This window comes from Candidatus Avoscillospira sp. LCP25S3_F1, from assembly GCF_052117125.1.
Classification (GTDB): Bacteria; Bacillota; Clostridia; order Oscillospirales; family Oscillospiraceae; genus Avoscillospira_A.
Window position 1 is genome coordinate 1 of record NZ_JBQKJT010000013.1, and the last position, 57,671, is coordinate 57,671.

The 57,671-nt window shown below is 55.9% G+C and carries 52 protein-coding genes, 1 pseudogene and 1 riboswitch (1 of these 54 running past the window's edge); of the genes and pseudogenes, 5 read left to right on the forward strand and 48 right to left on the reverse strand.

The genetic code is table 11. From position 1 onward, the window contains the following. From ACTQ33_RS12115 to ACTQ33_RS12130, 4 genes are all read right to left on the reverse strand, one after another. On the reverse strand, window positions 1-1,041 hold a 1,041-nt coding region (locus ACTQ33_RS12115), incomplete at its 3' end, for an IS1182 family transposase (protein WP_441464860.1). 130 nt (window positions 1,042-1,171) lie between these two features. After that, entirely contained in the window at window positions 1,172-2,371 is a 1,200-nt protein-coding gene (locus ACTQ33_RS12120) for a nucleotide sugar dehydrogenase (RefSeq protein ID WP_441464861.1), read from the reverse strand. A 64-nt stretch (window positions 2,372-2,435) separates the two neighbouring features. Then, window positions 2,436-3,593, reverse strand: coding sequence for a methionine adenosyltransferase (metK, locus tag ACTQ33_RS12125; RefSeq protein WP_441464862.1), 1,158 nt, complete (start codon window positions 3,591-3,593; stop codon window positions 2,436-2,438). A 79-nt stretch (window positions 3,594-3,672) separates the two neighbouring features. Continuing rightward, window positions 3,673-3,770, reverse strand: a riboswitch (SAM riboswitch). 71 nt (window positions 3,771-3,841) lie between these two features. Next, complete coding sequence (locus ACTQ33_RS12130) at window positions 3,842-5,086, reverse strand: adenosylhomocysteinase (protein WP_441464863.1); 1,245 nt, start codon at window positions 5,084-5,086, stop codon at window positions 3,842-3,844. A 156-nt stretch (window positions 5,087-5,242) separates the two neighbouring features. On the opposite strand from ACTQ33_RS12130, the gene ACTQ33_RS12135 reads away from it, so the two are divergent. Further along, window positions 5,243-6,103 (forward strand): hypothetical protein, encoded by an 861-nt coding sequence (locus ACTQ33_RS12135; RefSeq protein ID WP_441464864.1) that lies wholly within the window; start codon window positions 5,243-5,245, stop codon window positions 6,101-6,103. Window positions 6,104-6,219: 116 nt separating this feature from the next. Beyond that, window positions 6,220-6,804: an SOS response-associated peptidase gene (locus ACTQ33_RS12140; RefSeq protein ID WP_441464865.1), complete on the forward strand. Its 585-nt coding sequence runs from the start codon at window positions 6,220-6,222 to the stop codon at window positions 6,802-6,804. Between the two features lie 219 nt (window positions 6,805-7,023). Here the strand turns inward: ACTQ33_RS12140 and addA are convergent, their stop codons facing one another. From addA to apgM, 6 genes are all read right to left on the reverse strand, one after another. Beyond that, window positions 7,024-10,578, reverse strand: coding sequence for a helicase-exonuclease AddAB subunit AddA (gene addA / locus ACTQ33_RS12145; protein WP_441464866.1), 3,555 nt, complete (start codon window positions 10,576-10,578; stop codon window positions 7,024-7,026). Further along, window positions 10,571-13,858 carry a PD-(D/E)XK nuclease family protein gene (locus ACTQ33_RS12150; protein WP_441464867.1) on the reverse strand — a complete coding sequence of 1,096 codons (3,288 nt, stop codon included), beginning with the start codon at window positions 13,856-13,858 and terminating at the stop codon, window positions 10,571-10,573. Before ACTQ33_RS12150 ends, addA begins: the two co-directional genes overlap by 8 nt. Window positions 13,859-13,918: 60 nt before the next feature. Beyond that, complete coding sequence (locus ACTQ33_RS12155) at window positions 13,919-14,512, reverse strand: stage II sporulation protein R (RefSeq protein ID WP_441464868.1); 594 nt, start codon at window positions 14,510-14,512, stop codon at window positions 13,919-13,921. A 69-nt stretch (window positions 14,513-14,581) separates the two neighbouring features. Beyond that, entirely contained in the window at window positions 14,582-15,463 is an 882-nt protein-coding gene (gene ispE, locus ACTQ33_RS12160) for a 4-(cytidine 5'-diphospho)-2-C-methyl-D-erythritol kinase (protein ID WP_441464869.1), read from the reverse strand. Continuing rightward, entirely contained in the window at window positions 15,460-16,710 is a 1,251-nt protein-coding gene (locus ACTQ33_RS12165) for a DUF1015 domain-containing protein (RefSeq protein WP_441464870.1), read from the reverse strand. The genes ispE and ACTQ33_RS12165 overlap by 4 nt, the downstream gene beginning before the upstream one ends. A gap of 28 nt (window positions 16,711-16,738) precedes the next feature. Beyond that, on the reverse strand, window positions 16,739-17,974 hold the full coding sequence (gene apgM, locus ACTQ33_RS12170; protein ID WP_441464871.1) for a 2,3-bisphosphoglycerate-independent phosphoglycerate mutase: 1,236 nt from the start codon (window positions 17,972-17,974) through the stop codon (window positions 16,739-16,741). 145 nt (window positions 17,975-18,119) lie between these two features. Here apgM and ACTQ33_RS12175 point away from each other — a divergent pair, with 145 nt between their 5' ends. Next, window positions 18,120-18,344, forward strand: a complete 225-nt coding sequence (locus ACTQ33_RS12175; RefSeq protein ID WP_441464872.1) for a DUF378 domain-containing protein — start codon at window positions 18,120-18,122, stop codon at window positions 18,342-18,344. A 72-nt stretch (window positions 18,345-18,416) separates the two neighbouring features. On the opposite strand, the gene ACTQ33_RS12180 is transcribed toward ACTQ33_RS12175, so the two are convergent. Next, on the reverse strand, window positions 18,417-19,625 hold the full coding sequence (locus ACTQ33_RS12180; RefSeq protein WP_441464873.1) for an Ig-like domain-containing protein: 1,209 nt from the start codon (window positions 19,623-19,625) through the stop codon (window positions 18,417-18,419). Between the two features lie 180 nt (window positions 19,626-19,805). On the opposite strand from ACTQ33_RS12180, the gene ACTQ33_RS12185 reads away from it, so the two are divergent. Then, window positions 19,806-22,571, forward strand: a complete 2,766-nt coding sequence (locus ACTQ33_RS12185) for a fibronectin type III domain-containing protein (RefSeq protein ID WP_441464874.1) — start codon at window positions 19,806-19,808, stop codon at window positions 22,569-22,571. A 60-nt stretch (window positions 22,572-22,631) separates the two neighbouring features. On the opposite strand, the gene ACTQ33_RS12190 is transcribed toward ACTQ33_RS12185, so the two are convergent. The 37 genes and pseudogenes from ACTQ33_RS12190 to ACTQ33_RS12370 all read right to left on the reverse strand — a co-directional run bounded on the left by ACTQ33_RS12190 (window position 22,632) and on the right by ACTQ33_RS12370 (window position 57,006). Then, on the reverse strand, window positions 22,632-23,069 hold the full coding sequence (locus tag ACTQ33_RS12190) for a cupin domain-containing protein (RefSeq protein ID WP_441464875.1): 438 nt from the start codon (window positions 23,067-23,069) through the stop codon (window positions 22,632-22,634). A 34-nt stretch (window positions 23,070-23,103) separates the two neighbouring features. Further along, entirely contained in the window at window positions 23,104-24,297 is a 1,194-nt protein-coding gene (locus tag ACTQ33_RS12195; RefSeq protein WP_441464876.1) for an ethanolamine utilization protein EutH, read from the reverse strand. Between the two features lie 37 nt (window positions 24,298-24,334). Beyond that, a complete protein-coding gene (locus tag ACTQ33_RS12200; protein ID WP_441464877.1) occupies window positions 24,335-24,874 on the reverse strand; it encodes a BMC domain-containing protein in 540 nt (179 codons plus the stop codon). A gap of 3 nt (window positions 24,875-24,877) precedes the next feature. Beyond that, the gene (locus tag ACTQ33_RS12205) at window positions 24,878-26,236 is read right to left on the reverse strand and encodes a 4Fe-4S dicluster domain-containing protein (protein ID WP_441464878.1); all 1,359 of its coding nucleotides are present in this window, start codon (window positions 26,234-26,236) and stop codon (window positions 24,878-24,880) included. A 15-nt stretch (window positions 26,237-26,251) separates the two neighbouring features. Further along, window positions 26,252-26,533, reverse strand: a complete 282-nt coding sequence (locus ACTQ33_RS12210; RefSeq protein WP_441464879.1) for a EutN/CcmL family microcompartment protein — start codon at window positions 26,531-26,533, stop codon at window positions 26,252-26,254. Then, window positions 26,530-27,255, reverse strand: a complete 726-nt coding sequence (locus ACTQ33_RS12215) for a hypothetical protein (protein ID WP_441464880.1) — start codon at window positions 27,253-27,255, stop codon at window positions 26,530-26,532. Before ACTQ33_RS12215 ends, ACTQ33_RS12210 begins: the two co-directional genes overlap by 4 nt. A 47-nt stretch (window positions 27,256-27,302) precedes the next feature. Beyond that, window positions 27,303-28,121, reverse strand: a complete 819-nt coding sequence (gene eutJ / locus ACTQ33_RS12220) for an ethanolamine utilization protein EutJ (protein WP_441464881.1) — start codon at window positions 28,119-28,121, stop codon at window positions 27,303-27,305. 47 nt (window positions 28,122-28,168) lie between these two features. Beyond that, complete coding sequence (locus ACTQ33_RS12225) at window positions 28,169-28,780, reverse strand: PduL/EutD family phosphate acyltransferase (RefSeq protein WP_441464882.1); 612 nt, start codon at window positions 28,778-28,780, stop codon at window positions 28,169-28,171. Between the two features lie 11 nt (window positions 28,781-28,791). Continuing rightward, complete coding sequence (locus ACTQ33_RS12230; RefSeq protein WP_441464949.1) at window positions 28,792-29,556, reverse strand: ATP-binding protein; 765 nt, start codon at window positions 29,554-29,556, stop codon at window positions 28,792-28,794. Between the two features lie 96 nt (window positions 29,557-29,652). After that, window positions 29,653-29,937, reverse strand: coding sequence for an ethanolamine utilization microcompartment protein EutM (gene eutM, locus ACTQ33_RS12235; protein ID WP_441464883.1), 285 nt, complete (start codon window positions 29,935-29,937; stop codon window positions 29,653-29,655). 37 nt (window positions 29,938-29,974) lie between these two features. Continuing rightward, a complete protein-coding gene (gene eutM / locus ACTQ33_RS12240; RefSeq protein WP_441464884.1) occupies window positions 29,975-30,256 on the reverse strand; it encodes an ethanolamine utilization microcompartment protein EutM in 282 nt (93 codons plus the stop codon). Window positions 30,257-30,286: 30 nt separating this feature from the next. Continuing rightward, on the reverse strand, window positions 30,287-31,777 hold the full coding sequence (locus ACTQ33_RS12245; RefSeq protein WP_441464885.1) for an acetaldehyde dehydrogenase (acetylating): 1,491 nt from the start codon (window positions 31,775-31,777) through the stop codon (window positions 30,287-30,289). 319 nt (window positions 31,778-32,096) lie between these two features. Further along, window positions 32,097-32,375 (reverse strand): annotated as a pseudogene (locus ACTQ33_RS12250) (BMC domain-containing protein); the annotation flags it as partial. Between the two features lie 51 nt (window positions 32,376-32,426). Continuing rightward, window positions 32,427-33,080, reverse strand: coding sequence for an ethanolamine utilization microcompartment protein EutL (gene eutL, locus ACTQ33_RS12255; RefSeq protein ID WP_441464886.1), 654 nt, complete (start codon window positions 33,078-33,080; stop codon window positions 32,427-32,429). 16 nt (window positions 33,081-33,096) lie between these two features. Further along, window positions 33,097-33,999 (reverse strand): ethanolamine ammonia-lyase subunit EutC, encoded by a 903-nt coding sequence (eutC, locus tag ACTQ33_RS12260; RefSeq protein WP_441464887.1) that lies wholly within the window; start codon window positions 33,997-33,999, stop codon window positions 33,097-33,099. Between the two features lie 19 nt (window positions 34,000-34,018). Continuing rightward, on the reverse strand, window positions 34,019-35,389 hold the full coding sequence (locus ACTQ33_RS12265) for an ethanolamine ammonia-lyase subunit EutB (RefSeq protein ID WP_441464888.1): 1,371 nt from the start codon (window positions 35,387-35,389) through the stop codon (window positions 34,019-34,021). A gap of 53 nt (window positions 35,390-35,442) precedes the next feature. Next, window positions 35,443-36,873, reverse strand: coding sequence for an ethanolamine ammonia-lyase reactivating factor EutA (eutA, locus tag ACTQ33_RS12270; protein WP_441464950.1), 1,431 nt, complete (start codon window positions 36,871-36,873; stop codon window positions 35,443-35,445). 101 nt (window positions 36,874-36,974) lie between these two features. After that, window positions 36,975-38,399: a sensor histidine kinase gene (locus tag ACTQ33_RS12275; protein WP_441464889.1), complete on the reverse strand. Its 1,425-nt coding sequence runs from the start codon at window positions 38,397-38,399 to the stop codon at window positions 36,975-36,977. A gap of 3 nt (window positions 38,400-38,402) precedes the next feature. Beyond that, window positions 38,403-38,987, reverse strand: coding sequence for an ANTAR domain-containing response regulator (locus tag ACTQ33_RS12280; RefSeq protein WP_441464890.1), 585 nt, complete (start codon window positions 38,985-38,987; stop codon window positions 38,403-38,405). A gap of 34 nt (window positions 38,988-39,021) precedes the next feature. Continuing rightward, a complete protein-coding gene (locus tag ACTQ33_RS12285; RefSeq protein WP_441464891.1) occupies window positions 39,022-39,468 on the reverse strand; it encodes a EutP/PduV family microcompartment system protein in 447 nt (148 codons plus the stop codon). A gap of 9 nt (window positions 39,469-39,477) precedes the next feature. Continuing rightward, window positions 39,478-39,828 (reverse strand): ethanolamine utilization microcompartment protein EutS, encoded by a 351-nt coding sequence (gene eutS, locus ACTQ33_RS12290; protein ID WP_441464892.1) that lies wholly within the window; start codon window positions 39,826-39,828, stop codon window positions 39,478-39,480. A gap of 15 nt (window positions 39,829-39,843) precedes the next feature. After that, window positions 39,844-40,989, reverse strand: coding sequence for a 1-propanol dehydrogenase PduQ (locus ACTQ33_RS12295; RefSeq protein ID WP_441464893.1), 1,146 nt, complete (start codon window positions 40,987-40,989; stop codon window positions 39,844-39,846). A gap of 330 nt (window positions 40,990-41,319) precedes the next feature. After that, the gene (spoIVA, locus tag ACTQ33_RS12300) at window positions 41,320-42,798 is read right to left on the reverse strand and encodes a stage IV sporulation protein A (RefSeq protein ID WP_441464894.1); all 1,479 of its coding nucleotides are present in this window, start codon (window positions 42,796-42,798) and stop codon (window positions 41,320-41,322) included. Between the two features lie 221 nt (window positions 42,799-43,019). Beyond that, window positions 43,020-43,733, reverse strand: coding sequence for a hypothetical protein (locus ACTQ33_RS12305; RefSeq protein ID WP_441464895.1), 714 nt, complete (start codon window positions 43,731-43,733; stop codon window positions 43,020-43,022). Next, window positions 43,730-44,821, reverse strand: coding sequence for an ABC transporter substrate-binding protein (locus ACTQ33_RS12310; RefSeq protein WP_441464896.1), 1,092 nt, complete (start codon window positions 44,819-44,821; stop codon window positions 43,730-43,732). Before ACTQ33_RS12310 ends, ACTQ33_RS12305 begins: the two co-directional genes overlap by 4 nt. Continuing rightward, window positions 44,818-45,624 carry an ABC transporter ATP-binding protein gene (locus tag ACTQ33_RS12315; protein ID WP_441464897.1) on the reverse strand — a complete coding sequence of 269 codons (807 nt, stop codon included), beginning with the start codon at window positions 45,622-45,624 and terminating at the stop codon, window positions 44,818-44,820. The genes ACTQ33_RS12310 and ACTQ33_RS12315 overlap by 4 nt, the downstream gene beginning before the upstream one ends. Further along, window positions 45,621-46,634 carry a FecCD family ABC transporter permease gene (locus ACTQ33_RS12320; protein WP_441464898.1) on the reverse strand — a complete coding sequence of 338 codons (1,014 nt, stop codon included), beginning with the start codon at window positions 46,632-46,634 and terminating at the stop codon, window positions 45,621-45,623. The genes ACTQ33_RS12315 and ACTQ33_RS12320 overlap by 4 nt, the downstream gene beginning before the upstream one ends. Continuing rightward, window positions 46,635-47,360 carry an Ig-like domain-containing protein gene (locus tag ACTQ33_RS12325; RefSeq protein ID WP_441464899.1) on the reverse strand — a complete coding sequence of 242 codons (726 nt, stop codon included), beginning with the start codon at window positions 47,358-47,360 and terminating at the stop codon, window positions 46,635-46,637. 148 nt (window positions 47,361-47,508) lie between these two features. Next, window positions 47,509-49,806 carry a M56 family metallopeptidase gene (locus ACTQ33_RS12330; protein ID WP_441464900.1) on the reverse strand — a complete coding sequence of 766 codons (2,298 nt, stop codon included), beginning with the start codon at window positions 49,804-49,806 and terminating at the stop codon, window positions 47,509-47,511. Then, entirely contained in the window at window positions 49,799-50,173 is a 375-nt protein-coding gene (locus tag ACTQ33_RS12335; protein WP_441464901.1) for a BlaI/MecI/CopY family transcriptional regulator, read from the reverse strand. The genes ACTQ33_RS12330 and ACTQ33_RS12335 overlap by 8 nt, the downstream gene beginning before the upstream one ends. A gap of 124 nt (window positions 50,174-50,297) precedes the next feature. Then, the gene (locus tag ACTQ33_RS12340) at window positions 50,298-52,934 is read right to left on the reverse strand and encodes an ABC transporter permease (RefSeq protein WP_441464902.1); all 2,637 of its coding nucleotides are present in this window, start codon (window positions 52,932-52,934) and stop codon (window positions 50,298-50,300) included. Further along, the gene (locus tag ACTQ33_RS12345; protein ID WP_441464903.1) at window positions 52,931-53,614 is read right to left on the reverse strand and encodes an ABC transporter ATP-binding protein; all 684 of its coding nucleotides are present in this window, start codon (window positions 53,612-53,614) and stop codon (window positions 52,931-52,933) included. The genes ACTQ33_RS12340 and ACTQ33_RS12345 overlap by 4 nt, the downstream gene beginning before the upstream one ends. 107 nt (window positions 53,615-53,721) lie before the next feature. After that, complete coding sequence (locus tag ACTQ33_RS12350; protein ID WP_441464904.1) at window positions 53,722-54,723, reverse strand: sensor histidine kinase; 1,002 nt, start codon at window positions 54,721-54,723, stop codon at window positions 53,722-53,724. After that, on the reverse strand, window positions 54,720-55,394 hold the full coding sequence (locus ACTQ33_RS12355) for a response regulator transcription factor (RefSeq protein WP_441464905.1): 675 nt from the start codon (window positions 55,392-55,394) through the stop codon (window positions 54,720-54,722). Before ACTQ33_RS12355 ends, ACTQ33_RS12350 begins: the two co-directional genes overlap by 4 nt. Window positions 55,395-55,423: 29 nt before the next feature. Then, entirely contained in the window at window positions 55,424-56,005 is a 582-nt protein-coding gene (locus tag ACTQ33_RS12360) for a DUF4825 domain-containing protein (protein ID WP_441464906.1), read from the reverse strand. Window positions 56,006-56,008: 3 nt separating this feature from the next. Next, a complete protein-coding gene (locus tag ACTQ33_RS12365; protein ID WP_441464907.1) occupies window positions 56,009-56,665 on the reverse strand; it encodes a permease prefix domain 1-containing protein in 657 nt (218 codons plus the stop codon). Beyond that, window positions 56,662-57,006 (reverse strand): PadR family transcriptional regulator, encoded by a 345-nt coding sequence (locus ACTQ33_RS12370; protein WP_441464908.1) that lies wholly within the window; start codon window positions 57,004-57,006, stop codon window positions 56,662-56,664. The genes ACTQ33_RS12365 and ACTQ33_RS12370 overlap by 4 nt, the downstream gene beginning before the upstream one ends. Window positions 57,007-57,168: 162 nt before the next feature. Here ACTQ33_RS12370 and ACTQ33_RS12375 point away from each other — a divergent pair, with 162 nt between their 5' ends. Next, on the forward strand, window positions 57,169-57,671 hold the 5' portion of the coding sequence (locus ACTQ33_RS12375) for a TetR/AcrR family transcriptional regulator (RefSeq protein ID WP_441464909.1). Its footprint extends 76 nt past the window's final position; only the first 503 of its 579 coding nucleotides appear in the window; the start codon lies at window positions 57,169-57,171; the stop codon falls past the right edge of the window.

A 57,671-nucleotide genomic window follows, 5' to 3' on the forward strand; every position in this document is an offset into this window, starting at 1 on the left:
CTGGTATTCCGGACAAATCACACAGTCATAGTGTTCATCATACACATACTTCCACCACTCGTGCCCACCCTTCATGGTCTGAGGCCGCTTGTAGGCGGTGGAGAGCACACGACCATCTTCAAATACCTTTTTGCAGATATGCGGGGTCTTGTAGGCGGAATCGGCAACAATCGTCTCTACTTCCGGGAAATCCGCTGTCACACGGTCATACACTTCGTCAAAGGCCACGCTGTCATGTACATTTCCAGGGGTAATGACTGTCTCCAGGACAAATCCATGCTTGTCACAGGCTGTGTGGGCCTCATAGGCAAACTGCCGTTTGTGCTCTCCCTTCACAAATAGGCCGCTGTCAGGGTCAGTTACGCTCCGGGTCACCGTACGCAGCTTTTCCTTCTTCCGCCGGGCCAGCTTCTTCTTCGAGGTGTTGTCTCTATGCTTCTTCGTCGGGGTCGGTGGCTCGTCATCATCATCAAAGGGTTGCTTTCCATGGGCCTCTCGGTCTGCGTTTACCTCTTCCATCAGTTCCTTGGCATAGTGCCTGGATGCCGCCGGAATCTGCACTTTCACCTGCTTTTTGGTATTGGCATTTGCTTTGATGTGTGTTCCGTCTATAAATACCGCCTTGGGTGAAAGATAACCTGCCTCCGCTACCTCTTCCAAAATCCATTGGAATACCTGGTCTACTGTCTCCTCGGTAAAGCGGTGCCGGAAATTATAGCTCACCGTGGAAAAGTGGGGAGTTTCCTCCTGCAAGGTGTACCCCAAAAACCAGCGGTAGGCCATATTTAAGCTTACCTCCTCCGCCGTCCGCCGAAGGGACGGCAATCCATATAGATGCTGGATCAGTACTATTTTGAACAGCACCACCGGGTCTACACTTGGCCTGCCGTTGTCTTCACAGTATAACGGCTTCACCATTTCATATAAACGGTTGAAATCTACCGCCTTGTCTATTTTCCGGAGCAGATGCCCCTCTGGTACCAGGCTATCTATTTCCACCATCTCTATCACATTACGATCCATTTTTTCACGTTCCAGCATCTTTTTCACCACCTACTTTATTTTACCTCTTACAAACGAAAAAGCCCAGCTTTCGTTGGACTTTTTCGACAGACTGAGGAGGAGGACAGACGAAAACCGTCTGTCCTCCTCCTGTAAGTTTCCTCAAACTTCAGCGCATCAGGCCGACACAATCATAATACGGCTTGGACGCGATCAGTTCCTTCTTTTCCTTGAATTCATTATGGGCCAAGGTGATTACGGCGTAATCACACTGAGCCATGGCATCTTCCAGAGAATGGTTAGCAAAACCGGCTACCTCATGCTGAATATAGGGCTCACAGGCCAAAACCTCATAGCCCCGCTGCCGCAGAATTTTGGCAAACTCCACAGAGGGACTCTCTCTGATGTCGTCAATGTTTGCCTTAAAGCTCATACCAAGCACGGCAACTTTCGCGCCGGGGGCCACATCCCTTGCAATGCGGTCGGCAACCCAGGCAGGCTTACCGTCGTTGATTATACGGGCTTCATAAATCAGCGGTGTAATATCCTCAAATTTCTCATGGATAAACCAGGGGTCCACGGCAATGCAGTGGCCACCGACACCGATGCCGGGGGTGTGTACATTAACGCGGGGATGGCAGTTAGCCAGCTGAATCAGATTGAATACATCAATTCCCAACCGGTCACAGACTTTACTCAGCTCGTTGGCATAGGCGATGTTAATATCGCGGAAAGTATTTTCCGTCAGCTTACACATTTCCGCCGTCAGATCGTCGGTGGTGCGGATGGTGCCTTTGGTGACAACCGGTGTATAGATTTCCTTGGCGTATTCTGCCGATTCTGGGCGGTTGGAGCCAATAATACGGTCGTTTTCCCGCAGCTCAATGAGCATTCTTCCAGGAATAATGCGTTCCGGACAGTGGGCCGTCATGAAGTCCTCGGCAGGAATGCCGCTGACCTCGGAGACGATGGACTCCACCAGGCGGGTAGAATACGGAGGCGATGTGGACTCCAGCACACACAAGCCGCCGGGGCGGATGACCTGTCCCACGCTGCGGGCGGCAGATTCCACATACTTCATATCTGAAACCCGCTTCCCTTCCGGCGTATCCCGGTGGGGCGTCTGCACAGCGATGATAAACACATCGGCGGGCTCAGGCTTAGCCGTAAAGTGCAGGCGGCCAGTGGCCATGGCCTGATCCATGGCCTCCTGCAGGCCCGGTTCTACAATATGAATCTTTCCCGCATTGAGGGTTTTGACCACGCTCTCCTGAATGTCAAAGCCGCAGACTTCATAGCCGGCCAGTGTGAATGTAATGGCTGTGGGCAGACCGATATAGCCGCAACCCATGATCTCGATTTTTTTCATTTGTTACGCCCTTTCAGACTAAGGATCGGCAAAATACGATCCAGAATATAGCCATTATATCACATCAGACACAAGCAAGCAATTCTTCTTTGCGATTTGTTTTCTCCCAGGGCAGATCCAGGTCCAGACGGCCGAAGTGGCCGTAGGCGGCAGTCTGCTGGTAGATGGGACGGCGCAAATCCAGTGCCTTGATGATGGCGGCGGGACGCAGGTCGAAGCAGCGGCGGACGATCTCGCCCAGCTGCAGATCGCTGACCTTACCGGTACCGTAGGTGTCCACCAGGACCGATACAGGCTGTGCCACACCGATGGCATAGGCCAGCTCAATCTGGCACTTCTTGGCCAGACCGGCTGCAACGATATTCTTTGCGATATAACGGGCCATATACGCGGCGCTGCGATCCACCTTGGTGGGGTCCTTGCCGGAGAAGGCACCGCCGCCGTGGGCAGCGTAACCGCCGTAGGTATCGACGATGATCTTACGGCCAGTCAGGCCGCTGTCACCCACAGGACCGCCGATGACGAACCGGCCAGTGGGATTGACGTAGAACTTGGTCTCGCCATCGATGAGTTCAGCGGGCAGCGTAGGCTTGATGACCTGATCGATGACAGCCTCCCGCAGGGTGTCGATGGCAATGTCGGGGCTGTGCTGGGTGGAAACGACTACAGTGTCGATGCGCTCCACGCTGCCGTCGTCGCCGTACTGGACGGACACCTGGCTCTTGCCGTCGGGGCGCAGCCAGTCGAGACGTCCAGACTTACGCTCGTCAGTGAGCTTCTTGGACAGCTTATGAGCAAAGGAAATGGGGGCGGGCATCAGCTCAGGAGTCTCATCGCAGGCGTAGCCGAACATCATGCCCTGGTCGCCGGCGCCGATCTCAGCAGCATCATCATAGGAGCTGTTGACGCCCATGGCAATATCGCCGGACTGCTCATCGATGGCCGTCAGAATGGCGCAGGTCTTATAGTCAAAGCCGCACTTCTCGTCATAGCCGATCTTTTCAATGGTCTGGCGAGCCACTTTGGGGATGTCCACATAGCAGCTGGTGGAGATCTCACCCATGACCAGCACCATACCGGTAGTGGTGGCGCACTCACAGGCTACGCGGGCCATGGGGTCTTGAGCCAGGATGGCGTCCAGAACGCCGTCGGAAATCTGGTCGCAAACTTTGTCGGGATGTCCTTCGGTAACAGACTCGGAAGTAAAAATTCTCTTTGCCATATGATCGTTCCTTTCTTGTCTTGCGGGGAGTGACGAAAAAAGCACGCTCCGACAGGCGAAGCGTGCTGAGTAGTCTATTTCCTCATCTTTCGATTCGCACCGCCGGATTTGGCACCTTACAAAAAAGCAGGTTGCCGGACTTCATCGGGCCGTTCCCTCCGTCACTCTTGATAAGTGTTGTTCAATTATGTCGTTATTATAGGGATAAAGACGAAACCTGTCAAGTGATTTTCTTGATTTTTAGAAAATTACACTTCCCAGCCGCTCATATACGCTTTCTGCTCCGGTGTCAGCGTGTCGATTTTCAGACCGTTACCCTCCAGCTTCAGCAGGGAGACAGCGTCATCAATGGCCTTGGGTACCTCGTGGACGTTCTTCTCCAGATTGGCGCCGTTGTGGAGCATATACTCCAGGGACAGCGACTGGATGGCAAAGCTGGTATCCATAATTTCCGCTGGGTGGCCGTTACCGGAAGCCAGATTGACAAGACGGCCCTCAGCCAGCAGATTCAGCGTGCGGCCGTCGGCCAGCTCATAACCCATAATCTCATTGCGGCGGGGATAGACGCGAACAGCCAGCGCCGCCAGATCGTCACCGTTGACCTCCACATTGAAGTGGCCAGCGTTGGACAGGAACGCGTTGTCCTTCATCTTCTCCATGTGCCGGCGAACAATGACATCCTTACAGCCGGTGGTGGTAACAAAGATATCACCTTCCGATGCGGCATCATCCATAGGCATCACACGGCAACCGTCCATGGTAGCTTCCAGCGCCTTGATGGGGTCAATTTCTGTGACAATGACGTTCGCGCCCATACCCTTGGCTCGCATGGCTACGCCGCGGCCACAGTAGCCGTAACCGGCCACGACCACAGTCTTACCTGCCACCAGCAGGTTGGTGGTGTGCATGATGGCGTCCCACACGGACTGACCAGTGCCGTACTTGTTGTCGTAATAATGTTTGCACTTGGCATCGTTGACATTCATCATGGGGAACGGTAGTTTCCCGGCGGCGGCTCTGGCCTTGAGGCGGTGGATACCGGTGGTGGTCTCCTCACAGCCGCCGATGATATTTTCACCCAATTCTGCACATTTGCCGCTGAGCAGGTCTAAAAGGTCGCCGCCATCGTCAATAATCAGATGGGGACGGCAGGAAAGTGCGGCAATGAGATGGGATTCGTACTCTTCGGCGGTAGCGCCATGCCAGCAGTAGACATTGACGCCCATAGAAGCCAGACCGGCGGCTACATCGTCCTGAGTGGAAAGAGGGTTGCAGCCAGTGGCATGGACCTCGGCGCCGCCTGCGGCCAGACACAGGGCCAGATACGCTGTTTTGGCCTCCATATGAATGGACATGGTGATCTTTTTACCGGCAAAGGGTTTCTCCTTTTCAAACCGGGCGCGGATGGCGGACAGGGCCGGCATATAATCCTGGACCCAGGCGATTTTCATACGGCCATACTCGGCCAGGGACATATCTCTGACGATGCTCATGAAACGGCTCCTTTGCAATGTTTTCTTTTATCATAGCAAATTTTGCTTGCAATTACAATCATTCCATGAAAAATTGGAGAATTCACAATTCGTCTATGGACACTGCCGTTTTTTTCCGATATAATAAATTGAATTACCGAAAGGGAGGCAATCTGCTTGAAAAAGCTGCAACGTTCCATTACCCGCTTTTTTTTCAATAATCGAAACCGAGGCATCCCCAATCTGATGCTCTATATTGGCTTGGGCAATCTTCTGGTCTACATCTTCAGTCTGGCGGACCCCAGCGGCGCTCTGGTCTATGCGCTCTCATTCAGCAGGAGCAAAATTTTTGACGGGCAAATCTGGCGGCTGTTTTCCTACATCTTTATTCCCAATGTGGGTGGTAACGCCTTTACACAACCTCTGTTTCTCGCCATTATGTTTTTCTTCTACTTCCAGATCGGCCGGATTCTGGAGGCCCGTTGGGGCATTATGAAGTTCAACTGCTACTATCTCTGCGGTGTCATCATCATGGACATTGCCGCGTTGATTTTGGGCGTATCGGCTAATGCCTATTACCTGAATCTTTCCCTGATTCTAGCATTTGCTACGATGTGTCCGGAAGATCGAGTGCTGCTGCTCTACATCATTCCCTTCAAAATGAAGTGGCTGGCCTGGTTCTACCTTGGATCTGTGGTTCTGAGTTTCTTTTTCCTGGCATTCCCCTACTGCCTGTTCCCCGTGGTTGCACTGCTTAACTACTTCCTGTTTTTCGGCAGAGAGATTCAAAACGTTCTGCCCCGCATGGGTTCTTACCATCGCAGCTATACGCCGCCCCGGCAAACTGCGGCCCCCAATCCTCAATGGGCCGACCGCTACCGCGGCAAGGACGGCAAGAAGCCGTACCGACACAAGTGCACCGTCTGCGGCCGTACCGACGCCGACTACCCAGACTTGGAATTTCGGTATTGCAGCCGCTGCAAGGGATATTACTGTTATTGCAGCGACCACATCAATAATCACGCGCATATCCAGTAAATCCTGCCACGGCGTTTCCCGAAGAACGGAGGGAAACGCCGTTTTTCTCTTGTCAATGATGGTAGGATATACTAAAATAAAGAAAAGAAGTATTTTTGCAAGAGGGGGTATTCCCAATGTGCGGACGATTTCAGTTTTCTGTAACCCAATGCCCGGCATTGCAGTCCATTCGCAGCAGGCTGGCCCAGCAACAGGCACTCCCCTGCTGGCCCGATGATCAGATTGCCCCTTCGGACCGGGCGCCGGTGCTGTTGGCTGGGGCAATGGAACTGACACCGGCACTGATGACTTGGGGATTTCCCTGGCCGGGGCGTCAGCCTGTGATTCATGCTCGGGCGGAGACGCTGCTGGAACGGCCGATGTTCCGGGATGCCGCCGTACAACGGCGTTGTATCGTGCCGGCGTCTGCATTCTATGAGCGGGACCATGCCCGCCAACAGTTCCGGTTTGCTCTGCAAGACCGTCAGCCATTGTATATGGCGGCGGTATGGGACAAGCGTGGTGGTATGGACTGCTTCTGCATCATCACCACCGAGGCCAATGACTCCGTCCGCCCAACCCATGGCCGTATGCCGCTGCTGCTTCCGCCGGAGCAGTTGGAGCCCTGGCTGCTGGACAGCGCCGCTGTAAAGGCGCTGCTCCACACCAAGCAGCCTCCCCTGGACAGTACACGGGCCGATGGACAGTTACAGTTGTGGTGAGACAAACGTTTAAAATTTGTTATTGTTCCGTTCATGATCTGTTCATGGCCTGGCAGTAAGATAAACTTGTCCAAAAGGACAGCGGCAATCAGGGCATTGGCCGAATGGTCTGATCGCCAAATGCTTTTTCATTTTCAACCTCCCTTTCTCTTTTCTTTTTTCACAACCGGCAGACCGCCCGCTCTCTTGCAAGAGCGGGCGGTCCTCTTTTTATTCGGCTTATTCGGTGATCTCCTGCGCCTGACCTGTAGCCAGAAAATATAGAATCTTACGCCGTACAGGCATTTGATAAATACGGCCAATGGCCATGGCATAGGTTTGCAGTTGACGGGCATAGACAGCGACCCGCTCTGCCTCCCGTCCCGGCTGAACGCGGTCAGTCTTGAAGTCGATGACGGTAATGCCGTCTTCCTCTAGAAGCATACAGTCAATGACGCCCTGGAGCATCAGTTGTTCCCCGGCGGCGCTCTGATCATAAATCGCGCCGTCCACCAGCAGGGAGAATTTCATCTCCCGCACCACCCGGGGGCAGGTCAGAATCTGCTGTCCCAGTGCAGATCGAAACAAATGCACCATATGTTCCACGGAAACAGCTGCGGCCTGTTCCGGTGTGAGAAATTCCTGGCGAAGCATACGCTGCAATTCTGCGGCGACGCCCTCCGGCGTCTGGCATGCACTATATTCGGCAAATTGCAGGAATAAGTGATTGGCTGTACCTCGTTCCGTAGGCGACAACCCCCGATCCGCCGTTACGAAATTTGGCTGCCGGAGTTTCCGGTGAGAAACCGGCAAAAAATTTTCCGCCTGCTCCGTTACCTCCTGGTCCATGGGCCTCCCTTTAAGCTGGGTAGCTGTCACCTTGGACGGTACTGCCGCAGCAGCGGCAAAGGGATAATGATACGCCAAAGTAACGGACAGGTCCTCCGCTCTTGGAAGCGACTGTGCGGCAGAGGGTATTTCCTCTACGACGTCAACGGTTGCTGCCTCCTCCAGGGCTTCCGGACTATGACAGCGAATGGTCCAGGGAATCTCCGATACCTGCGCCTGACGGGGGTAGCCACCTACAGTAAAGAGGGCACCCGCTTCGCTGCGTGTCATGGCGGCGGCAAGAACCCACATACCGGGATTCTTGACTGCACCGGCAAACTGCGGCGAAACCGGCCGGTCGGCGGCTGCGGCCACGTTGGCCAGTTCCGTCTCCAGATATTTAGAACAATACGTCATGATCAGTCGCTCTTTGGCCCGGGTCATCGCCACATATAATACCCGCAGCTCTTCCGAAATACTTTCCTGCCGCAGCTGCATGGCGATGGCCTTGCGGGCAATGGTGGGATACCGGACACGATTCTGCTGGTCTAGCACATTACTGCCCAGCAGCAGTGTCGGGTGTGTCATGACATTGCTGCGCAGGTCTTCGGTATTAAAGCGGCGGGACAGGTCGGCCAGTATAACAATGGGAAATTCCAAGCCTTTGGACTTATGAATACTCATAATCCGCACTGCCGCGCTGCTGCTTTGCTCTCCGCAGGGAATGGACTGGCCGTGGCGCATCCTCTGATCCAGATCGGAGAGGAATGCCATCAGGGTTATCTGAGTGCTATTTTCGACTGTCAGGGAGAAAAACTGCTGCAAATTCTCCTGTCGCCGCTGTCCCCCGTCCATGGCACCAAACACCGCTTTGATTGCCGTCCGCTCCATGACCATCCGTAAAAGGCTGTGGAGCGGAAGCCATTGGGCCTGACGGCGCAGTTCCTCCAACGTTTCCAAAAAGGCGCGAGCTGGTTCCAATTGTTCCGCTGCTGCACATAGCGCCTCATAAAAGCTGCCCTTTCGCTTGGCGGCACGGATGGTGGCCAGCTGACTGGCTGTAAAGGAGAACACGGGACTGGCCAATGCTGTCACCAGTGGAATATCCTGCAACGGATTGTCAATGACTTTTAGAATCGCCATCAGTGTTTCCACCTCCTGGGTCTCCAGGAGGTTTTCACCCTTGTCGCAGGTGCAGGGAATCCCCAACGTCTGCATGGCTGCCAGATAGACCGGAGCGGCAGAACTGACGGACCGCAACAGAATGACAATATCCTCGGGCCGGACGGGCCGCCAGCCGTCTCCCTCCTGCACAGTTCCCGTCTGCAACAACTGGCTGATACGCTGCGCTACAAAGCGGGCCTCCACACCACTTTTGTCGCTTTCCCCGTCGGTGTTGACGCCATAGAGGCAGTGCAGTTCTACCGGTGGTTCCGACATCGGCGGAAACTCCCGCCCCGGCTTCAACACTTCCTCCGGGCCGTAGGTCAAATCGCCCACCTCCTCCGACATGACGCAGCGGAATACATCGTTGACCGCCGCCAGAATCTCCGGTCTGGAGCGGAAATTCTCCGACAGCAGCACCTTTCTGGGGCAGCCCGGTTCCGCCTGTGCTTTGGGCGCATAAGCCCGGTATTTCTCCAGAAAAATCGATGGGTCCGCCAAGCGGAACCGGTAGATGGACTGTTTCACATCGCCCACCATGAAGCGATTGCGATTTTCCTGGGAAATGGCAGAGAAGATATACTCTTGGATGGCGTTGGAGTCCTGATACTCATCCACCAGAATTTCGGCAAACCGTCCGGCAATTTCCCGGGCCACGGCGGTTGGGCTGCCGGTATGGCGGTCCACCAGCAAGCGAATGGTCTCGTGCTCCAAGTCGCTGAAATCCAACATGTGGCGACGGCGTTTTTCCTGTGTGAACTGTTTCCACAGCTGCCGAGTCAGCGCCACAGCACCTTTCAGTGCGTCGGATGCCGTCATCAGGTCCGCCAGAACTGTCGATTCCTCGTCGAATATGCCGTGCCATTCCTTGAGGCCGTCCAAACATCGGCTGCGAACCGCTTTCAGCCGGGCCAAGGTGGCGGCGTCATCGTAACCACGCACTGCGGTCAGGCGACCAAAGGATGTGGGAATGCTCTGGGACAGGGTCTGCCAATCGTCGATTCCCTCCAGCTCCTGTAATTGTTGCAAATTGATTGTAAAGCATGGGAGATACGATTTTTCCAGCTTTTCATCCCCGCGCATTTGGGTGAGGGCGTCCTGGAACGATGTGATCTGCGCCTGGAGAAATGTCTGGAACTGTCGCAGCAGATAGCCGCCCCACAAGGTGGCGGCGCAGCCCTCCTTTGGATCAATGGTCAACGCCGCTTCACATCGGCACAGCCAGTCTTCTGGGTCCGTGTGGCACAGGGCCGCGTCATAAATGGCGTCAATGGCGCTGCGGAGACTGCGGTCGTCTCGTCCAGCGCCCAACTGGTCAATGGCCGCCCTGCAATCCTCATCTGTTCGGGCATCGGCATAGGCTTGCTCCAGAACCGTCTCCATGGCACGGTCCCGCAGCTGCCGTCCCTGCGCTTCCTCCACTACCCGGAAATCTGAAGGCAGGTCCAACAGATGGGCATAGGTACGCAGCAGCGTGGAACAAAATGCGTGCACTGTGGAAATTTCCGTCAGATAGACCAGACTCAACTGTCGCTGCAAATGGCGGTTGGTGGGGTCTAACGCCAACCGCTTTCCCAGTTCAGCAGAGATTTTCGCCCGCAGTTCCGCCGCTGCTGCCTTGGTATAGGTGATAATCAAATAGTCGTTGATGTTCCGGGGGCGGACGGGATCGCAGATCTGCTCCATCAGCCGGTCCACCAGAACTTTTGTCTTACCGGAACCGGCAGCCGCCGATACCAGCAACGCCCCCTCCCGGTCAGTGACAGCAGCCTTCTGGGCTGGTGTCAGTTGGATGTCAGCCAAGGTCTTCCACCTCCCTTCTCAGTTGTTTCCAAAAGTCCTTCCGATCCGTCTTTCGCATGGGCCGGGCCATTACAATACCAGAGGCCCGATGGCATACGGCGGCATAGTCACAGTAAGCACAGGCTGTATCCTCACTGCCGCGGACAATCGGGTTGGGTTCTACCGCACCGTCTGCGATGCTGTCGGCCATTTGCTCCAGGGTCCGCTGCACATGACGGCGCAGCAGCTGCAATTCCTCTCGGTCTGCCAAATCCCCCTGGATGGTGCCATCCTTGGTCAACTGTATCGGCAAATAGACCGGTTTTGTTTCAAACTGCTCCATGGCCTCAAGAACGGTGCTGTCGTTGAGCAGCAATCCTTGACGCGTTTGTTCCGTCTGGCGTTTGCGCTCCAGTTCCTCCGGATTGGGCCGCTGAGTGGCCGGTAAGATGGGCCGCCGGGCGGGAAAATAGAGCACGCCGGCCGGCTGTAAGTGCTCGCCATACAAGGACTGACCGTTATCCGACAGTGCAAAGAGATAGATCAGCATTTGCAGACCACGCCCATTGAGCAAATCCGTATAGTCAAAGCTCTTTTTGCCTGTTTTATAGTCCACAATCCGCAGATAGGATACGCCGTTTTTCGTATAGAGGTCCACCCGATCCACAAAGCCCGACAGGTCGGCGCCCATTTGCCGTCCCTCAATGGTGATAGGTCCCAAGGGACCCAGTGCGGAAAATTCGATTTCAAATCCCACTGGTTCAAACTGCGATACGCGCAGCTCCCGCCCCAAATCCCGGACTACATCCAGCACCTCCTGCTGATTGCGGGCAAAGAGATAGGCCAGCCGCTCCGACCGCTCCAGCATCCGCTGTAAGGTTTCATCCTCATAGGCGGTGATTTTCTCCCGGGCGATTTCCAGAAGCCGTTCCTCGCTGACCGCCCGGAAGCCGCCCTCCTGCCGCACCTGTACCGCCGTCTGCTCCAGAATGGCATGGACGAACGTACCATAAATCGGTGCGTCAAAGGATGCCTCTTTTTGCGGTTTCAACTGCAAACCGTATCGAAGGAAATAGGCGCAGCGGCAGGCGGCATATTGGTCGATTTTAGACGCGGAAAGCTGTAGCCGTTTGCCGTAGAGACGGGAGACGGTTTGAGGTTCCAGGCTACCGGGTCCATAGGCGGCTTTCTCCCGCACGGCGGCAGCGGCTTTCTGGACTGCCGTACCGGCGGATTCTGCCAACCCGTTCAGCGCTTCATTGCGGCCTGATGCCGCAGCCTGTCCCAAGGCTTCTGCGTCATACAGCAAAATCCGCGGCACCGCCTCGTCCTGCTCCACCGGATTATGGGGAAACAGGCGGCCGATGCGCATAAACAGATAGGACGGCTGTTCCGCTGTATAGGAGAGGTACAGCCGTTCCGCCGGAGCGGCCAGGGCCTGATACAGTACAGCCAGTTCTCGGTCCAGCTGCATACTGCGGCCCGGCATAATGGGCAGTCCCAGATCCACCAACTGTTTCCGCTCCTGCTCCGTTAACAGACTGGTTTCCGGCTGGTAGGACGGGAATGCGCCGTCATCGGCTCCCAGAAGGAACAGCACCCGGCAGCGCTGATACCGCATAGCAGGCGGCGCACCGCAGGCCACACTGTCCATATTGGCCGGGATGGTGCCCACATCATACTGGGCCAGCACCGTGGAAACCATCTGCGCAAAATCCTCCGGGCTGCGCACCGTGTCGCCCAAGACCTGGTACAGCTGTTCCAATGCCTCCACCACCAGCTCATACATCTGTCCGTAGAGCTGTGCCTGTCGAAGTTCCGCCTTGGAACGGCAGCGCTGTTGCATCTGCTCCAGGGTGTCGGAAAGCCCGATGGCCGTGAGAAAGTCGTAGAGCGCCATCACCTGCTGGGCTGTATTGGATGCCTGCCGCAATCCGTCCCGCAGCGACAGCAGCGGTCCAGCGCCCCGGAGACGGCTTTCGTTGAGCTGTGCCAGCTGCTGCGCCGTTTCCTCCGTCATTTTAGCGCCGTAGCCATCCGGATGCATATCCCATTCCGCATCCCATTTACGTCCCCGGATGCGCCATGTGCGGGCATAGGTTTCCACGCGGTCACACTGCTCCGGCGTCAGCGTAGACAGGCCGGACTTCAGAAATTGCAGCACATCCTCCGTTTCCATGCCTCCTGCGGCGGCATCCAAGGCGCTCTGCACCATACCAACCACGGGATTGCTCTCCATGGCGTCGGTACCGGACACATAGAGAGGAATCCGGAACCGGTCGAACACATCCTCCAACACCGGCCGATAGGCGGTTATATCTGTGCAGCAGATGGCCATATCCCGATAACGCCAACCTTGACGGGCTAAATCCTGCACCCGTCCGCCCACATCCATACAGGCTTCAAATACGCCGCCGGAACTGTGCAGATGCAGCGCCGGGGCGACGCTTTCCCACGGACTGGCAGACCCGCCGAACAGGTTATCGGTCAGATGCCGCAGGGCATCTGGACGGCAATCCGTACTGTCCAGACGCACAGTGTGGCAATTCTCCGGTGCCATCTGCCGCAGCCGCAGTAAGGTGCCGGTTGCCACCGAAAAGGGGCCGGCGGTCGTTCCATCGGTCAACAGAGCCACAGTCACGCTGTCCGCTTGCTCCAAAATGGTACGGAGAATCTCCATCTCAATGGCCGTCAAGTCGGAAAATCCCCAGAGGATGATTTCCCGGCCCGCTATGTACGGATGCTCCTGCAACTGCTGGTCCAGCAGCATCAACTGGTCATTGGCATCCTCGCCAATAGAAGCGCAAACCGTCTCCAGGCTTTCCTGGAGCAGCGCCAGCTCCTCCAGCTTGACCGCCAGCTGGCCGCCGGTTTGACGTGCTGTCTCCCCCAACTGTTCCACACCGATACGAGCGCTCTTCAGCTCATCCAGCAGCGTCAGCAGCCGCAGCAAAAATTCCGGTTTTCGTCCGCAGGCGCCGTAAAGCTTCAAACGGCTGCCCACAGTCTCCACGGCACGGGCCATGGCGATCAGCCGTCCTGCCTTGTCCATCCTGGGACGGCTGACGCCGCCATAGGCGGCAAATACTCGATGGGCCAGCCGGGAGAAGCTCAACACCTCGGCATACCGGGAAATGGTATCACCGCCGATTTCGCAGAGCATCCGCTCTGCCTCATGGGAAAACTGCTCGGGAACAATGAGAATTTGTCCCGGGCAGTTTCGTTCCTGGTTGTCGCGGACCCGTTGGAGCACCGCCTGCCGCAGCGCCCGGGGTTCCGTTGAAATGAAAAGTTGCAGCACAGAAACTCCCTCCGTTTCTGGCTCCAGTGTATCATAAATCGTCTATTCTGACCAGAGCAATCATGAAAACAACTGCCGTAAATCATAGAGCAGTTCCAGGGATTTGAAGCTCAGGCGACTGTTCTCTGTGTCCGTAATCCATGCTACCTCCTGCTCCGTCATCCCGGCGCATTGGGCGGCCGCTTCAAACTCCGCCGATGTGGCGCTGAGACAGAGCGACGGAAAGACAACACACCACCAGTTGTGGCCCTGGCCGGTGCCGATGGTGACGCGCAATGCCGTATACGTTCCAGCGGGCAGCGTAAAACTGTCGTATTCTCTGGTAGGAAAGAGTTCCTTCTGTAATGTCACTTTAGCCGTTTCCCTGCAGCCCAGGGATTGCAGGCATTGGTTGGCCGCCGTTTCAATGGAGGAAAGTCCCTGAGCCAATGCTGCACGGGGGTCGCCCTCCCCTTCCAGCAAGTTGCCGGTCTCCTGCAACACCACATCCCGTACCAGCAGCTTGATCTCCTGGTCAATTTCCTGATCGGAGGCAGCCACCACATGTAGCCGTACCATCTTCTCTGCCAGCTTTTGCTGTCGGGCCACAAAAAAACCATTGACCAGAACCAGAACAGAGAGCGCCATGAGTACTCTGTGAATCCATTTTTTCATAAAAAACACCGTCCATTATGTAGGATATCGTCACAAGGACAGTACCATAATGGACGGTGTTTTCATTTTTTATACATCTGCGTCAGAATTTGGATCAAAATTGGTTGCCAAATACGTTTTGTAGCCCACCTGCATCAGCGACATGCTGGCAGTGGCCGCAAAGTCGAAGTGCTCAAAGATACCAAACATCACCGAGCCGCTGCCGGTCATGCTGGTGCCCAATGCACCGCAGTTTTCCAGCGCGTTTTCGATTTTGTATAATTCCTCATGTTCCCGCAGCAGCGGATATTCAAAAACATTGAGTAAGCCGGCACCGATTTCCCGCAGATTGCCCTGTTCCAGAGTTTTGATCATCTGCTGCGTCTTGGGACGGGCCGGAACATTCATGCGGTCCAACTTCTGGTAAAGTTCCGAGGTGGGAGCGGAAAAGTCCGGCTTCACCAGCACGTAATAGCACTGGGGCATAGGCGTCACCGGCGTGAGAATTTCACCGCGTCCCTCGGCCAGACTGGTGATATTACGGATACAGAACGGGACGTCGCTGCCCACCAGCAAACCGATTTTCTCCAATTCCTCATCGGTGAACCGGTTATTTTCGTGACGGTTCAGCGCCCGCAGAACCGCCGCAGCGTCGGCGCTCCCGCCGCCGAGACCCGCCTCCCAGGGAATACGCTTCTCAATCTCGATGGTCAGGCCGTTAGGATCGGTACCAGCGGCATCGTAGAAAGCTTTGGCGGCTTTATAGGCGAGATTCTTTTTCCCGCCAGGGATAGCCTCTTCGCTGCAACGAACCTGCCAAGGCTCTCCAGTGCCGATGTGGACGGTGATCTCATCCGCCAAGGTGATGGCCTGCATGATAGTGGAAATATCATGATAACCGTCCTCCCGCAGGCTGCCCACATCCAGCGTCAGATTGACTTTCGCGTACGCTTTTTCCTGTAATGTGATCATTTTACAATTTTTCTACCTTCCAAATAGTATCGTTTTTCTCTGGCATGGCCCATGGAGAAGGTCTTGCGAGGCAGAATGCCATCGGCAATGACACCGCGGAACAGTTGGGACTTCTCCATGACCGGCAGCAGGAAGCCGATGGCGTTGTCCTGGGCAGCCAGTTCTATGAGGTCGGCGTCGCCGTGAATGTAGTCGGTTTCGCCGTCATGCTGGGCCAGATACTGGTCCAGAAAGCTCTGGAGAATGCCTACGGCCAGCTGACCCTTCTTTTGATCCAGATAGATGGTACCGTGGTCTTTGCCCATGTACCACTCCACCGGGAACCCGGTTTCGGCGCAGAGAGTATCCTGCACCGCTTTCAGCAAAGCAGGCGCATCGGTTTTGACGATGACCCGGTGAATCGGAGCAAACTCCTGGGCATCGTCGTGGATATTTTCCAGCTCCACCAGAGCATAACGGGCCGGGTGCTGAGACAAGTCCTCGCCGGGATGGGCTTTTTTCAGCTCTTCATAGCAAGCCTTGGCCGTGGCAAGGGAATGATTGCCGTCGCCCACAGCAAAGACCATGGGTGTGCCGGGCAAACCAGTGTACTTCTCGTCCACATGTTGAGTATAGGCTGTCAGCCGGTCCATAAAGGCTTGGGCCTCAGCGCCCTCCACAAGCCAACCGGCAATATGGCCGCCGTCCTCCATCAGCATGCAGTCATAGAGCTTTTTCAGATGATCCTTTTGTTCGGCAATGGGCTCAATGAGGACCTTGTCATGGTCGTCAGCCAGCATCAAAATGTGGGGGAATTCCAGCGGCGCGTTTTTCCGGACCCGCATTCTGGGGGGAATGCGCTCCACAACCGTTTTCTCTGTGGCACGGATATCAGAGGTGGAACCCATGGAGTAGTCGTATGCCTCCAAATCCACCATGCCCACCAGTCCCTTGCGGATGGCGCCGCTTTGCAGGGTCCGCTCCACATAGACGAAACTGTTGGGATAGACGGTAAACAGATCCTGTTCCAGATAGGCCGCCATGGTACGGTTGATCTCCTCGGTGAGAGCCGGTTCCTGCTCCGTTCCCAGCTGGGCCTCCGGCAAAATCAGATGGATAGTAGAAGGTGCGTCTCCGACATTGGCCCGTACCCGGTCCCAATAGGCGGGCTGGGAGGAAAACTGATCACAGGCAATGACCGCCCATTTGGACATGTCCTCCACCTTGGGCAGCAGAATCTCCGCGGGCAGGAAGCAGTTTTGATGCATGTTCTAATTCATCCTTTCTCAGCAAGTGTCAGGTTTCAGAAAACAGCAGGGACATCAGTTGAGTGCCGGGTTCCACAAAGGGCCCCTTAAGACCGTTGGCTTCTGTATACGCCAGGCCGCTTCCCTGGTCTTTACGGCTGTCATAGATCATAAAAGGTACCGGGTCGCCGTCGTGGGTACGGGTATCCGTCAGCGTCTTGTGGTCGCTGAGAATCAGAATCCGGTAATCCACACCGGCACTGTTCAACTTTTCCGTCAGCGGCGCCAGAACACGACGGTCGATGTACTCGATGGACAGAATCTTTTCATCCAGCTTGCCGTTGTGGGTGGCCTCGTCGGGGGCTTCCACATGGATGCAGACAAAATCGTCACCGGACAGCAGGCAGTCCACCGCAGCCTGGGTCTTGCCCTCGTAATTGGTCTCGGTCTCGCCGGTGGCGCCTTCCACATGGACCATTTTCAATCCCACCAGAGCGCCGATACCGTGGACCAGGGGTACCGCGCTGATAACAGATCCGTTTTTGCCATAGTGCTCGACAAAATTGGGCAGTTTCACCGCGCTGCCCTCCGCCCAGAACCAGATGCCGTTGGCCGGCAGCTTGCCTTCGGCCCGGCGACGCTCGTTATAGGGGTGATGCTCCAGCAGACGGTTGGCTAACTCCATCAGCTGCCACAGGTTTCCGGCATTTTCATTGCCGCACAGAGCATAGGGCCCGATTTCCCGTCCCAGAATATCATGGGGCGGCGTGGCGTGAAACCCCTGAATATCGCCGCCGGCCTGAATGGCGATATGACGGAACGAGGGTGTGGGCGCAATGCGCATTCCCACTGCATCTGCGGCTGCTCGAAATTCCGCATTGTCAAAGAGCCAGGAAACCACCGCCATGGAATCTTCCCCGTCGATGGAACCGGCGCTGTGCGACAGCATCTTCTTTTCACCAAACGGCTTATCGCCGTCCTCCAGGGCCACCATGTTACACCGGTAGCTGACATCACCGGGCTGCACACTGATGCCGCTGCCTGCTGCCTCCAGGGGGCTGCGGCCGGTGAAGTACCGATTGGGATCACAGCCGAAAATGGACAGGATGGCTGTGTCGCTGCCAGGCAGCTGCTCCGGCGGTACGGTCCGCACGCTGCCCAGGAGGGATTTGGCGCAGAGTGCATCCATATGGGGCTTTCTGGCCGCCTCCAAGGGTGTTTTCTGGTTTAGTTCCGGCACGGGATTGTCCGCCATGCCATCTCCGATGAGCAAAACGTATTTCACTTGCGTCACATCCTGACTTCATGTTTTAGTGTCTTATCGATTTTATCATATTACTCAAAAAAAAGAAAGACTTCTGTTGAAATTGCATAGACAATCTTTCTGCCGGACATACTAGGCCATATCCAGACAATAAGGAGGTTGTACAATGGATATTGCTGCTCTGATTCTGGTCATTGTCGGCGCCCTCAACTGGGGCCTGATCAGTCTGTTCCAGTTCGATCTGGTGGCCTGGTTGGGCGGCGGTCAAACCGCTTTCCTCAGCCGCATCATCTACGGCCTGGTGGCACTGGCCGGTCTGTGGTGCATCACCCTGCTGTTCAAGCATGGGCAAAACACCGATACAGATGTACAGCACCGTCCCGCCACCTGAGCTGGACAAAACCAATGCCGAGTGGAACCATATCGTCCCACTCGGCATTTCTCCATATAAAATTCAATTTGATTATGGTACACGGACAATGCATTCCAGCCTCTGGCCGTTCACAGTGGTGTAAACCTTGGCCGTACCGGATGCCAAGGCGGTGACGTTGCCGTTTCCGTCCACCGAGATCACAGAACCGTCGGTGACATTCCAGCCGCCGGAGACGCCGTTGACCACCGAAATCTCAAAGCTCTGGCCTACACTTAGGGTGACGTCTGTATGGTCCAGCTGATTGCCGCCGGTGGAACCGCCGCCGGTATTCTCTGCATTGCTGTCGTTGGCCACCACAGAGCCTTCGATGTTGCACCGGACGGTACAGGTAAGTTTTTTATCGTTAACCTGGGCCGTCACTGTAGCCGTTCCTGCCTTCACCGCTGTGACTTTGCCGCCGGAGACGGTGCAAACGCCTGCGTTGGAGCTGCTCCAAGTAATGGTGGCCCCTTCCGGCGCGTCCAGCACCTGAATAGTGGCCACTTCTCCGGTGGAAAAGAGCGTAAAGTCCGTTGTGCTCAGATAGGCATTGTTTTCTTTACTGTTGCTGAAATTGCACACCACTTCCACCTCCGCGGAGAAGGAGCCGCAGGTGGCGGTGACCGTAGCTTTACCACCATCTACAGCGGTGATGATGCCAAGATCATCCACAGTACATACGGTTGTATCGGAACTGGTCCAGAGAATGGTCTCCGTGCAATCAGCCGGTTGGGCGGTGGCTGTGACTGTGGTAGCCAGTCCCGCCGATTCCAGCGTCACAGTACGTTCTGACAAGGTAATCCCCGTACAGAGTACCTCCGCAGGAGTGGTCTCCGGCTGCACGATCTGTTCTTGATCTTCAGTCTGCTGTGTATCCTGTTCCTGATCAATGTCTTCCGTAATCTGTTGTTCCGGCAGCGTCAAGTCCTCTGACGAAGTTTTTTGGGGGGAGAAAATACCAACGGCATACATGGCATACAACGCGCCGATGACGACCGCCAAGCCCAGCACCACACAGATCATGATCGTGAGCCATTTTGGAATGCGGTCATCCTCTCCAACATCCTTCTGAGTGGCCTTGTTCGACCGGGAAGAATGGGCAGCTTTCAGGGTGCTGTACCGGCCACCTCGGGCTTTCTGCCCATGGGCTCCCGATTCCGTCTGAGCGGGATCGCTCTGATTGATGCTGCCACACAGGGGGCAGCGCTGCTGGATATCGTCGTACTCCGTACCACAATAGTCACAGGTGATCCGTGCCATAAAATCCTCCATTCAAGGCATACATATCCTGTAAAGGAAAGTCGCTTTTTGTCTTGTATGGTATTCTATCATAAAAATGGCGAAATTCCAATGGCTAATCCTGCGTTTTGCGGAATCCATTCTTGCATTTTTCGCCCATTTGCAATAAAATACGTGTTGTAGGAAAAGGAGGCGAGTTTTTTGTCTGAACTCAAGCTCATATCTCCCCTTCTGGACAACATGGAAATCGTAACATGTTTGCAGTCCGGCAGCGGAACCTCTGTCTTCCTTTTACGCGGCACGCGGAACGGTCAGGAATATATTCTGAAACGGATTTCTGTGCCCGAGTCCCAGACCCAGGTGGAGGCTTTGTACTTCGCCGGTGCGGCTGAGGATGAGGAAGAAGCAAAAAAATACTTTGAGCAGCTCATCAAGGATTACTGTGCCGAGCTGTCGGAGCTGGACATGCTGCGGGGCAGTACCAATTTTGCAACGTATCTGGACTATCAGGTTTGTGAAAAAGAGGACGGCATCGGCTACGATCTGTATCTGTTGTCGGAAAAATGGCAGACATTAGTGGAATACCTGTCGAAAAATGCCATGACCCATCTGAAGGCGCTGAACCTGGGACTGGACTTGTGTACGGCCCTCTGCGATCTGCGGACCCATGGACTGATCCACCGGGACATCAAACCGGAAAATATCTACCTCAACGGTCTTAACAGCTTTATGCTGGGCGATCTGGGCGTGGCTAAAATTGCAGAGCTCAAATACTGCACCATGCCGGAACGGATGGTAACGGAGTACACGGCCCCGGAAATGACCGATATTCTCAATCCGTTCAATACCACCATCGATATTTACTCCATCGGTATGGTGCTTTACCGGATTCTCAACGGTAACCACGGTCCCTTTGAGGACGAGAAAACATCGGCCAAAGCCGCCAACAAACTGCGGATTTCCGGCGAACCTCTGCCGGCACCCCTTTACAGCGATTATGAACTGACAGAAATTATTATGAAGGCCTGCGCTTTCCTGCCGGAGGATCGCTACCAGACGCCGGAGGAATTCATGCAGGACCTGGTCCTCTATATGAAGCGCAATAACGTCACTGACTCTCTGATTGTGCCGCCGCTGTTGCTGGACCCAGAAGACATTGTTCATCCCGATGCCATGGACGAGGAAGTGCAGCCGGTGCAGTTCGCGGAAACGGACCAGATGGACGAACAGTTTATTGCCAGCTTTATGCCGGATACCACTGTGCAGGGCGGCGAGGAGGATATCGAGATCACACCCTCGTCTTCCACGCTGGATACTCCGCCGGAGAGCGCCCCGTGGAGTGAATTGCCTGAACTGTCGGATTTGCCGTCCTTTGCGGCGCCCCATGCCGCAGACCCCGCCGAAGAGATGTCAGCTGCTCCCCCACCGCCCAGTGCACCGAAAAAGAAGCGGAGCAACAAGGGAAAAAAGCTGGCGGTTGCCGTTTCTTCCGCCGTTGTTGCCTTGGGCGTTATCGGTGTCAGCGTCTATTTTCTTGCCTTTGGCGGCCCGGCCACCAATATCGCCTCTATAACTATGGAAGACCGAGGTACTAATTATCTGGTGGTCCATGTCAAGGCCGGTTCGGATGTGTCGGACTTGACGCTGCATTGTGTGGACACATACGGCAACGAACAGACAGCAGAGCTCAACGGCAGCAGCGCTACCTTCTCGGAGTTGGCTCCCGGTACCCAGTACACCGTCTCAGTTGTATCCAACAGCGGCCACCGTCTCAGTGGCACTACCTCCGCCATGTTCACTACCGTTGCCACCACCGACGTTCTGAGCTTTGTGGGTACGGCAGTCACTGGCGATCAGGTAACGTTGCAACTGACAGTCAGCGGTCCCAGCCCTGAAGAGTGGACCGTGCGCTACTTTGCCGAGGGTATCGCGCCCCTGGAAAAGACGTTTACCGGAAATTCGGTCACCATTACCGGACTGGAAAGCGGTGCGGCCTATCTCTTTGAGCTCTCCAGTACGTCCGATGTGGAGCTGACCGGTAACACCTCTCTGGAACTGACCACCACGCCGGAGGTTTCTGTTTCCGATCTGGCGGTATCGGCATTGACTGAGACCTCTGCTACCGTATCCTGGACCGCTACGGAGCCTGCTCCGGCTGAATGGACCGTCACCTGTACCGGTACGGACGGCTCTATTGCGACCAAAACCGTCACCGATTGCGAGGCGGAGTTCACGGAACTTACCACCGGCGAAACGTATACTATTTCTGTCACTGCCGACGGCTTGGCCACGCCCGCCGTTATCACCGCGACGCCTACTTCCATGGTCATTGACGGTTTTACCGCCACAGCCTCCACGGACGGCTCTGTGTCCGTCTCCTGGAACAGCGGCAGCGATACGGCTTCCTGGCAGCTGCGGTATGCGGTTGCCGCTACCGGCAGTCCCATCACCGGCACCATGGAGGTGCAGGGCAATACGGCCACGCTGGAGCATTTGATCCCCGGTGAGAAGTACACGCTGGAACTGCGCTCCGCCTCCGGTGAGAAGCTGGGCGGAACCACTACCGCTGAAGTCACCATCCCCGCTGCAGGGGCCTTTGACCAGTACGGCGCTTCCCGATTCTTCCTGGGCCTTTTCAAAAAGCCCGACAAGTCCAACTGGACCGCCAACGATCTGGTCACCATGAGTGAGCCGGTTTTCTCCACCAGCGATTCCATTGTTTTTGCCTTGGATAGTCTCACGGACCGCAGCGACAGTGAAGATGAGGTCACCCTTCTGTATGTGGTGGAATCCGCCGCAGGCGTTCCCCTCTCCACCGGCAGCAAAACCGCTGCTTGGAACAACCTTTGGACAGAGGATCTGATTTTGGGTCAGGTGGAAGAAACACCGCAGGAGGCCGGCACGTACACTCTGCGTCTCTATCTGAATGGTCAGAGTGCCGCAGCCAAGGAATTTACCATTCAATAACACATCAAACCCATATGACAACGAACCGCCGCAGGAATGGCTCCTGCGGCGGTTCTACTGTTAATTCAGTTCCTGCCAGTTGGCCGGATATACGAAATAGGCATATCTCGTAAAACCAGAACTCTGGAAGTGGATGTGGCTGCCTTTGGGAATGTAGATGATATCACCGGGGCCGCCGGAAATGATACGGCCATCGATTTCAATTTCCAGGGTACCTTCGATGACCATGTCGTATTCGTCATAGGTCAGCGTCCACTCAAAGCTGGTGTGGTCCAGTTCCATAATACCAGCACCCATGCGAGGCGCTTCCTCCAGAGTAACGATATCCTTCAACGCGACGCCCTCTTGTTCAAAAGGCTCGCACCGGACCGTAGAGGTTTTGATGCCGATGATGCCGCTGGGGTCCACATGCTTCTCAAACGCGGGCTTGGAGCTGTTCTTTGTCTGCTCCAGAACCTGCAATACGATGTCGCGGATCAAAGACTCACTGATATTCATAATGCGTCAAATCCCTTCTATGGAATGGGGGCAATTACTTTTTGCTGGCGGTTTCAATCTTGCTCAGCAGCTTGGGCGCCAAAACATTGGCCAAGATCAGAGCAGTGATACCAGCAACCAGTTTGCCAATTACGACGGGGAAAATCATGTCGGGTTCGTTGCCGGCAGTGAAGCCCAGGTGATCGCCGAATACGAAAGCGGCAGACACGGCGAACGCCACGTTCAGCAGCTTGCCCTTGGGGTTCATCTCGCCCATAATATTGAACATGGCAATGTTGTTGGCCAAGGTTGCCACCAGACCGGCAGAAGCTTTATCATTCATACCCAGCGCGGAGCCGATCTTACTGAGTGCGCCGCCGAAGGTCTTGGTAATCCACTTGACCATGGGGAAGGCACCGATCAGGACAATACCGATCTGGCCGCAGGTCAGCAGGCCGCTATCCAACGGAGACAGGCCGGTGACCTCATCCTTGATGCTCATGACGTCCAGCACGGGGAACATGATGCCGGTGATCTGCTGGAAGACGGCAATGGCGGTGAAGATGGTAATAACGATGGTCACTCCGGTGCCAAAGACATTAAAGCCGCGGATCATGGCAGCAGGGGCAAACCACAGGCCCAGAACGATCAGGGCGGCAACGATGATGACAGGCACCAGGTTGATGAGGATGGTGCCGATGGGCAGCTTGAATTCGGTCATACCCATAGCAAGGCCGCCGACAATGCAACCGATGGGAACCGTAATCAGACCAGCCAGGACACCGGCGCCCAGGTAAGGACGGTCTTCCTTCTTGATGATGCCCAAGGCAACAGGAATCGTGAACACAATGGTGGGACCCATCATAGTGCCCAGAATCAGGCCGGCAAAGTTGCCGATGGCAGGGGTCTCAGCCAGCTCCATAGCCAAGGGGTAACCGCCCATGTCACAGGCCAGCAGTGTGGTGGCAAACATGGAAGAGTCAGCGCCGATCGCTGTGTAGATGGGCTTCAGGATGGGGCCCAGCAGCTGTGCCAGCACGGGAGCAGCTGCCACAACGCCGGCCATGGACAGGGCCAGGGGGCCGATGGCATTGAAGCCTTCCTCAAACTGTTCGCCATAGCCAAACTTGTTGCCCATAATTTTGTCTATGGCGCCGACGATCATAAAGATCATCATAATCATCATAATGACGGAATTGATGGAGAGGCCGCTGAACCAAGCCTGCACGCTCTCTGTAAATACGTTCATGTGGTATCCTCCTTTTTTCGTCCTGTGAGAATTACACTCACAGCAATGCTTCAAACAATTTGGGGTCCGGCCGGGGCAGGATTGCCGTTTGAACCAGCAATTCAGCATTGCGAGTAGCAGCGTCCACAGCTGCTCGTACCGCACCCACGTCGCCGGTCAGCGTGACAAAGCCCTTGCCGCCGATGGCATATCCGGTCCGAACCTCAATCAGGGTGACGTTGGCTGCTTTGGCTGCGGCGTCAGCTGCCACCACGGCCGATGCAATAGAGTAAAACTCCATCACACCGACAGCGCCCCGCACTGTGACGGGATTGGTCATACAAATGGCCGGAATCACCTGTTCATGGACGCTGGGCAACATCAAGGTGTCGGCCACATAGGGGCCACCACACGACTGCCCAGCTGCCATGGCTTCCCGCACGGAGCCTGTATCGCCGCCAATCAGTACAATATACTTACCCGGGCAGACCGTTGCTGCACGCAGCAACTCCACCTGCGCCGCCTTGACCATATCATCACAGGCCGCAATGCCCCGGGCGATGCTGGTAAATTCAATCAGTCCAACTGCTGCTGCCACGGATCAGCCCTCCTTTGCGGCGATCCAAATGCCGCCGTCTGTTATTTCTGTTACGACGCCATCGACGCCGCAGTGTATGTTGGCCGACAGCCCATCGGCTGCGGCTGATGCCACCAGCTGGCCCTTCTGCACCATGTCGCCCACTTTACAGACTGGCTGCGCCGGTTTGCCGATGTGCTGGGAAAATGGCACAAAAACCCGATCGGGGCAAATCTCCAGACAGTCGTCAGAAGCGTGAAGCCCATCATACCGGCTCAAATCCAATCGGGCAATCAGCCGCTCTGTGGGAACCCTGCGAAGATTCAAAGAATCCCGGGCCTCGGGATGTTGATTTCTGGGGACCTGGATACCCCGTTCCCGCATCCGGCCCTTGACATACTCATTGACCTTGCGGGGCGAAAGACCCATGGGACAGGCAAACATCTCACAGATGCCGCAGCTGCAACAATTGGCGGCGCTCCCAAATGCCCGTATCCATTCCGCAGTATCGTCCGTCTGCCGTTCCCGGTAGAGATTCCGCATCACAAGATGGGGCTGTACATCGTGACCGATCTGGTAGCGGGGGCACAAATCGGTACACATCCGGCACTGGATGCAGGCTGTTTTAGCTTGCAGGGCCAGCCGCTCCATAGGCCGCCCGGCCCGGGTGATCAGGTAATGATCCCGGGGCAGTACCAACAGATTGCCAGTGGTTTTGGTTACCACGGCCTGTTGTATCTGCTGAGGGTCCGCCAAAACCTTGCCCATCATGGGGCCGCCGACAATAACAGCATACTCCTCAAGCAAAGGCTTGGCCGCCGCAATGCACTGGGTAATGGGCGTACCGATGGGAGCATGGAGCATCATCGGATGGGGGACCTCTCCCACAACGGATAAGTATTTCATGCTGACACCTGAGCCTTCAGTAATGGCATCATAGATAGTCAACATGGTACCCACATTGTCTACGACAGCTTCTACATCCAGCGGCAGCCCCCGTTCGGGAACCGAGCGGCCCGTCACCCATTGAACCATGGTTTGTTCGTCGCCCGCCGGATAAAATGTGCTCATTTTGCAAATCTCTATGGACTGCCCGGCTGCATCAATGGCAGCCTGCAAGGCTCGGATTTCCGCCTCGTACTTGCCCTTGATGGCAATGACCGTATGTTCGGCTCCCAGATGGGCAGCGGTGACGGCGGCAGCTGCTACAATCCGGTCGGCAAAATTCCGGCACAAGAACTTGTCGGTCTCAATCAGTGGCTCACACTCGGCGGCGTTTACAATCAGCCACCGGGCCTTGGCCTTCAGCTTGACATGGGTAGGAAACCCCGCACCGCCTGCGCCAACCACACCGGCCTGTTGGATTTTTTCCAAAAATTCCATGGTACACCGTCCTTATTACAGCACATCGGGACAGATCTCCTGATCGTCCACAATGCCGACCACCGTGGCGTCCACCGGAACGGCCATGTCTCCAACAGCGCTGCGGGCGGAACTCCCCCCGACAATCAACACTGTCTCACCAATGCCAGCACCAATAATATCCGCCGCCACAAAGGGCGTCTGCTCGGCGGCCTGGGTTACCAGATTCAGGGGCTGGACAATGAGCAGCTTATAGCTGCGCAGCTTTTCGTCCTTCCGGGTGGACCAGATGGTGCCGATCACCTTTGCAATTTTCATGGCTGCTCACCTGCCGCTTCTTCCCGCAGCAACGCAATGTTTCGTGCTTGCAGGTATTCTTTGGCCAGTTCTGTCACGATGGCCCGCTTGGTCACCCGGACGGCACGAACATCCCGCCCTACGGCATCCCGCAGGTCCCGTTCGGAAATGACCCGTTTTTCCAGCAGGACTTCCCTACCGGCCGCTGGGGTCGGCGGACACGGTGCCGCTGGAGCCTCTGGTGTGGGAATCTCCTCCGACAATACCGCCGCCGCCAACTGCCCATGTGGGCAAAGCGTCACACCGCATTGTTGCAGGAAGGACAGCTTTTGCAGAAGCATGGCATAGTAGGCCGCCGGTGCCGTGGCTGCAAACTGAAACAGCTCCACGGTCTCCTGTGCTACAAATAACCGCTTCCCGGACAACATAGCCTTTTGAGCCAACTGTGTAAAAGGTGTGTGGCAATCTCCGTCTGCCAGCTGACACAGGGACGGCACATCAAGCCCATAGACCAAAACGGCTTCATAGTCATCGATAGAACAATGATACTCCTGCAGCAGTGCGCATTCTGTATCGTAATACTCCAACAGGGCTTCGTGCTCCAGAGCCTCGTGGCACAGGGTACCATGCTCCGGCGTCAACACCAACAGTTTTGGTTTCCCACTGGGTGCGGTGGACGCTTGCTCCGTCATACGAGACATGACCCGCGCCACAATTTCATCGACCAGTTCGGTAAATTCCATACATTCCCTCCTTCCGATCCCATTGGGGGAGGATGTGGTTCTTTGGATTATTTGCAATTCATGGCGATACCTGTAGGCGTTACGAGGAATGGATCTGCCGGTTTGACGGTATGAATGCCCGTCTCCTTCTCAAAAATATCCTCAATGCCGGTGAGGCAGCAGGTACCGCCGCAGAGATACAGGGTATCGGTCTCCTGCTTGTCCACATATCGGTTGACGATGCCTGCCATTTTCTCCACCACAGCTTTCACCACCGGCAGAATTTCCCGATGACGGGCATAATCCTGCTTGATGGCTTCCGCTTCATCAAAGGAGATATGGTAATTGCCTGCCAGCACCAGCGTCACATGGGTGCCTCCAGTGGGCTCGTCCTCGATGCGGACTACCTTGCCGCCCTTGAGTATGGCAAGACCAGTGGTGCCGCCGCCAATGTCGACCACAACACCGTCTTCGATCTGATAGATGGAGTTGGCCGCCGTCGGTTCGTCCAGCACGTTGGTCACTTCCAACCCTGCGCCTTCGGCCACATATTGGTGGGTTTTGACACTGGATTCTGTACCGGCCGGCATGGCGATTGCACAGTTAACCAGCTCCCGGCCGCCCAGACGGGCTTCCAGTTTCTCCTTGAGACGGCGGACGATTTGCAGCGCACCGCTGTAATCCACCACCACACCGTCCTTGAGCACACTGGCCGCCTGCTTTTCACAGGCAATGGGGTTGTTTTCCTCGTCCAGAACCACCAGAACGATATACGCCGTACCCAGGTCCACGCCTACCTTGAGCTTGTCGCTCACAGGCTGGAAGGTGGTGGTCTCCGACTGCTTGACACGCTCCATATAGGCGTTGACCCGTTCCAAATCCATCATAGTATCGCCATCCTTTGTCACGGCGGGGCGCAGATGACGCCCCACTGTTATTTTATGATCCTGCCCAGGGTAAATCCGCTGACCAGCGCCGCATTCGCTTCATCAAAGTCAATGTGCATCCGGCAGCTGAACTTGCTGCTGACGCGGATGATGACATCGCGGAACGTCACGGGACGGTCACTGAGAACCTCCACACTGACGTGCTGCTTGTCCTCCACGCCCATGGCGCGGGCAGCCTCCGGCGTCAAATGCACATGGTTGTGGGCGATGATGGCGCCCTGCTCCACAGTGATCTGACCACAGGGGCCCTCAATGGTGATGGCGCCGGACCCGGCTACGTCGCCAGACTCCCGGACGGGAGCCTTTACACCCAGGTCCACACAGTCACTTTTGGACAGTTCTACCTGGGTATCGGGCCGAACAGGTCCCAATACGGCCACTCGGTCCTTGCGTCCCTTGGTGCCGAGGATGCTGACTCGTTCCTCAGAGAGGAACTGGCCCGGCTGCGACAGGGGCCGCTTGGGCGTCAGCGTGGCACCGGGGCCAAACAACGCCTCCAGATGGGCTTGGGACAGGTGCACATGTCTGGCGGAAACTTCCACCTCCACCAGACCGGCACGCGTCATAGCCTCCAGTACGCTTTGTACAATCTCTTCCATGGTCGGTCTCCTTATCCCTTGGTATACATACCGGCCAGGTACATGCACATCATGATATGCATGGCGCTGGACATGCGGTTCAGTTCCTCCACAATGGGAAGATTGGTGCACTTTTTGCCGTCGCGGAACGCCTGATTGGCTGCCACTTCCGTTTCACGGACCTGGGTACGCAGCTGGTTCAGCATGGCATAGGTCCTGCCCAGTTTATAGTCGGGCATGGTCATCTGCGGAATGTGGAAGAACCGCATGGGATCATGGGACCGCTCCCGCAGCTGGGCATGAGTCAGACCAATGAGTGTCTCATTGCGGAACGGTTCATGGAGCGCGTCACACCGCATCATCTCATGGAGTACCGTCAAAATATCCTGCAAATCGGCAATCAGCTTTTCATTCCCTGCCGTCTCTGCCAGAATGGATTGGGTCAGCACAATCTGTGCACCCAGGCTGTCCAACTTACCGCGGAAAAAGATGTGCGGGTGAGCTTTGGGTACCAGAACATTGCCGTACAGGTGTGTCATATGCTCGGGCTTTTCCATATAAAACGCGCCTGTTTCCTCATCCACATATTTAGCCACCGGCTGCACCGGCGCTTCGGCTGCGACAGCTTTTGGTTCCTCCGGAATCACAGGAGCCGGAGGCGGGTCCTTGCTGATCTTGATTTTGCGCTGCTGCAAGTACTCTCTAGCTGCCGGCGACAAAATCTTTCCCTCAGGAATATAAAAGGTTTCCGGCGTCTCAGCGCGCAACTGCTCCCGGAGCAGCGCTTCGGTGATCACCTTCAATTCACACACCCCCTGACGTTAGAGTAAAACCGTTGGGGCGAGTCCGCGGCGCTGCCAGGGCAGCCCCGCGGGATTCCCGCCGTCCATACATCAGCCCTGCAACGCCGGGAGAATGGCCTCCACTTCGTTGTGGGGGCGGGGAATCACATGGACAGAAACCATCTCGCCCACGCGCTCGGCTGCGGCTGCGCCTGCATCGGTAGCAGCCTTGACCGCGCCCACATCGCCGCGAACCATGACGGTGACGAGACCGCCGCCTACATGCTCCTTGCCAATCAGGGTGACGTTGGCCGCCTTGACCATTGCGTCGGCGGCTTCGATGGCTGCCACCAAACCCTTCGTTTCAATCATACCCAGTGCCTGCATTGCTGCCATAGTATATTCCTCCTAGCTGGAAATTAGTTCTTTGTGATTACTTGAGGCTGGGCAGAATCTGCTCCACTTCCTCATGGGGACGGGGAATCACATGGACGGAAATCAGTTCGCCCACGCGCTCAGCCGCCGCCGCACCGGCGTCGGTAGCTGCCTTGACCGCACCCACATCGCCGCGGACCATGACGGTGACGAGACCGCCGCCCACATGCTCCTTGCCAATCAGGGTGACGTTGGCCGCCTTGACCATTGCATCGGAAGCCTCAATGGCCGCTACCAAACCCTTTGTTTCAATCATACCCAATGCCTGCATTGCTGCCATGGTAAATTCCTCCTTAAAATATCAAGTTTCTCAGGGTGTCTGCTGTAATTTTGCAATAATCTGCGCCACAATGGCGTCCACCATCTCCGGCGTCACCGTCTCACCGGCATCGTCCGTTTTGCAGATGCCGTCGGAGCAATCGGGCATACCCTTACGAATATCCTCCAGCTCTTGAATGCCATAGGCAATGTACCGCTTGTCCAGCAGGTTCATGGGGCCGACATTCTCACTGGTGGCGCTGCCGCCGATGGCGCCGCAGCCCAGCGTCAGAGAGGGCATCAGGCCGGTGGTACCACCGATGCCGCCAAGGGCCGACGGGGTGTTGACCATAAAACGGGAAGCCGGGATACGGCGGGCAAAATAATCAATGACCGTTTCATCGTTGGAGTGCATGGAGAAGGTGTGGCCCTTGCCCTCATAATGCAGAATGGTGCAGCACTTCTCGCACACATCCTTGTAATCGGTTCCGGTGTAGAAAGCCAGAATGGGACCCAGTTTTTCATTGGAATAAGGATGTCCCCTGCCCACGCCGTCCTCATAGGCTACAAGTACGCGGGTACCCTGGGGCACCGTCAGGCCGGCCAGCTTGGCAATGGTATCCACACTGCGGCCCACAATCTCGGGATTCATGGTGCCGTTGGCCCGCAGAATGAACTTGCCCAGCTTGGCGCTCTCCTCGGCGCTGAGAAAATAAGCGCCCTGCTTCTCCATTTCCGTCTGCACCAGAGGACGCATGTCGATATCACAGATAACCGACTGCTCCGAGGCACAGATGGTGCCATTGTCAAAGGTCTTGGAATCCATAATCCGCTTGACAGCCAGAGGGATGTCGGCAGTCCGTTCAATGTAGGCGGGGCCGTTGCCGGGTCCTACACCAATGGCCGGCGTACCGGACGAATAGGCTGCCCGCACCATGGCACTGCCGCCGGTGGCAAGAATCAGCGCCGTGTCCGGGTGCTTCATCAGGTTGTCCGTGGCTTGCATGGTGGGAATGGAGATACAGCTGACCAGGTTTTCGTTTCCGCCTGCCTCAGCAATGGCCTGCCGGATAACCTTCACCGTCTCCTTGATGCAGCGCAAAGCACTGGGATGAGGAGAAAAGACAATGGCGTTACCGGCCTTAATGGCAATCTCCGACTTGAACAAAGCTGTGGATGTGGGATTGGTGGACGGAATCAGACCGGCGATGACGCCCACGGGCACGGCGATGATGCGGAGCTTCTTCTCCTCGTCCCGGCCGATCTCACCGATGGTCTTCATATCCTTGATGTACTCATACACGCCCCGGCTGGCAAAGACATTCTTGACGACCTTGTCTTCTACGATGCCGAAGCCCGTATCCTCATGGGCCATCTGAGCCAGGCGGCGGGCGTTGCGGACACCGGCGTCCGCAATGGAACGAACAATGCGGTCCACCTGCTCCTGGGACATCTGCGCCAGCTCCTGCTGGGCCTTTTTGGCCGCCCCGACCAATTCCCGTACTTCCTGCATGGAAAGTAAATCTTTATCGTATAACTGCATGGGTTTATTCCTCCTGTGCGCTCACCCGCCAAATGTGGGAGATCAGGTCCTCCTTACGCGCAAAGCGGATGTCGTGGTTGGACATGCCGATCTGGGGCAGCTTCCGGGCCACCGTGCGCAGGCGGGAGACCGTCATTTTTTGCAGGTCCTCCAGCGTCAGCTGTGTCGATGCCATCTCGGCGTCTCCCGCAGCATCTTCCTCCTCAATCTCCTCCGGTTCCGGCTCATCCGTCGGAGTCTGCTCCGGTTCGAGAGCCGGTACAGGCGGTTCCGGCTCATCCGTCGGAGTCTGCTCCGGTTCGAGAGCCGGTACAGGCGGTTCCGGCGGCTTGGGACCGCCTAACATTGGCTGGAGATCCTGGGCAGGACGGGCGATCACATGGACTGAGATCAGTTGTCCGACCCGTTCCGCCGCGGCTGCACCGGCATCCGTCGCCGCCTTGACAGCGCCGACATCGCCGGCCACCAGGACGGTCACCAGTCCACCGCCCACCTGGGTTTTGCTGAGGAGGGTCACATTGGCTGCCTTGAGCATGGCGTCGGCGGCTTCAATGGCGCCGACCAGGCCTTTGGTTTCAATCATTCCCAAAGCATTCATGGAAGTTCCTCCGTTTCGTTATGCGGGTTCTCTGTGGTTACGAAAGCGGACTTATTCCACTCTGGGATTCTCTGCCACATACTCGACGGCTGCGGCAAAGGCCTCGCAGGCGGACTTGCAGGCCGACTGGCTGCCGGTCAGCAATGCGCCGCCAAAGTTGGTCTCAGAAGGAGGTGCGTACAGTACGCACAGCTCCACGTCAGCCGCCTTCATGGCGGCATCGACGGCGTACATGGCTTCCAGAGGCGGGGCGATCAGATAAGCCAGTGCCTCGCCCTCCTTGATACCGGCGCCCTCGGACAGATAGGAGCCGGTACGGGAAATGCACTGGGCATAGTACACAATGGAGTCGTCCTCGTTGGCAGAAACAAAGTAAGCGCCGTTTTCCACCATGTCCACGGCGGCCTGGAGACCAGCCTTGACCTCGGCGGGATTGGGACCGGCCAGCATGCCGATGAACTCACCGGCCAGCTTGGTGTTAGCGTTGGCAGCACCACCATAGAAGCTCTTGGCGTAGACAACGGAAACATCAGCCTTCTTAGTGGCCTCGTCGATGGCGGTATAGCCCACGTCATCGCAGTCCGTGGTCAGCAGGGCCAAAGACTTGTGCTCCGGGCTCAGGCCCAGCTTCTTGGCCAGCTCCGGGGAAACATTGGGGATGATCTTGGAAGACAGGACGCTGGCTCTAACGGGATCTCTTTTCATCGTTTATTCCTCCCTGTTACAGTTTCAAATCGGTACCGCTGGCCTTCTTCTCCAGCATGATCTTAATGATCTCCGCAATGTGGGCGCCGGCCTCGGAGGGAATGGTGCCGTTGCGGTGAATGTTGGAGAGAACCGTGCGGCGGGCCTCAGGCATACCCACAGTAGCCCGGTAGGCGATGTAGGCGGACATAGATTCGGCGGTGATCAGGCCGGGACGCTCACCGATAAGGGTGCAGGTCACTTCGGCATCCAGCAGCTCGGAAATTTCGTCCATAACGCCTACGCGGCCATACTTGACGAAGAACGGCGTACCCACGTCGATCTTGTAGCTCTGCAGGCCCTGAAGCAGTGCCGGCAGCAGATCGGGGATATTGGCAGCCACGGCGGCGGAGGAGAGGCCGTCTGCCACGTAAATCTGAACCGTGGGAGACTTTTTGCAGCGCTCTTTCAGCGTCTGTACCGCTTCAGGGCTCAGCTTTCTGCCCAGGTCGGGACGGGTCAGATACACATCCTTGCTGTCGCACTGGGTCTGGACAATAAACAGGCCCATTTCCTTCTCCACAAAGTCGTGATCCACGTCGTTAAAGACGGCATCCTGAGCAGCAGAGTGAGCGGCGCGGAATTGCAGCTGGGGCAAGGTCTTATACCGAGCACCGGCCTTGCCGATGCCGAGACGGCAGGGGGCATGGGCCTTCAACTCAGCATACTCCTCGCCGTGCTCCGGATTCTTGACCAGATACTGGGTCCGGATATCCACTTCGGTAACATCGGGAATGCAGCCCTCTTCGATCTGGCTGCATGATGCGCCCGACGTGCAGGCCTCCTGTACGGCTGCGGTCGCGGCCTTGGCCGTATCGCCGGTAATGTGCATTTCGGACAAAACCTGCTCAATAATGGCTTTCAAATCTTTCTGATCCATTCGATCTAGCACCTCCCGATTACTTCGTCATAAAGACGGATGCGTCACCCGCTTTGGGTGTCAGCTTGCCATTTTCGGAGAAGCCCATCTTCTCCAGCCACATGTCGAATTCCTTAATGGGGCGCAGGCCAAATACTTCACGCAGGGCAGCTGCCTCATGGAAGCCGGTGCACTGGTACATCAGCATGCAGTCGTCGCCCTCGGGGACACCCATGATGTAGTTACAGCCGGCAGCCACCAGCAGCGTGGCCAGGTTCTCAATGTCGTTCTGATCGGCCTTCATGTGGTTGGTGTAGCAGGCGTCACAGCCCATGGGAACGCCGGTGAGCTTGCCCATGAAGTGGTCTTCCAGACCGGCGCGGATCACCTGCTTGGAATCATACAGGTACTCGGGACCGATGAAGCCAACGACGGTGTTGACCAGGAAGGGCTGGAACTTTTTGGCGAAGCCATAGCAGCGGGCTTCCATGGTGACCTGGTCCCAGCCATTGTGGGCCTCAGAAGACAGCTCGGAGCCCTGGCCGGTCTCAAAGTACATAACGTTGGGACCGGTGGAGGTGCCCTTGCGAAGCATCATGTCACGGCCCTCTTCCAGCATCTTTCCGTTGAGACCGAATGCCTCGTTGCCCTTCTGGGAACCAGCGATGGACTGGAACATCAGGTCGATGGGGGCGTTGAACTTGTCGGCAGCCTCGGTCTGCGTGGTGACGTGGGCCAGAACGCAGATCTGGGTGGGAACTTCCCATTTGTTCTTGAACTCGTCGAAGCTCTTAAGAATACGGGCAACACTCTCCACGGAGTCGTCCACCGGGTTCAGACCGATGACGGCATCGCCGCAGCCCAGGGACAGGCCTTCCATAACGGACGCCATGATGCCCTTGGGATCGTCGGTGGTATGGTTGGGCTGCAAGCGGGACGAGAAAGTACCGGGCAGGCCGATAGTGGTGTTGCAATGGGCGGACACGCGCATCTTTTTGGCGGCATAGATCAGGTCCAGGTTGCTCATAAGCTTACAAACGGCGGCGACAATCTCCGACGTAATGCCACGGGAGGCCCGACGGATCATGGTGCCGGTGGTGTTCTCATCCAGCAGCCACTCGCGGAACTCTGCCACGGTCATATGCTTGAACTCGGAGAAAATCGTCTCATTGACGCCGTCCTGAATGATGCGGGTAACTTCATCCTCCTCATAGGGAACGGCCGGGTTGTTGCGGATGTCATTGAGCGAGATCTGGGAGAGGACGACCTTGGCCGCCACGCGCTCCTGAGCGTCCTCCGCAGCGATGCCGGCCAGCTTGTCGCCGGATTTTTCCTCATTGGCTTTCGCCATGACTTCGCGCAGGGACTTGAATTCGTAAGTGTGTCCAAAAAGCTTTGTTTTCAGTATCACGTTCACTCACCTCACGTTAGTAATGATTGGTAATCCCGCAATGCGGGCTTGCCTTACGAGTTGAAAATCAGCGTTTTGATTACCACCGGCACCACATGGCCCCCGGCAATGGGAGCGCCGATGTCGATGTAATCACCGCTGCGGGTCCGAATGCCATCGATACAGATGACGTCCTTTTTATGCTCCAGTTTTACCTTCATCGCATTTCCCAGAACTTTGCCGATGTCATTCTCCACCACCACGATCAGAGGATGGCTGGATTCCACCGCTTCCCGTCCACCGTCCAAAATGGCGTCGGCCAGCTGCTGCACTGCCTGGAAGCTGGTGCGTCCAGCGCCGGAAATGGCAATGGCCACCTGTTCGGTGACACCCTCCGGCCGGTACATTGCCATTTGGGTACGGATGGATGCAGCCAAGGTATCCAGCTGCGTCTCGTCGTCCTCTGCTACGCGCAGAATGGGGATGTTTTTGATGGGCAGACGATCTTTTTCATAGGTGATGGTACTGCCGCTGACCTCTGTGGTATGGGTACCGGCACCTACCACCGTGGCACGAATGGTTTCCACAGACCGGAACAGTTCCACCGTTTGGAACGCCGCATGGTTCCGGATAGCCCGTCCCAGCAGAACACCGATATCGCCGTACCGGAACACATCGCCCGGTTCCGGGTCATAAACGCAATCGGCTACGCCGCCGGAAAAGGTGACGCCTCGAACAGCCGGTTCTGTGGGAATTGGGCTGCCGTTGTTGGTATACAGGCCCGCGTGGTCTTCGTCTTTGGGCAGAAGCCCCAGCGCCTGGGCCAGATGACCGGCCATAATGGTACAGAGATCATATAGTTTTTGTTCCTGGGCCGGATCACCCACTTCCAGGGCCAGTCCATGTTTCTGCGCCAGCGCATGAATCTTGGGGAAAATCCAGGTGATCTTTCCCTGCTCCACTTTAATCAGGCGGCCACCGATATCAAGACAGCTGACGCCTCGCAGGATGCCCTTTTCGTACAGAGCAATATTGGAGGTACCGCCGCCAATATCAATATTGGCTACCGTGGTGCGATGCTCCTCCGAGATCACATCAGCACCGGCGCCTCTGGCCGACAGAACGCTTTCCAGGTCCGGGCCAGCTGTGGCTACCACGAAGTCTCCGGCCATATCAGACAATGCCTCCAGAACCTGATTGGCATTCTGTTTGCGGGCCGTATCACCGGTGATTATAACTGCGCCGGTCTGCAAATCTTCGGGGCGGATGCCTGCCGCGGCATATTCACCGCGAACAATCTCCTTAACTTTTTCCGTGTCAATCTCCGTAGCGGAGCGCAGGGGGGTAAAGTAGATTTTACTGCGATAGATCACCTCTTTTTCCACAATGGAGACGCGGGGCACGGCGTAATTTCCGGCCAGGTTTTCCACAACCAGACGGCTAAATACCAACTGAGTGGTGGATGTGCCGATATCAATACCGACACTGCGGACAATTTCCTGCATCATAACATCTGACCTTTCCAGAAAAAACAAATGCAGTCCAAGGCGCAAAGAACCCCTTTGCACCCGGACTGCATCGTTCGGATGATGTTGCCCGTCCGGCCCTACGTCGCGCCGGACAAATCTGAAATTTTATTCTTTTTAAAATCGAAGGTTACACAGGTACCGGCACTGTCCGACTGGATGGACAGGTGGCCATGGAGCTTGTCCCGTACCAGGGTTTCCACAATGTTGAGCCCCAAATGCTTGGCGCTGTCCTGGCTGACTTGAAAGCCGCAGCCGTTATCGATGACCTGGATTTGGGAATACAGTTCTCCGTAAGTAACAATAATGCGAATCGTACCGCCTTTGCGGCCTGTGAAGGCGTATTTCAAAGAGTTTTGCAGCAATTCATTGATTACCAGTGCTACAGAGGTGGCAATATCGGAGTCCACCCGAAAATCATCGCCCTCCACGGTCAGCTCCAGCGCCAAATGCTGGGGCGCAAAAAAACGAACAGCATTGTTTTTGATATGGACAATAACCTCACCCAGCATGATCTCATCGACACCGCTGCAAGCCAGCAGCTCATGGGTGGCGGCAATGGCCAGAATGCGGTTCATACTTTCATACAGCACCTGCCGCGTGGACTCCTGGTCAGTGCGACGCGTCTGGAGCCGCAACAGGCTGGCAATCGTCTGTAAATTGTTTTTCACCCGGTGGTGCATTTCCTTGATGGCCACCGATTTGAGAATCAACTGCTGCTCCTGCTCGTGCTTGAATGTGGTATCCGTCATCAGAATCGCAAAGGCAATGCCGTTTTCATGAATGGGAATTCGTTTGAATACGAGATAGACGGCCCCAATTTTCAGTTCTACCGCTGTAAAGCTCAATTCCTCATCCCGGGTGGTCACTTGATCGATCAGGCGAAAATTCTCGTATCGTTTGCCGAGAATATCCTCCACATACCCCAGCTTTCGGTATAAATTCCGAGCCAAGGTATTGCGGAACGTAATCACACCGTTGTTGCTGACAATCAGCAACGCTTCGTCGATACACTCCGGCAGCCAGCTGTGTTCATCCACCACCCGTGCGATAAAATCCGTCATATGCTGCATGCTCTGTTCCGACAGGTGAAGAATGGGACTTACCATCTGGCAGTCGTCCCGCTTTTCCCGAATCAGCACACCGATGACGCGCCCATAGTTGCGGATGGGCTCCACAGTCTGAATCACGTTGGAACGTTCCTGCGTGACCGCCTTCATCTGCCGGGTTGCAACCCCCAACCGGAACGTGCGGGCAACAGCAGGCTCATGTTCCGCAGTAGCCATCATGCCCACCACGCTGCTGCGGTAGGCGGACGCTCCGTTCTTCGGCTTGGCCTCTGCCACCACAATGGCATCGCCGTCCCGGGTGGGACAATCAAGAAAAATGTCCGCTTCCTCCATATCAGCTATGGTTTGCAGCGCAGTGGCATACCGTTCCAAAATTTCCATATCCGCTTCGGTTAGGTCGGTATGTCGCCGGCAAAGGGCCTTGATCTGCTCCATGGCTTATGACTCCACACTTTGAAGAATAATCTCTGACACCCGCAGCATAGACAGATTTTTGGTTTGGCTCAACTTGCGGATAAAGTCGTAAGCCTCCTGCTCTGTCATGCCGTCCCGTGCCATGATCTTGCCCTTGGCCTTTTCAATCATAGTCCGGCTTTCCAGACGCTTTTCGACTTTTGCAATGTCGTTCTGAAGCGCACGGATCTCCCGGCTGCGGGCCACGGCCAGCTCAATGCTGGGAATAATGGATTTTTCATCAACGGGTTTGACCAGGTATCCGCTTACGCCGATCTCCTTTGCCGAATCAATAAATTCCCGCTCACTATAAGCCGTCAGCAACACAATTGTGGCGCCGCAGCGCTCCTCATTCATAATACGCGCTGCGGACAGCCCATCCAGCAACGGCATTTTAATATCCATCAGCACCAAATCCGGCTTCAGACTTTTACAGGCCTCAATGGCATCGAAGCCATCTCCGGCTTCCCCTACCACCTGATACCCTTTGTCCTCCAGCAGCTCTCTCAGATCCATTCTGGTAATGGGCTCGTCGTCTGCGATGACAACGCGCAAGGTGCTTTCCGCCATGGTTGTCTCTCCTCCAGCCCATGACGGCTGCCGGTCAGTCGTAGTCCAGATAGCGCAGCAGCGGCGCAAACCCGCTGCCCTCGGTACTGCTGGTGACAAACAACTGTCGGGCGCCAGCCATGGTAAGATAGTTTTTTGCGTATTCGATCTGTGCATCCGTCGCCAGATCGCATTTGGTGACAATACCGATGGCCGGTTTGGCAAACATACTGGTATAGGACGGTGGAAACATGGTTCCGTTTTCCGTGGCGTCCTGCACCAAAACAATCAAATCTGCATCGGCGGAAGTCACCATCAGTGCGCCGCGGAGATTGGTCCGTTCCAGGTACTCCCCCGGCGTATCGATCATCGTATCATTAATGATTTGGATGGTCTGTGTTTTGTGATAGCGTATGGCCTCATGGTTCAAATACTGGCACAGCGTCGTTTTACCACAGCCGGACCGGCCAATGAGGATAATCCGTTTTTTACGTGCTTCCATGAGCCTGCCTCACGACCGGGTAACCGTGGTGGGCGTGAAGCCCATCTTGTCACACAGTACAGACATTACTTCATGGAGAGCGGCCTCCACCGCCGCCACATCACCGGTGATGACCAGTGAACCGTTGAAACGGTCCACAAAGCCAATGGAGACATCAGCCGCCTTGGTGGCTACGTCGGCGGCAATCATAGCGCCCTCACTGGGCGTAATGGTGAAAATGCCGATGGCACCCCGGGCATCGATCAGGCCCAATTTTGTATAGAGCTGTTCCACAGGGCTGGCAATCACATGGGCCAGTGTTACCTGCTTGCCCGGTACAAATTCCTGGATAATCCGCTGTTTTTCATCAAATTCGTTCATGGGTCACCTGCTCTCTCAGAGGGAACGATACCGTCCCGCCTTGTAGTAGGCCTGCCGGTACAGGGCCCGGACCTCGTCTGCCGTGCAGGGTACCGGCGTGGTGCCCATGCAGCGGTCGGCCAGAGCGGCCTCCGTCATATTGTCCAGCATAGCCTCAAAATCACTCTCGGAGAGACCAGCCTCCCGGATGCTCATGGGCATCTTCATCCGCGACTCCATGCGGCGCACCATATGAATCAGATTCAGGGCGCTCTGGCGGATGCTGCTGGTCCCCAGGCCAAGCTGCGCGGCCAATGCGGCATATCGTTCTGCCGTGGGGGTGAGCGTGCTCTCACAGCCAGCATTATAGCTCATGACGTAGGGTAGCAGGATGGCGTTGGCCCGACCGTGGGGAATGTGGGCCTGAGCGCCCATAGCGTGGGCCATGCTGTGGCACAAACCCAGACCCGCATTAGAAAACGCTGCGCCGGCCAGACAGGAGGCGTTGTGCATAGCCTGCCGTGCCGTCAGATCATCGGGGTTGGCATGGGCCGTCAGCAAATACTGATGCACCAAACGGACAGCCTTTTCCGCCAGGGCATCGGTGAAGTCGTTGGCCTCGGTGCAGACATAGGCTTCAATGGCGTGCGTCAGCACGTCCATGCCGGTATCCGCTGTGACGCCGGGCGGTACGCTGCGGGTCAGTTCTGCGTCCAATACAGCGTAATCCGGCAGCAAGCTCTCGTCGATCAAGGGGTATTTTACCCCTTTGGACCGGTCAGTAATCACGGAAAATTTACTGACCTCACTGCCGGTGCCGCTGGTGGTAGGAATGGCCACAAAGGGACAATCCTCCATCTTGAACTGCTTGGCCGCAAAAAAGACAATGGCTTTGGCTGCGTCAATGGGTGAGCCGCCGCCCAGGGCCACTACAACGTCGGGCTGGAACTCCACAATCTGTCCCACGCCGGCGGTGACCGTGTCGATATCCGGGTCCGGTGTCACATCGGAGAAAATCCGGTGTTGGGCATCGGGCGCCAGACGGTCAGTCAAGTAGCTGACCCGGCCGCTTTCGTGCATAAATTTGTCGGTGACGATAAATACGCGCTTCCGCTCCTTGAGCATGGCGCCAAACGCATCGCCGCCGATCAAAATCTCGGTACGCAGTTGAAATCGTTTCAAAAAACATGCCTCCTTCTAAGAACCCCTGCAAAAGAAGGCCAAAAACGCGCAAGGCGCCCTGACTCTCTCTGCAATTCCAGGAGTCAAGACGCTAACATCGCACCTATCGTCATTATGTGTTCCATTCGCGGTGTGCTGCTGCGGCGCAACACACCCGCTACTTTCCTTGATATTACGGTATTTCTTGTATTTTGTCAAGGGAAAGAGGAAATTTACCATGCTCAACACCACTGACTTTTTTCTTCGTTCTTTCTTACGGTTGTATGATCGACTCCATTCAGAGCAATCGGGAGCATGCCGGTCCTGATGCAGCATGCTCCCATTTTTATCTTAAATTACAATGCACAACAGGCCATTTCCCCCTTCATTGATGATTTTTTGCAGGGCATCTTTGAATTTGTATCGGGAGTCGGATGGCAGTTTTTGCAGCTTGGCCCCCAGGCCGTCGTTAATGAGATCGTACAAAGATTTTCCGAAAATATTGCTCTGCCACAGTTTCTCCGTGTTGCCTTCGCACTCCCCCATCAAGTACTGCACCAGCTCCTGGGACTGCTTTTCATCGCCGACGATGGGACTGATTTCCGTCTTCAGATCCGCCCGCATCATATGAATGGACGGGGCGCTGGCCCGAAGCTTGACACCGTAGCTGGAGCCCCGGCGCACAATTTCCGGCGTCTCCATGTGCAGGTCCTCGGCACCGGGCATCACAACGCCGTAGCCCGTGGCCCATACCTCCTCCAGGGCGTCGGCCACCTTGTCATACTTCTGCTTGACTTGAGCCAACTGTTCCAGCAGCGTCAGCAGATCACCATCACAGGTAATGGAGAAACCGCTCTTCTCCCCCAAAATTTGATAAAAAAGCGTCTGGGGCAGCAGCAGCATACAGCTGACGATACCTGTGGACAAGTCCATGGAGCGAATTTGATACTGCTCCACATGGTCCAGCGCGCAAATGCCCTCGATGGCTGGTTCCGCCTGCCGCATGGTGGCCATTCGGGCTGCACACTCCCGCATAGCCTCATAAAGGCTGGCTTTCAATGGGTGTTCACACTCCAGCGCGTCCATCCAACTGGGCAGATAGAAGCGCAGCTCCGTCACTGGGAACTGGTAGAGCAGCTTCGAAAGCAGCTGAACAATCTGCGCTTCCTGCATCGTCAGGCAGTTGACGGCGGTAACGCTGACGCCATACCGTTCCGTGATGTCTGCACACAGCTGGCGGGCTGTCTCCCCTTCCGGATGCTGAGAGTTGACTACCACCAAAAACGGCTTGCCGGTTGCCTGCATGTCCCGGATAGCCCGATCCTCCGCTTCGGCATAGTCCTCCCGCGGAATATCCGTAATCGTGCCGTCAGTGGTCATCACAATGCCAATGGTGCCGTGGTCCTCCATAACTTTTCGGGTACCCAGCTCCGCCGCTTCCGTCATGGGAATCTCATGATCGCACCAGGGCGTCGTCACCATACGGGGCTGGCCGTTCTCATCGGCCCCCATGGCGCCCACGACCATATAGCCTACGGTATCAATGAGTCGTACGGACAGCTTGGTTTTGCCGTCGGGGCTGATCTCCACCGCTTCTTCTGGCACAAATTTCGGCTCCGAGGTCATAATGGTTTTGCCGGAGCCGCTCTGGGGCAGCTCATCTTTCGCCCGTTCCCGCCGGTAGACATTTTCAATATTGGGGATAACCAGCTCCTCCATGACCCGTTTGATAAAGGTGGATTTTCCCGTGCGAACCGGGCCCACCACGGAGATGTAGACGTTTCCATCGGTGCGGCAACCGATCTGCTCATAGATACTTTTCTGTTCCATGCAGAGTCCCTCCTAGGTCGGCAGAGGTCGCCTCTGCCTTGTTCTATCCCCATGGATATGCTGACAAGCCCGGACCTATGCGGACTTTTTCCTTTGATAGGATTCCTCGCCAATTTACAAGAATTTCGGCATGACCGTCATGGCCGTCAGTCTCTTGCTGTCCCTTTAACCACATAAAAAACCGTGGAATCGTCCGTTGATTCCACGGTTTTTTCGCTTTTTCAGAAGCACTTCAGCTGCTCTTTTGGCAACAGACGGTACTGGTCTCTCTCCGGCACAGCCAGAACCGTGGCACAGAAATTCTGATAGACCGCTTTGATCGGCTGGCCGTTTATGCAGATCACCGCATCCGGCGGAAGTTCTCCCAGGCCGTAGGCACAGACCCGATCGAAGCCCGTAGAACGCAGCAAGTCTCGCACCGTCAGTCTGTCCTGTTCCAGCTGCCGTTTTCCCTTGACGCGTCCATCCTGCCCCGCCAGCCGCAAACCCACAGCGGCCAATGCACCGACAACGCCCTGCCCTGTTCCGCCGTGCTCACTGAGATGCACGCCGCACTGCCGAGCCAGGAAATAGGCGTCTTCCTTGGCAAGCACCTCCCGCTTGGCCCGGTATCCCCACAACACCAGCAATTCTGGCTGCATCATGGTCCCCCAATCCGCCACGCAAAGTCCCGGGTCCGCACCGGGGGCGCTGTGCTGTTCCAGATACGCCGCAGCCCGGCCGATCAGGTCTTCCGTCGACAACCCGCCGTCTATTTGAGCGCACATGGCGCTATTATGGGACGTATACGATACATCCGCATGGACAAACAGCTGGTGACGGGAAATGAAACTGCACCGGGCGGACAATGTCTGCAAAAAGCCGTCCAGCAGGTGACCCGTTCCGGGCATGTTCAATTCGTCTGTATCATCAAAGGAGATCAGATATCGGTTCATTGGTCCACTCCTTCCCGTGGGGCCCGCATGCCCTCACCGCTCAAAATGGTATCGATATCGCTTTCACTGAGAGATATCCGGAAAAATGTCTTATAAAACTCCCGAATTTCCCCCCGTAAATCCACATCCGCAAAGCGGTCAGGATACAGTGTCGCCGCAAGGTACAAGGTCGCCAGCGGCGATTCCAGTGAGCCGGGATGGGCCCAGCGTGAAATGCCCACCGGCAGCTGCAATACCTGTCCCTCCCGGACCGCCCGGAGTCCGGAGAATTTGTCATCGGTGCGGAAATACTCCGCTGCCGCCGGTTCATTGGCCAGAATGATATCCGGGTCCCAAACGTAGATTTGTTCCACGGTCACATAGCCCTTATCGCCATCCAGCTGCAAGTCCTCCGCGTCGGTTACCACGTTGCAGCAGCCCGCCGCCTCCAGCACTTCATAGGAGAGGGTGCCGGGAATATCCGCCCGAACCACCTCATTGACGGAGTGATACACCGTTTTTCGTTCCGAATCCGGCAGATCTTCCAAACGCTGCCACACCATGTCTAAGGTATCCTCGTAGTACTGGAGATACGCCGCCGCCTGTTCTTCCCGGCCCAGCGCCTCCCCCATGACAGCGATGCTCTCCATCTGATCCTCCATGGTCACGTATTCCACCACAGCGTAGGGAATACCCAGGCCATCCAACTTTTCCATCTCACCAGCGTCCTGCAAATTGGACGCCCGCAGAAAAATCATATCCGGCGCCGCTGCTGCCAACTCTTCAATATTGATGGCGCCGCTGCTGTAGGGACTGGGCATCTCATCAATGTCCGGAACTTTCTGCTGCATCAGCGTATCCCGCTTGAGCCCATCTACCACTGCGACAATCTGATCTTCACAACCCAACAGCACCGCCACATGGCCTGTATAAGCATACAGACAGGCAATCCGTTCCGTGGAGTCCGGTATGGGCACCTCCCGCCCGGCACAATCTGTAATGGTCTTACTGGTGACCGATTCCGCAGCTGGTGCAGCCGGTGTACCACAGGCTGTAAAGAGGAGCACCAACAGCAGCATTGCCGCTGTCATGCGCAACCATCGTGTCATGTTTCTTCTCCTTCCCTCCAGGTGGCCAGAAAATGGCGTCCACCGGCATCCGGTACCGTCACCACACGGCTTTCCATACCGTACAGTTGTCTCATACAGTCGGACCGCAGCAAAGCCAACGGCGTATCACCGGGGCTAAGCTGCCCTTGCTCCATCAGCGCCATACGAACCGTCGCGCCGCTGTCCTCCAGGTGCAATGCATGGTTGCAGTCATGGGTGGACAGGAGGATGGTCTTCCCCTGCTCTTTTGCAATTCTCCGCAGTACGGCCAGCAGATCATGGGTCCGTCTCAAGTCCAGATGGGCCGCCGGTTCATCCAGGACTAAAGTCTCGCTATCCTGGCAGAGCGCCCGGGCCAGCAGAACCATTTGCAATTCACCGCCGCTGAGCGAGGTGTACTCCGTTTCAGCCAGGTGTGCCAGATGCAGCTGCTCCAATACTGCCATGGCCCGCCGCGTCTGCCCCTTCTGACCGGCAAACAGCCCGCCTTTGCGGATTTGGCCCATGGCTACCACGTCCACCGTGCGGAATGGAAACGCCCTGGTATGGCTTTGCGGGACATACGCCAGCTGGTCGGCCAGCGCCGGCGAACTGTATTCCCCCAGCAGCGTTCCACCAATGCGGATCTCCCCTGCCTGTGGCTGTAAATGGCCCAAAATACAACGCAGCAGCGTACTTTTGCCGCAGCCATTGGGCCCTACCAGACAGAAAATTTCCCCTCGCTCCACCTGGAAGCTGATTTGAGAAAACACGGGGTGATGTCCATATGAGAAAGACAGCCCCTGCACTTCTACAGCCTTCATTGCCAACCGCCTCCCTTGTACCGCCGCAGCAGATAGATGAAAAACGGCCCGCCGATGAGTGCGGTCATAATCCCCAATGGAATTTCCGCGCCGGTCAATGTCCGGCAAAGGGTGTCTACCAACACCAGGAACGCAGCGCCCAGCAGCATACTAAACGGCAGCAGGCGGCGGTTATCGCTTTTGATGAGGAATCGTGCCATATGGGGAATGATCAGACCAATCCAGCCGATGGTCCCGGCAATGCTGACGGCACCGGCTGTAGCCAGCGTGGCGCCGGCCACCACCACCGCCCGGGCCCGGTGGACCGGAATGCCCAGGCTGGCCGCTTCTCCTTCTCCCATGGACAAAACGTTAATCCAGGACGCTGAACCCAGCAACAGAAGCATCCCCGCCGCCATGGCTGCCACAGCTACCGGCAGCACCGCAGATTCCACAGAAGCAAGGGACCCCATGTTCCAGAATACAATAGACGCCAGCTGATTATAGGGGTCTGCAATATACTTGAGCAGAGACAGCAGCGCCGAAAAAATCGAGGAAACAATGGTACCGCCCAGCACCAGCATCAGCACGGTGACCTGACCGCACAGCCGCGCCACACAAAAGCTGAGCCACACGGCACAAAGGCCGAAGACAAAGGCGAATGGCGGCGCCATGACCGTGCCGGAAAACAACAGAATGGACAACGCCGCACCAAAGCCCGCGCCGGAGGACACGCCCAAAATGCCCTGACTCACCAGCGGATTGCGGAACAATCCCTGAAACGCGCAGCCGCTGGCTGCCAGGGACGCGCCCACCAGAAGGCCCGCCAGTGTCCGGGGCAGCCGATTACCTACAACAATGGCCACGGCTTCCGGGCTCATGCCCATGGAATGCCCGGTCAGTCCTTGTATGATGGACAGGACAATCTCCACCGGCGTCACGGGATATCGCCCGACACCGATGGAGATCAGCGCCGCGCCCAGCAAAATGGCGGTAGCTGCCAGCCATTTCAGCCCATTGCGCGGTTTCATTTATTTCTTCTTCCCAAGCACATACGCGGCGCCAGCCACGATTACCACGACAGCCACAACGCCGACAATCATGGTCGTATTGCTCTCCTGCTCCTGCGTTGCTGTCTCTTCCGTGGCAACCGGTGTCGTTGTCTCGGATTCTGTCGTAGCAGCGTCTTCGGCCGTTTCAGGCTCCGCAGTATCCGCGGTGTCCTCCGGAGACGGGTCTGTGGCGGCATCCATGGTATCCTCCGGGACTGCTGTGTCGTCCACAGTCCCGGTCACGGAGAACGTCATGGTGTAGTCCTGCTCCATCACATCGCCGCTCTTGGATGTGATACCGGCCTGGGCGGTCAGCGTGTACGCGCCCTCAGCCCAAGTATCAGCCGGGGCAATGACTACATCGTTTTTCTTGTCCGGCTCGATTTGATCATCGGCCATGGTGACGGTGATCTCCACCGCCGCACCGCTGTCGTCGGTGACCACAAACAGAGGCAGGTTGTTCTCCTTGACGCTGCTGTTTACCACATTCTTAGAAAACACCAGAGTGATAGTATCCTCAGGGGTCAATACCGCTCCGTCCTCTACGCTGGCCGATTCCACGGTCAGAGCTTCCTCTTTCCCGCCGCCGGTGCCGTCTCCGCTGCCACCGCCGCCATTGCCGCCGCCGTTTCCACCGGCTGCCTGGGCCGTGATGGACAACATCATCAAAACGGCCAACACCATCCAAGTAACTCTCTTTTTCATCGATGTATCTCCTTTGATTCCAAACTGGACCCATCCTCGTCCCTTCCCGGACCATATTAAGTCGTCCGCGATTGCAACGGGCTCGTCCACCTGGCTGCACAAACAAGGGTTGGTTCTGCTGGGATTCTACCATATTACTGTAATAAAATCAACCTTCATCCAGCTGCTCCAGCAGGAGCCAACCAGCCGGATACTGCTCCCGTAATTCTGCTTCGCTGTATTGCTCTGCCAGCTGCAACGTGTTGTCCCGGAACTGATTAAACCAGCCCTGCCCCGTTTCATAGAGCACGTCGGTACGGTACATTCCCCAGTCTACCAAAATATCCTGGCAGGCTTCCGCCAGAATATGGCCCTCCAAGCCGGTTTCCCCGCCCAGCAGGAACCGACCAAAGGCATACCGCAGAGTATCTGTCCCGATGTTTACCAATTCCTCATACTCTGCCGGGTGGGCCATCAGATAGGCGCCCACAGAGGACATTTCTGCCGGAGACGCGGCAATCGCTTGCACAAGTTCCGCCGCCCGCCGCTGCCGGGCCAGAGACAGCACAGCTTCCCATGCATCTGCGCCGCCGTCGGTACGGGTAAACACCATATGTTCCGGCAGGTTGGCAAGCCACACCGCCGCACTTTCCGGCAAGTCCATACGCGGTGTAACCCAATCACAAGTCAGTGTTTCTCCCTCAACGGTAAATTCAAATGTACCGCCGGCATTGTCCAGCAGGGTCAGCCGGTCCTCCGCCAGAGCATAGGTTCCTTGCCCCAGGGTGCTGCTCAGGAGGGAATAGCAAAAAATATATGTGCCGTCGTCGTAAAATGTCACATATGGCTCCATGGCATTTTCTCTGGTGTAGGTACAAAGTCTGGATTCCTGCCAGAAGGATTGATTGGCTTTGATAAAGGACTGGACGTTCTCTTCCCGAATATCCATGATATCTTCCCCGCTGTCTCCGGCATGAAGGTTGATGTACCATGGCGGTTCGTCAAGGGATGGCCCACCAATCATCAGGTAGAAGATTCCATCAATCGCATACTGCCGGATATACATGCCAGAGCCGACCTCTGTATATGCGAAGTCTTCAAAATCCGTCCAGCTCAAGGCATTTCCCTTTTCCGACAGGGCAATTACATTCTCCAGCGTCAAAGCCTGCTTGGTATCCGGTGCTTCCGATGGTGTACTCTCGATAAAGCTGTTTTCGTAGATATCCAAAAACTGGGATACAAACGCTGCCCGCTCCCGCTCTGTCTCTGTCCCGCCGGTGAACTGCCAGCCGTAGGTTTTATACAGTTCATATTCCTGTTCCGTTACCGGCGGCAAATCAAATGCCTGCCGCAGTTGTTCCAGCGTGTCGGCGTACCGGTCAGTAAACGTTGCAAAGGCTTTCTCCGGATTTTTGAAGACAGCCTGACCGTTTTCAGCCGCACCAATGGAAAAATCCGGACTGATGGACTCATATCGAGCTGTATCCACTGTTCCTGTATATTCCTGGACCCATGGATATTTTACATTGATCGTCACCGGGTCCGTCAGGAAACACACAGCTGCAATGAGACATGCCGCAACGGCGGCCACAATGATCCAGAACGCCGGTTTTCGGTAGTTGAGCACGTTTTTCACCCGCTCCATGACCCCTACTTCCCCAAAGGCCAGCGGGCAGGCGGCCATGGCGGAACGGCGTACACTGCACTGGAGCAGCGCCTGGGAGTAATCGGCCCGACGCTCCCGGTCCATATCTCGGATAACTTTCTCATCACAGGCCAATTCAATATCCCGGCACAAAAGCACATAAGCCACCCACAGCAGCGGATGAAACCAATATACTGTCAGCAGCAGGAAGCCAAGGGGCTTCCACCAGTGGTCCCTGCGGTGAATATGAGCCTGCTCATGAGCGATGACATGGGCCATGGTAGCGTCGTCCAGATTCACAGGCAAGTAAATTCTCGGGTGTATCAGACCCAGGACAAACGGGAAGCCGGTCCATTCGCTGCGGTAAAGATTCTCTTCCACCCGGATTGCCGTACTCATACGCTTTCGCAGATGGACATAGCTGCAAACTGTATAGAGCACCAAAACCCCAACACCTACCGCCCAAATAACCGCTGCAATGGCAATCCCAATCTGGAACGGATTGGCGCTGTACTCTGGCGTCGCCGCCGCGCTTTGTTCCAAAATGGGATTCACAGTGGAATTGAGCGCAGAAATACCGCTGTGAATAGTGGGGACCGGAACCAGCAGCATTTCCGGCGCGATGGTCTGGGCGCTGGGAATCAGGCTCCAAGCGCTTTCCAGAGGAACCGGGCACAGCAGCCGCACGGCTACCAGTCCCCACAAAGGGAGGCGGGTCCATTTGGGCGCTTTTTTCAAGAGCAGCCGCAGCAGCAAAACCGCCAGCACCAGCCATCCGGCGGCAACGGCACGGTTGAACAGGCATAAAAACAGGTCAGTCATGGCCCTCCCCCTTTCGGTATTGGTCGATCATGGCCTGAACAGCGTCGATTTCCGCCGCCGTCATCTTTCGGTGCTTTGTAAAGGCCGCCACAAAGGCCGGCAGCGAGCCCTCAAAGGTCTTCTCCACCAGTTCGTCGATCTCTGCCGCCTGAACCTGTTCCTTTGTGACCAGAGACGTAACAACCGACTGTTCATTTTTCAATATGCCCCGCTCCGACAGTCGCTTGATGACCGTATAGGTGGTGGACTGCTTCCATCCCAGCTGTTCCCGGCACAATCGTACCAACTCCCGGCCGGTCACCGGCTCATGGTCCCAGAGAATCAGACAGAATCGGTACTCACTCTCAAATACTTTCGGTGTTTCCATGGGGTATTCCTCCAGTCTAATGGGTTCGACTACATGTATAGTCTAATCCATTAGACCATCTTTGTCAAGGGCAACGATAAAAGGCCGCCCGGGGAGCTATGCTCCCACAGGCGGCCAAGGGCTGTCACGTATTTTCGTTTTTCAGTGCTTCAATGGGATCGTCCTTTTTGATTTTGCTCATGGCATAAAGCATAGTAACGAACACCACCAGGAAGACACTGAGGGCTGAAATGCCCATGGCCTTCCACGGCACACGGAACGGCATATCAAAAGCGTAAATCACCGACCGGTGAATCAGCAGCGCCATCAGCAGCGAAACGGGCAGGCCGAACAGCAGGGCGCGGCTACCGTACAGCAGGCACTCATAGTTCATCATCCGGTTGAAACCGCTGTGGCTCATGCCCACCGATTTGAGCATGGCAAACTCCCGGCGGCGCAGATGGATGTTGGTCGTGATGGTGTTGAAGACATTGGCTGCGGCAATCAGAGAAATCAGCACCACAAAGCCATAGGAAAAGACCCGGATAATGGTGATGGTATTGCGGTCACTTTCTTCACTGGCTGCACGGTTATAGGGGGAAACCTGAACGCCCTGTGCAAGCGCCATGTTTTTTAGTTCCTGCACCACGGCTCTGTGGTCGTCCGCCGTGATCAGATATTCTCCATAGACCACACCATCTCCCGGAAATACGGCATCTTTGACCGACGCCGGCAGCAAAAACGTTGTGCCGTTACTTTGGGAAAGGAAAAAAGGCCAATCGGTAATTCGGGTGCCCATCCGAATGGTACTGGAATACATTGCTTCTTCCTCAGACAGTTCCAGTACCTGCGCACTGTCTTCCCGACTGCGGTAGACATACACCAGTTCCCCAGTGCTGTTGGTCTCCGTGGTATCAAACCAGTAGCCCTCTATATTTCGCCTGGCCACCGCCGTAAATTCCAGTTGGTCACTGGATAGCAGTTCGATTGTTTGATACTGCTCTGTCTCGGCGTTGAACACCCGGGAGCCATCCACGCCAATGGCCAGGGGGTGCTGCGGGTCCATGTATTCCGCTTCGCTAAGCCCGTGCTCCTGCAAAAGCGTCCGAAAACTGTTGTCATCCACAAAGTATAAAAAGAGTTCAAACTCTGTAGTCTCTGCACCGCTCTGGGCATACTTGGATTGCACGTCCTGATTGTTAAATATACAAGATACCGACCGTTCATTCAGATAGGCTACATCCTCTACCTGGTCCATGTCCCGGATTTGCTGTAATAATTGCTGATCATCCAGCACAGCCAGACTATCCTGGTACAGCGACATGGAAATGTCATATCCGGCCACGTTCAACCCTTGTTGCGTCATGGTCACCAGGTAGTCGGTAAAGGCAGAAGCCGAGACAAAAAGCACAATGCTCATGAACAGACTGAGAATGGTCGCCCGATACTTTTTGCGGCTGCGCCGATAGTGTTGACTGGCCAGAACACCGGGCAGGCCGAACAACCGGTAGGTCAGGCCGGAAGAACGGCGCACCTTTTTCTCCGGTCGAATATCCCGGCTTTGCCGAATGGCTTCAATGGCTGTGACCTTTGTGGCACGGCCCGACGGAATCCAGGCGGAAATCAATACTGTCACTACGGACACCGCAACCGCAACCAGAATGGACGGGGCCGAAATGCAAAGGGTCATCGGTACGCCCTCCCCCGCCACCAGCGAGGCAAACAGATCGCCTACAAACAACAGCGTTACGCCGATGCCCAAGATACCTGACAGGATGCCGATAGGAATGCCGATAACGCTGACCACCAGCGCTTCAAACAGCACCATTCCCCGCAGTTGCTTCCGGGTCGCGCCGATGGAGGACAGCAAGCCAAACTGCTTGGTTCGTTCGGAAACAGAAATGGAAAAAGCATTGTAGATCAGGGAAATGGAGCCGAACATAATCAGGCCGATGACAATGGCGGACAACCCACGCAGCGCGTTTTCAAAGCCGGAAACGTCGGTGGCGCCGGAATAAAGCAAAACTCTGTCGTTGGTTTTACCGTTCAGGGCGTGATCTTCCAGGAAAGAGTAGATATCCCCCGGACGGTTCATCGTGAAAAAAACGTCATAGCGGGATTCTGCGTCGCCATTTCCGGCGGGTCCAGTGATGGCCACATAGCCCGGTGCTTCATAGGATTCAACGCGGTCGGACAGCCGCCGGTAAACACCAGCCACAGTAAAGGTCCGGGTCTCCCGGACTTCCAGTGTCTCCTCTTCCTGATAGGGATTACTCTGGCTCAGATAATAGCCATCCACCATCCGCTGGCCCAGGGCCAAGGTGATGGTATCCCCTATTTTAAAAGTGTTACTGTTGCTGTTCAACAGATGCTCCGGCAGCAGAATCTCATCGCCGGAGGTGGGATAGTGCCCGCCTACCAGTCGAACCGACAGCATATCGGTGGTTTCTTCATCGCTGGACAGCACATAGACATAGGGACACGTCCCCATGGTATTGCCATCGACCAGAGCGTAGCCCATATGCCGCATGGCGCTGGCTTCGGCCACCTCCGGCGCGGCTACAATTTCCTGAGTGGTTTCAATATCGGCATCCGCCACATAGCCGTGCCAGGCGCCCTCGGACGCAATGGCGGCCTGTATCATGTAGTTGGACATGCTGGCCGTAAAGGTGGTTACTGCTGAAATCATGGCCGCCGACAGGATGACGCCGACAATGGTAACAATGGTTCGCACCTTATTTTTCTTCAGGGATTGCAGGGTGACCTTTTGAAAAATGTTCATCTGCGGATCACCTCATCCCGGGTGATGGTGCCGTCCTCAATGGTCAGCACCCGGTCGGCCTGGAGGGCAATGGATTCATCATGGGTAATGACAATCAGCGTTTGGCCGTATTTCCGATGGGACAGTTTCAGCAGCTCCACGATCTCCTGGGAGTTTTTACTGTCCAGATTGCCCGTGGGTTCGTCGGCCAGAACCAGGGCCGGGGCGTTCATCAAGGCGCGACCGATGGAGACCCGCTGCTGCTGGCCGCCGGACAGCTGATTGGGCAGATGCCGCTCCCGGCCCCGAAGGCCCAGGGTTTCCAACAGTTCCCGCAGCCGCTCCTGATTGACTGTTCGCCCATCCATCAGCACCGGCAGCGTGATATTCTCCACCACATTGAGCACCGGAATCAGATTGTAGAACTGATAGATCAATCCCACCTGACGGCGGCGGAAAATGGCCAGCTGGTCCTCATTCTGGGCATAAACGTCCTGGCCGTCCAAATACACATGTCCGCCGGTGGGGCGGTCCACACCGCCCAATATATGCAGCAGCGTCGATTTACCGGAGCCGGATGGGCCGATAATCGCCAGAAATTCTCCCTTTTCCACGGTAAACGACACATGATCCAATGCCTTTACCGCATTTTCTCCCCTGCCATATGTCTTGCAGAGGTCTTCTACTCGTAACAGTTCCATAGGACGCTCTCCTTTCTGTGTACCCATAGGATACCCCATACAGGTGACAGGCCGGTGACGGCTGTGTGACAAATCTGTCACAATATCTGCAAAAATACAGGGACCGCTTAAACGGTCCCCTGATAGAATCGTATGGTGAAGAGCGCGCCGCCCTCGGGCCGGTTCTCCGCTTTGATGGTGCCATTCTGATTGGTGATAATCCGGCGGGCCAGGGCCAGACCAATGCCGAAGCTCTTGTCGTCGGCGTCCTTCCCCTTATAAAACCGTTCAAAAATATGGGGCAGGTCAACGGGATCAATGCCGCAGCCGGTGTCCGCAATGCGGATTTCCCGGTACAATGCCGTCTCCGTGGCCGTGACGGAAATCACGCCGCCGGACGGCGTATGCTCCATGCAGTTCTTCAGCACATTGGCCAGTGCCTCCTGGGTCCATGCAATATCTCCTTCAAATGTGCCGTCGGCTTTCACAGTTACTGTCTGGTCCCGTAATTCCATGGGCACCAGCAGCGGTTCGGCGGCCTGGTGCAGCAGTTTCGCCATGGGCAGCGTCTCCCGGCGGAACCGGACAGTACCCGCGTCCAGTTTGGACAGCTTCAGCAGCGCCGTAATCAGCCAATCAATCCGGGACAACAGGCCGCAGAGTTCCCGGGCCAGTTTCAAACGCCGTTCCGTAGAGCAGTCCGGCTCCGAGAGAAACGACACCAGCAGATTGATGGTGGTCAGGGGCGTTCGCAGCTGGTGGGAGATATCGGCAATGGAATCGGCCAGATATACCTTATCCTGTTGGAGATTCTGCTGCTGTTCCCGCAGACGGATGATCATTTTACGGATTTCACTTTGTAGAATGGCCAGCTCGCCCTCTTCGTACCGGTCCAGATCGACACCATCCTGTCCGTGGAGCACCCGGTCCAGGTCGGCCGACAGAGCTGCAATCCGCCGGTAGCGGCTGCGGGTACTTAACAGATGCAGTGCGCTAAACAGCACACACAGCACCACCGTGAACCAGCCAAACGCCGGATTCCACACAAACGCCGCTACGGCGGCCAGGACCATCAGGACCAGATGGAACGCCAGAAACCGGCAGATTTCCAGATTTCGCAGCAGATTCATGGCAGTTCCACCTTATATCCCAGTCCCCGTACCGTTTTGATATACCGCGGCTCCTGCGGGTCATCCTCCAGCTTCTCCCGCAGGCGTTTGATATAGACTGTCAGGGTATTGTCGTTGACAAATTCGCCGGCAATGGCAAAAATGGCGTCTAACAGCTGATTCCGAGACAACACCCGGCCCCGGTTATTGAGGAATACCAGCAGCAGCCGGTATTCCAGCGCCGACAGATTCAGCTCCCGGTCGTTTTTGGTTGCTACCCCTTTCACCGTGTCCACTTCCACATCGCCCAGGCGGATGACCGCCCCAGCGCCGCCGGTGAGCCGCAAAACGTTCTTAATGCGGGACAGCAGTTCCCGGGGCCGGAACGGCTTGGCAATATAGTCATCGGCACCTACGTCAAACCCTGCCACCGTGCTGTATTCATCGCCGGAAGCCGTAAGAAAGATCACGGGTATATGGTAATCGGCTTTGATGGCCCGGCAGACGGTGAAGCCGTTGCCGTCGGCCAAGGACACGTCCAGCAGGACCAAATCAAAGCGCTCCTGTGCTGCCAGTTCCAAGGCGGCCTGCTGGCCCGGCGCGCTCCGCACCCGATACCCTTCCCCTGCCAAATATTCCGTCAGGTTTTCCACAATGCTGGCGTCGTCCTCCACCAGCAGAATCTTTGTCATGGCGGTTCCGCTCCCTTCTGTCTCCCCGATTATACCCGCTGCCCATCGGAACTGCAAGAGGCGTCTGCAACCTCCGGAAACCATTCCGCCAGCACTGTTTCCCGGAAAATCTCCTGTTGGACAGCTTTTTTCCACTGTTCCGTGTCGTCCAGGAGTTTAGACAACGGGATACCGAACCGTTCTTCTACCTGCTGCCGGGTGATGCAATAGGTTCCATCTTGAAATTCATATTGGATGCTTTGCAGATTGTCGATGGCCGCCATGGCGGCCAGGGTGTTATATGCCAGATTCTCCCGGAGCTTTTCCACTGTCCTCCCAGATGTCTCGTAGCGGACCGTCAGTGCGCAGGTCTCCGGCTCGATTTCAAATGTCATGGGATATTGATGCAGCGGCAGGTGATAAAACAGATTGCCGGTGTTGCTGGCGTCCCCAAGGTAGGGAAAACGATACGGTAAAATCTCCTGGATATTGTGAAAATATGCACTTGTCTGGGCATGTTCATAGATACTTTCCCGCAGCCGCAATTCCGCAACTACACCATAATTCAGAAACCAATAAACCAAGAAGGTCACCAGCATTAAAAGAAAAATACGAACATTTTTCTGTTTCATTGCTCAGCCCTCCACCCGGTATTGAGGCAGGAGCGCCGCAAACCGGCTCACGGTCAGCGGAATCAAAACGGTCAGCAGCGGCACATAGAACCGGCTAGCCATCACGGCCCACTGATACGGCCCCTCGATGGTCACCGGGGTACCATACCAGAGGTTGCTGCCGAAGGTCACCGCCGCCACGGACAGTGCGGCCACGGCGTAAAAAATGCCCCAAATACGCCAAGCAATCGTCTTACGCTGCTGGGCTGCCGCCAGGGAGCGAATCCCCTGCTCCGCCGGATGAATCAGCCAGAACAAAAGATATCCGACGCCGGAAAGAATTGACAGTCCAAGTCCCAATGCCCCCAGCCATCCATACCCGGTAAACAGCAGCGGTAAGGTGCCAATCCAGAAGAAAATACAGTGGAGCCACACCGTTTGCGCACAGGCCATGCGGTACCGTTCCACATTGGTGGGCTGCTGGTCGTCAATCAGATTGTCCACCGACGGGATATCCCGTTTGGCCTCCTCGGTGGCTGCACGCTCCTCCATGCCCTGGGCCAGCAGATCCTCCCGCTTGGCCTGTAGGTTGGAGAGAATTTCCTCCCGTAATTCCCGCGTCTCCGGCGTGTCCGGTTGATGGCGGAACAGCTTTTCCACATGTCGTTCCAACTCGTTCATTCGTCGTTCCCTCCCAATAGTTTTGTGATAATCTCCTTGGCCCATTGCCACTGGGCCAGAGCTACCTCGTACTGCGCCCGGCCCTGAGGCGTAATGCGGTAGTATTTACGCCGTCCACCCTGGGATTCGTCGCCCCAGTAGCTTTCAATACTGCCCTGCTTTTCCAATCGTTTGAGGCTGGTATACAGTGACGGCTCTTTTAACTCATACTGTCCATCACTGAGCGACTGTACCTGTTTCATCAATCCATAGCCATAGTGATCGCCATCCCGCAGAATGCGCAGCAAAATGGCATCGATATGGCCGCGAATCAGATCACTGTGGATGATTTGTTCTTCCATAGGCTTCACCTCTAATTGCAGTATACACCACAGTACTATGTGTGTCAATGTATTATGTGCTAGGTAACAGTTCTCCCTATATAATCTACACCTGTACTTTTATCTTGACAAATGTAGATTATAGCAGTACCATAGGAACACAATGTCCAAGGAGGAATGGCTATGATATCTCAGGAACGTCTGGACCTGCGGCAACGAAAGACCCGAAGGCAGCTGACGGAAGCCCTGGCTCAGCTGTTGGAGGAACGGCCCTTTGCCGACATCTCCGTGGTGGATTTGTGCGAGCGGGCCATGGTCCATCGGACCACCTTTTATTCCCACTTCAATGATAAACAGGAATTGCTGCTCTATTTATTGGAACAGCTGGAGCAGGAATGCGTAGAAACTTGCCTGCCGCAGGAGGGCGCTGCCAACCCGAGGCAGTACTGTCTGAAGGCTGCGGAACAGGCGTTGGCCTTTTTCCATCGCCGGAGATCTCTCTATCGGGCCTGTATGGCTGCCGGTGTACAGACGAAGGCGCATATTTTGGAGGACAGTGTGGCGCAGGAGCTTCGGGACCGGCTCAGCAAGCCCCCGTTTGACGGTCATCTCTACGGCAGGGACCCGGAAATTGCCGCCCGTTTTTATGTGGGCGCCATGCTGTCGGTGATTCGCTGGTGGCTGAC

Coding starts and splice junctions, on each gene's coding strand:
- ACTQ33_RS12120 (WP_441464861.1), bottom strand. CDS start 2,371: ATGAAAAAAATCGAGATCATGGGTTGCGGCTATATCGGTCTGCCCACA.
- metK (WP_441464862.1), bottom strand. CDS start 3,593: ATGGCAAAGAGAATTTTTACTTCCGAGTCTGTTACCGAAGGACATCCC.
- ACTQ33_RS12130 (WP_441464863.1), bottom strand. CDS start 5,086: ATGAGCATCGTCAGAGATATGTCCCTGGCCGAGTATGGCCGTATGAAA.
- ACTQ33_RS12140 (WP_441464865.1), top strand. CDS start 6,220: ATGTGCGGACGATTTCAGTTTTCTGTAACCCAATGCCCGGCATTGCAG.
- ACTQ33_RS12155 (WP_441464868.1), bottom strand. CDS start 14,512: ATGAAAAAATGGATTCACAGAGTACTCATGGCGCTCTCTGTTCTGGTT.
- ispE (WP_441464869.1), bottom strand. CDS start 15,463: ATGATCACATTACAGGAAAAAGCGTACGCGAAAGTCAATCTGACGCTG.
- ACTQ33_RS12165 (WP_441464870.1), bottom strand. CDS start 16,710: ATGCATCAAAACTGCTTCCTGCCCGCGGAGATTCTGCTGCCCAAGGTG.
- ACTQ33_RS12175 (WP_441464872.1), top strand. CDS start 18,120: ATGGATATTGCTGCTCTGATTCTGGTCATTGTCGGCGCCCTCAACTGG.
- ACTQ33_RS12180 (WP_441464873.1), bottom strand. CDS start 19,625: ATGGCACGGATCACCTGTGACTATTGTGGTACGGAGTACGACGATATC.
- ACTQ33_RS12190 (WP_441464875.1), bottom strand. CDS start 23,069: ATGAATATCAGTGAGTCTTTGATCCGCGACATCGTATTGCAGGTTCTG.
- ACTQ33_RS12195 (WP_441464876.1), bottom strand. CDS start 24,297: ATGAACGTATTTACAGAGAGCGTGCAGGCTTGGTTCAGCGGCCTCTCC.
- ACTQ33_RS12205 (WP_441464878.1), bottom strand. CDS start 26,236: ATGGAATTTTTGGAAAAAATCCAACAGGCCGGTGTGGTTGGCGCAGGC.
- ACTQ33_RS12210 (WP_441464879.1), bottom strand. CDS start 26,533: ATGAAAATTGCAAAGGTGATCGGCACCATCTGGTCCACCCGGAAGGAC.
- ACTQ33_RS12215 (WP_441464880.1), bottom strand. CDS start 27,255: ATGGAATTTACCGAACTGGTCGATGAAATTGTGGCGCGGGTCATGTCT.
- eutJ (WP_441464881.1), bottom strand. CDS start 28,121: ATGATGGATTTGGAACGGGTCAACGCCTATATGGAGCGTGTCAAGCAG.
- ACTQ33_RS12225 (WP_441464882.1), bottom strand. CDS start 28,780: ATGGAAGAGATTGTACAAAGCGTACTGGAGGCTATGACGCGTGCCGGT.
- eutM (WP_441464883.1), bottom strand. CDS start 29,937: ATGGCAGCAATGCAGGCACTGGGTATGATTGAAACGAAGGGTTTGGTG.
- eutM (WP_441464884.1), bottom strand. CDS start 30,256: ATGGCAGCAATGCAGGCATTGGGTATGATTGAAACAAAGGGTTTGGTA.
- ACTQ33_RS12245 (WP_441464885.1), bottom strand. CDS start 31,777: ATGCAGTTATACGATAAAGATTTACTTTCCATGCAGGAAGTACGGGAA.
- eutL (WP_441464886.1), bottom strand. CDS start 33,080: ATGAAAAGAGATCCCGTTAGAGCCAGCGTCCTGTCTTCCAAGATCATC.
- eutC (WP_441464887.1), bottom strand. CDS start 33,999: ATGGATCAGAAAGATTTGAAAGCCATTATTGAGCAGGTTTTGTCCGAA.
- eutA (WP_441464950.1), bottom strand. CDS start 36,873: ATGCAGGAAATTGTCCGCAGTGTCGGTATTGATATCGGCACATCCACC.
- ACTQ33_RS12275 (WP_441464889.1), bottom strand. CDS start 38,399: ATGGAGCAGATCAAGGCCCTTTGCCGGCGACATACCGACCTAACCGAA.
- ACTQ33_RS12280 (WP_441464890.1), bottom strand. CDS start 38,987: ATGGCGGAAAGCACCTTGCGCGTTGTCATCGCAGACGACGAGCCCATT.
- ACTQ33_RS12285 (WP_441464891.1), bottom strand. CDS start 39,468: ATGGAAGCACGTAAAAAACGGATTATCCTCATTGGCCGGTCCGGCTGT.
- eutS (WP_441464892.1), bottom strand. CDS start 39,828: ATGAACGAATTTGATGAAAAACAGCGGATTATCCAGGAATTTGTACCG.
- spoIVA (WP_441464894.1), bottom strand. CDS start 42,798: ATGGAACAGAAAAGTATCTATGAGCAGATCGGTTGCCGCACCGATGGA.
- ACTQ33_RS12305 (WP_441464895.1), bottom strand. CDS start 43,733: ATGAACCGATATCTGATCTCCTTTGATGATACAGACGAATTGAACATG.
- ACTQ33_RS12310 (WP_441464896.1), bottom strand. CDS start 44,821: ATGACACGATGGTTGCGCATGACAGCGGCAATGCTGCTGTTGGTGCTC.
- ACTQ33_RS12315 (WP_441464897.1), bottom strand. CDS start 45,624: ATGAAGGCTGTAGAAGTGCAGGGGCTGTCTTTCTCATATGGACATCAC.
- ACTQ33_RS12320 (WP_441464898.1), bottom strand. CDS start 46,634: ATGAAACCGCGCAATGGGCTGAAATGGCTGGCAGCTACCGCCATTTTG.
- ACTQ33_RS12325 (WP_441464899.1), bottom strand. CDS start 47,360: ATGAAAAAGAGAGTTACTTGGATGGTGTTGGCCGTTTTGATGATGTTG.
- ACTQ33_RS12330 (WP_441464900.1), bottom strand. CDS start 49,806: ATGACTGACCTGTTTTTATGCCTGTTCAACCGTGCCGTTGCCGCCGGA.
- ACTQ33_RS12335 (WP_441464901.1), bottom strand. CDS start 50,173: ATGGAAACACCGAAAGTATTTGAGAGTGAGTACCGATTCTGTCTGATT.
- ACTQ33_RS12340 (WP_441464902.1), bottom strand. CDS start 52,934: ATGAACATTTTTCAAAAGGTCACCCTGCAATCCCTGAAGAAAAATAAG.
- ACTQ33_RS12345 (WP_441464903.1), bottom strand. CDS start 53,614: ATGGAACTGTTACGAGTAGAAGACCTCTGCAAGACATATGGCAGGGGA.
- ACTQ33_RS12350 (WP_441464904.1), bottom strand. CDS start 54,723: ATGAATCTGCTGCGAAATCTGGAAATCTGCCGGTTTCTGGCGTTCCAT.
- ACTQ33_RS12355 (WP_441464905.1), bottom strand. CDS start 55,394: ATGACAAAGATTCTGCTGGTGGAGGACGACGCCAGCATTGTGGAAAAC.
- ACTQ33_RS12360 (WP_441464906.1), bottom strand. CDS start 56,005: ATGAAACAGAAAAATGTTCGTATTTTTCTTTTAATGCTGGTGACCTTC.
- ACTQ33_RS12365 (WP_441464907.1), bottom strand. CDS start 56,665: ATGAACGAGTTGGAACGACATGTGGAAAAGCTGTTCCGCCATCAACCG.
- ACTQ33_RS12370 (WP_441464908.1), bottom strand. CDS start 57,006: ATGGAAGAACAAATCATCCACAGTGATCTGATTCGCGGCCATATCGAT.